This window comes from Arthrobacter sp. E1SS-5 (assembly GCF_057073715.1).
The window spans coordinates 1642054-1699724 of sequence record NZ_CP172703.1 but is presented as its reverse complement, the minus strand read 5'-3'; the positions used below and the strand labels follow the sequence as shown (position 1 = coordinate 1699724).

Genomic DNA, 57671 nt, shown 5'->3' with positions numbered 1-57671 from the left:
GCCGGGTGCGACCTGATCACCATCACCCAATACCTCCGCCCCAGTGAGCGGCACCTGCCCGTGGACCGCTGGGTCAAACCCCAGGAATTCGTCGACCTCCAGCACGAAGCCGAAGAGATCGGCTTCCTCGGCGTCATGTCCGGCCCCCTGGTCCGCTCCTCCTACCGCGCCGGCCGGCTCTGGGCCACCGCCATGCGCAAAAAAGGCCGCGACATCCCCGCCGAACTCGCCCACATCGCCGACGGCATCCAGGACTCCGGCACCACCCGCCAGGAAGCCGCCACCCTCCTGGCAGCCCACTCCTGACCTCCGATTCGTGAAGCGGCCAAGGGCCGGACGCCGGAAGTTTCCAGCGTCCGGCCCTTGCGGTTAAGTCACGTAGAATTGAGGCACTATGGCGAAATCCCCTGACTCCAGCAACTCCACCTCCGCGGGCTCAAGCGCGGTGAAGCGCAGCATGTTCTCGCGCAAGCCGAAGGAAGCAAAGGCCAAGAAGCCCAGCAGGCTCAAGCAGATCGGCGAGGTCTTCACCATGACGCGCCGCCACGACCCCATGGTTCCGTGGCTGATGCTCGCAGTCTTCCTGGGTGTTGTGGCCGTGAGCTTCCTGGTGGGCTTCTGGCTGGATAACTGGATCACCGGCCTGATCATCGGCATTCCGCTCGGCCTCCTGGCCGCCACTTTCATCCTGTCCCGCCGAGCCGAACGGGCCGCGTTCGCGCAGATCGAAAACCAGCCCGGTGCCTCCGGCGCTGCCCTGGGGACACTCCGGAGGGGCTGGATTACCGAGGAACAGCCGGTGGCTGTCAACCCGCGCACGCAGGATGCCGTATTCCGCGCCGTAGGACGTCCCGGCGTCGTCCTTGTCAGCGAAGGCCCCACCCACCGGGTGAAGCCGCTGCTCGATGCTGAGCGCAAGCGCCTGGCGCGCATCCTGCCCAACGTCCCCGTGCACACCATCCAGACGGGGCGCGGCGAGGGCCAGGTGCCGTTGAGCCAGGTGGCCAAGCAGATGGGCAAGATGAAGAACGAACTGACCAAACTGGAGGTCAGCACCGTCTCCAAGCGCATCGCGTCCATGGGCAACAGGCTTCCCATTCCCAAGGGCATCGATCCCTACAAGGCCCGTCCCAACCGCGGGCGCTAGCCAACAGGACGCCCCGGCACCGGCACAGCCGGCCGCCGGGGCGTTTTTCTTGCGCCCTGACCGTCCCGCGCATCCAGCTACGACAAAGGACTTGACCATGCCCCTCAGGACAACCGTGATCCGCGCCTTCCGCATTCTCGCAATTGCCGAAGCCTGCAGCTGGGCTGCACTCCTGGCTGGAATGTACTTCAAGTGGATTGCCGGCACCACGGAGGTTGGGGTGGAGATTGCCGGGCCTGTCCACGGTGCGCTGTTCATCGGCTACGGGGTTGCTGCGCTTACGCTGTGGCGCCTGCAGCGCTGGCCGTTCCTGGCGGCTGTACTGGCCGGCGCCTCCGCTGTCTTCCCGTTCGCCACCATCCTCTTTGAGCGCTGGGCCGGGCGGCGCGGCTACCTCACTGCTCCCCGGGCAGACCAGGCCGACGCTGGCCTCGAACCCAGCCGGGCGTAGCTGATCAGGACCCCTGGCTTGAAGTCAGTTGAGGCAGGTACTGCGCCGGTGAAGGGCACCCAGGGCCGGCGGCGGGTGGTGGCAGTCCTCTCCCTGCTCGGGGCAACGCTCTTTTGGGCCGGCAACTACGTAGTGGGCGCAGGCGCGGTCCAAAGCATCGACCCCCTGAGCCTGGTGTTCCTGCGGTGGGCCATCGCGCTGGTGCCGCTGCTGGTGATTGCCCAAGTGGTGGAGCGGCCGTCCTGGCGGTCCGTCCTGGCCGCCTGGCCCTGGTTGCTCGCGTTGAGCGTCTGCGGCCTGCTCGGCTACAACCTCCTCCTGTACTTCGCCCTTGAGCACACGGACGCGTTCAACGCATCGCTGATCAACGCGTTCAATCCTGCGCTGATCACACTGGCCGCCGCAGTCTTCCTGCGCGAGCGGCTCACACCGCTGGCGGTAGCAGGGGTCCTGATGGCCCTGGCCGGCGTCCTGACCGTCATCAGCGGAGGAAAAATTGGGCGCCTGGTGTCCACCGGTTTCGGCCCCGGTGAGGTGATCATGGTGGGCGCCATCGTGGTCTGGACGGCGTACACCATCATCGGCCGGTTGGCGCCGAAGATCCCGCCCATCACCGCAACGGCGGTCCAGGCAGCGGTGGTCGTGGCCATTCTGGGCCCGGTCCGCTTCGCCACGGGCGGCGTGGCGCTTCCCTCAACGGGCACCGTGCTTGCATCACTGCTGTTTATCGCCATCTTCCCGTCAGTGCTGTCCTACCTGCTGTGGAACCGCGCCCTGACGGTCCTGCCGGCGGCCGGCGCGGGCGTGTTCCTCAACCTCATCACCGTCTTCACCGCGATCCTGACCGTCCTTGCCGGACAGGTCCACACAGCCGCCCAACTGGTGGGCGGCGCGGTGGTCATTGCGGGTGTGGTGGTGACCAACGCTCCGGCCTTCCGGCGGCAGAAACGGACCACGGAACTGCCGGAGGTGTAGGCGGGACCGGCTAGCGCCGGATCAGGAGCGTGTTCATGGCTTTGTCGTGCAGGCCGCGCTGGTCCGGGTCGAAGATTACGGCAGGAATCACCAGGCACAGCAGCACCGACCTGACCAGCGCCGCGAGCGGGCCTGGGGTACCGCCGCCCGGTTTGATCACGGCAATGCCCATCACGCGGTGGCCGATGCTGTAACCGAGGGTTCCCACCAGCAGGATCTGTTCGATGGCGAAGACCGCCAGGGTGGCCCAGGAATCGCCACCAAAGGCGAAATTGCTGATGAGCAGCGCAATACCCCAGTCGATGCAGAGGGCCGCAATGCGCCGCCCTGCCCGGGCAATGGACCCGGGACCGGACTCCGGCAGGCCCAGGCGCTCCCCCGGATACTTCGAGATGCCGGAGGTGTCCGGTCCGCTGAGCCAGGAGCCAATGTCTTTGCGATCTACCACTGTCCAAGTTTACCGATCCAGGCAGGGGGGACGCGCCCACACTGTGGATGGGAGTCGACCACAGTGTGGACAGACGATAGCGTGGTCATAGCAGGCCTTTCTGTAACCTGCCCGAAACAATGCGGACACGGACGGGAAATGCCGTATCCATAGGCTGTTAGCAGTTTCAAGCAATCCCCGGCAGGTAGATGCAGCAGGGAAACCCCGCGTTGTCCCTGCTTTTGGATTGCGCTGGATCATATGGCTTGCATGCCAGATATTTACATATGCGTTAGGAGCATAGATGTTCAAGACTGCGGACGAAGTCCTTAAGTTCATCAAGGACGAAGATGTAAAGTTCGTCGATATCCGCTTCACCGATCTTCCGGGCGTCCAGCAGCACTTCAACGTCCCCGCCAAGAGCGTCGACGCGGACTTCTTCGTCAACGGCCAGCTCTTCGACGGTTCTTCCATCCGCGGCTTCCAGGGCATCGCCGAGTCTGACATGCAGCTGATCCCGGACGTCACCACCGCGTTCCTGGACACCTTCCGCATGGAGAAGACCCTCGCGCTGAACTTCTCGATCGTCAACCCCCGCACGGGCGACCCCTACCACCGCGACCCCCGCGGCGTGGCCGAAAAGGCTGAAGCCTACCTGGCCTCCACCGGCATCGCCGACACCGCGTTCTTCGCTCCCGAAGCCGAGTTCTTCGTGTTCGACAACGTGCAGTACCAGTCCTCCCCGCAGGGCAGCTTCTACAAGATCGACTCCGAGGAAGCCCACTGGAACACCGGCCGCGAGGAAGAGGGCGGCAACCTGGGCTACAAGACCCCCGTCAAGGGCGGTTACTTCCCGGTCTCCCCCACCGACAAGCAGGCTGACCTGCGCGACGCCATGTGTGTCGCCCTGGACGAAGCCGGCCTCGAGGTCGAGCGCAGCCACCACGAAGTTGGCTCCGCCGGCCAGGCCGAGATCAACTACAAGTTCACCACCCTGACCCACGCCGCCGATGACCTGCAGAAGTTCAAGTACGTCATCAAGAACACGGCTGACGCCTGGGGCAAGTCCGTCACTTTCATGCCCAAGCCGGTCTTCGGTGACAACGGCTCGGGCATGCACTGCCACCAGTCGCTGTGGAACGGTGGCGAGCCGCTGTTCTACGACGAGAAGGGCTACGCCGGCCTGTCCGACACCGCCCGCTGGTACATCGGCGGCCTGCTGAAGCACGCTTCCGCCGTCCTGGCCTTCACCAACCCGACCGTGAACTCCTACCGCCGCCTGGTCAAGGGCTTCGAGGCTCCGGTCAACATGGTCTACTCGCAGGGCAACCGTTCCGCCGGTATCCGTATCCCCATCACCGGTTCCAACCCGAAGGCCAAGCGCATCGAGTTCCGCGCGCCGGACCCCTCCTCCAACCCGTACCTGGCGTTCGCTGCCCAGCTGATGGCCGGCATTGACGGCATCCGCAACCGCATCGAGCCCCCGGCCCCGATCGACAAGGACCTCTACGAGCTGCCCGCCGAGGAAGCCAAGGACATCCCCAAGGCTCCGGGCACGCTTGAGGAAGCCCTGGAGGCACTGCGCGAGGACAACGAGTTCCTGCAGGCCGGCGGCGTCTTCACCCAGGACCTGATCGACACCTGGATCGAGTACAAGTACGAGAACGAGATCCGCCCGCTGTCCCTGCGCCCGAACCCCTACGAGTTCGAGCTCTACTACGGCGTCTAGCCTGCGGCCTGCCCGGCAGGACTGCTGAAACCGCGAAAGGCGGCCACCGGTACACCCGGTGGCCGCCTTTTGCTGTGTCCGGAGGCCTCGGGGCCGCGGACGGAGACCGTAAGGTGGGGGCCCGCCTCCAGACGTGCTGAGACCGGGAGCCGGACCCCCTGACGAATGCCCCCCGAGACGAAGACTGTCCAGCCTTCCCCCCAACAAGGTTGGAGAACACCGCCAATCCACATAATCGGGCAAACGCTTGCTAAGCGCAATGCCGGCGCGATGGGTTACGTCGGGAAGCGCGTTACGTATGTGGGGTTCCGGCGAAGCTGTGGAACATGGTCCGCTGCGGCCCCGCCGGCCCGCCCAGATACGGCCCCGCATCGACAAACCCCGCCCGGCGGTAAGCAGAGAGTCCCGCAGGGTTTTCGTCATTGACGGAGAGTACGACGCCGGTCTCGCGGCTTTGGTGCCGAACCGAGAGTTTGCGGGCCGCCTCCACCGCCGCGGCCGCTGCCAGGGTCCCCAGCCCTTTGCCCTGGTGCCGCCGATCGATGAGGAACCCGCGCAGCAGCCAGGCCGACCCGTCGTCGGGCCAGCCGGCAAGACCCGCTGCGCCTGCCTGCAGGGTCAACAGGCCGACCGCGGCACCCCCTGCCTCCACGACGTACGGGCGGCGCGATTCTTCGGCCAGTCCTGCCAGGGCCATCCGCAGCGGGTCGCCCACGAAGCGGTTCTGGCCGGGCAGCAGCGACATGCCCGCGATGGCACCGAACTGGATGGCGCAGGCATCGCTGTCCAGGTCCCGCAGCGGGATGAGCCATACCCAGTCAGTGCCCGTGTCAGAGACCACGTCAGTGCCCGTAGAAAACACGCTCGAAAACAGCGCGTGCCCGCCGGCTCACCCGCAGGTAGTCCTCTTCCAGGGCTGCAGCGTGCCCGGGCTCGTATCCGCACCAGCGCGCCACGGCCTCAAGGTCGCGGCGGGAGGAAGGGAGAAGATCGGAGGCCTTGCCGTTCCAGATGACGTTGGCGGACCGGATGCGGCTCGCAAGCCGCCAGGCCTCCGCCAGCAGCCCGGCATCGGCATCATCCAGCAGGCCGAGTTCCGCGGCGGCCGCAAGAGCCTCCAGCGTGGACGTGGTCCGGAGCTCCGGATGTTTCCCGGCATGCTGGAGCTGGAGCAGCTGGACCAGCCACTCAACGTCGCTGAGGCCGCCGCGTCCAAGTTTGAGGTGGCGTGCGGGGTCGGCTCCACGCGGCAGCCGCTCGGATTCCACCCGTGCCTTAATGCGCCTGATCTCGCGCACGTCCTGTTCCGGCACCGATTCCGGGTACCGGATGGGGTCGATGAGGGCGAGGAAGTCGGCGGCCAGGGTGTCGTCGCCTGCCATGGGCCGTGCCCGCAGCAGGGCCTGGGCTTCCCAAACGAGGGACCAGCGGCGGTAGTACTCGGCGAAGGAGTCCAGGGAGCGCACCATGGCGCCGTTCTTGCCCTCCGGCCGGAGGTCGGCGTCCATCTGGAGGACGCGTTCTGCCATGATGGCCGGCTTCAGCGGCTGGGTGAGCAGGCTGGACACCTTGGCCACGATGCGGGCGGCCTGTTCCTGGGCCTCGGCGTCGGAGAAGCCGGGAAGGGCGCGATGGACGTACATGACATCGGCGTCCGAGCCATAGCCGATCTCACGGCCGCCCTGGCGGCCCATGGCAACCACCAGGACCGTCGTCTTGAGCGGCCCGCCGGCGGAGACGATGCCTTCGGCCACGCGCAGGGCACCCAGGACGGCGGCCCGGTCCGTGTCCGCCAGGGCCCTGCCTACCTGGTCCTGGTACAGCAGGCCGGCGGAGTCCGCAATGGCGATGCGCAGGATTTCCCGCCGCCGGATCAGCCGGATGAGGCGCATGGCGCTTTCCGGGTCCGAGTGCCGGGACATCTTGGCGGTGATCTCCTGCCACTGCCCTTCGAAGCCCACCGGTACCAGGTCCTTGTCCTGTCCCAGCCATGCCACGGACTCCGGCGAGACTTCCAGGAGGTCTGCGATCAGCCGGGAGTTGGAGAGCATGTGGCACAGCCGCTCGGCGGCGGCATTGGAGTCGCGCAGCAGGCCCAGGTACCAGTGTGTGGTTCCCAGTGCCTCGCTGACGCGCCTGAAGGCAAGCAGCCCTGCATCGGGGTCCACGCCTTCGGCGAGCCAATCGAGCAGGATGGGCAGGAGCTGGCGCTGCAGGGCGGCGCGGCGGCTCACCCCGGCCGTCAGGGCCTCGATGTGGCGCATTGCTCCCTGCGGGTCGCGGTACCCGAGGGCGGCAAGCCGGCCCTGCGCCGCTTCGGGGGTGAGCCTGGCGTCCTCGCTGCTGAGCTTGGCCGCCGAATTCAGCAGGGGCCGGTAAAAGATGCGCTCGTGCAGTTCGCGGACGGAGCGCTTGGTGCGCTGCCAGGCGGAAAGCAATGAGTCCGGGGTGGGCCGTTCGTTGGAGAACGGCCCCAGCACGGCCTTGGCCAGGGAGCGCAGCGCCGGCTCAGCCACCGGCATGAGATGGGTGCGGCGCAGCTGGAACAGCTGGATCCGGTGTTCCAGCAGCCGCAGGTAGCGGTAGGCGTTGTCGAAGGCTGCGGCGTCGGAACGGCCGATGTAACCCCCGGCCGACAGTGCGGCGATCGCGGAGGTGGTGTCCCGTCGTCGTAATGACTCGTCTGCCTTGCCGTGCACCAGCTGGAGCAGCTGCACGGTGAATTCGACGTCGCGCAGTCCGCCGCGGCCCAGCTTGATCTGCCGCTGCTCCTCGGCGGCGGGGATGTGCTCGGTCACCCTGCGGCGCATGGCCTGGACGGATTCAACGAATCCCTCCCGCCCCGCGGAGTTCCAGATCAGCGGCGCTACGGCGTCCTCGTAGGCACGGCCCAGTGCAGCGTCGCCGGCGATGGCCCGGGCCTTGAGCAGTGCCTGGAATTCCCAGCTTTCCGCCCACCTGGCGTAGTACGTCTCGTGGGAAGCGAGGGTGCGGACCAGCGGCCCGGACTTGCCCTCGGGCCGCAGGTTGGCGTCCACCTCCCACAGGCCGGGTTCCCGGGCCACGGAAGAGATGGCGCGGGAGATGCCGCTGGCCAGTACCGTGCCGATGGTGTTGGCGTGGGCGTCCTCCAGGCTGCCCGGGTCCACCACGTAGATGACGTCGACGTCGGAAATGTAGTTCAGTTCCCGGGCTCCGCACTTGCCCATGCCGATCACTGCCAGGCCGACGTCGGCCACCTCGGCAGGGCTGTGCTGCTCCGCCGCTTCCGCGCGGGAAACTGCAAGGGCGGCCTCGATGGCGGCCGCGGCCAGGTCGGCGAGTTCCCCGCCCACGGCCGGCAGGAAGTCCAGCGGGTCCGCGGCGCACAGGTCCTTGACGGCGAGGTCCACCAGGCCGCGGCGGTAGGCGGTGCGCAGGGCGGCATAGGCGTCCACGCCAGTGGCGGCAGCAACGGGCCGGGCGGCACGGGGGTCCGCGCCGACGGACTGCAGGAGCGTGGCGCGCAGCCGGCCCGGGTCGGCGGGCAGGGGTTCGGGACTGGCCCGGACCCGGAAGGCTTCCAGGTGCTCAGGGTGCCGGATGAGGAACTCCCCCAGCGCCTCCGAGGCGCCGAGGACCCGGTACATCGGCTCGCTGGCCTCGGGCTCCGCGGCGGCCAGGTCGCGCAGCTGGGGATGCTTTTCGATCAACCGGACCAGGGACTGCAGCGCGGTGTCCGGGCTGGCCGCAAGCTGCAGCCCGGCAAAGAGCCTGTCTTGGTCCAGCCCCTCAAGTTCGCGCGCGGCAAGGAACCGCTCGCCCTTTTCCAGGTCGCTGAATCCGGCCGCGATGAGACGGCGCGCCAGGCTCACGCCGGGCACCTAGAGAATGCCGAGGTTGCGCTGCAGCTCGTAGGGCGTCACCTGCAGCCGGTAGTCCTGCCATTCGGCGCGCTTGTTGCGCAGGAAGTGCTCATAGACCTGTTCGCCCAGGATCTGCGGCATCAGCTCCGAGTCCTCCATGGAGCGGATGGCGTCGTGCAGGCTTGCCGGCAGCGGATCGTGGCCCATGGCTCGGCGTTCGGCCGAGCTCAGCGACCAGACGTCGTCCTCGGCGGCGGCCGGGAGGTCGTAGCCTTCCTCGATGCCCTTCAGACCCGCGCCGAGCAGGACGGCGTAGGCCAGGTACGGGTTGGCGGCTGAATCGATGCCGCGGTACTCGATCCGGGCGGACTGGCCCTTGCCAGGCTTGTACAGCGGCACACGGACCAGCGCGGAACGGTTGTTGTGGCCCCAGCTGAGGTAGCTGGGAGCCTCGCCGCCGCCCCACAGGCGCTTGTACGAGTTGACGAACTGGTTGGTGACTGCAGTGAACTCCGGGGCGTGCTTGAGGATGCCGGCGATGAACTGGCGGGCGGTCTTGGAGAGCTGGAACTCGGCTCCTGCCTCGAAGAACGCGTTGCTGTCACCCTCGAACAGGGAGAAGTGGGTGTGCATGCCGGAACCGGGGTGGTCGGTGAACGGCTTGGGCATGAACGTGGCGTAGGTGCCCTGCTGCAGGGCCACCTCCTTGATGACGGTCCGGAACGTCATGATGTTGTCCGCGGTCTGCAGCGCATCCGCGTACCGGAGGTCGATCTCGTTCTGTCCGGGGCCGGCCTCGTGGTGGCTGAACTCCACGGAGATGCCCACGGATTCCAGCATGGTCACGGCCGTGCGGCGGAAGTCCTGGGCCACCCCGCCCGGGACGTGGTCGAAGTACCCGCCTTCATCCACCGGTACCGGTGCGCCGTTGGGGCCGGGCTCATGCGACTTCAGCAGGTAGAACTCGATCTCCGGATGCGTGTAGCAGGTGAAGCCCATGTCCGCGGCCTTGGCCAGGGTGCGCTTCAGCACGTTGCGCGGGTCAGCCGCGGAGGGCTCGCCGTCCGGGGTGAGGATGTCGCAGAACATCCGCGACGTCTGTTCGGTTTCACCGCGCCACGGGAGGATCTGGAAGGTGGCCGGATCGGGCTGGGCCAGCATGTCCGATTCGAACACCCGGGCCAGGCCTTCAATGGAGGAGCCGTCGAAGCCCAGCCCTTCCTCGAACGCGCCCTCGACTTCCGCCGGGGCCAGGGCCACGGACTTCAGCGATCCCACGACGTCGGTGAACCACAGGCGTACGAAACGTACGTCGCGCTCTTCGATTGTGCGCAGGACAAACTCTTGCTGGCGGTCCATGATGGCCTCTTCTCCGGTCAACGTCCATGCTCCGGGCCCATGCAAGGGGAAAGCCGGCAGCAGTTCATCAACACTGTACTAATCATTCTGCGCCGATGCCGAAGCCTGCGCCGTGCGTAACACAGCATTAACCTCGCGGTTGCTTAATCCTGCCTCCGGGCCACCCCCGGGTCCCGTTCCCGGCACCACTGCTGCCCCCACGGCCCGCGCCATGACGCACATCACTGCCGCCGGGCGGACGGGCGCGGTAGCTAGGACAGCCGGTACCGCATTACGCTCATCCCATGGCCTCCAACAGCTCCGACTCCAGCGCGTCCGCAGAAGTACCCGCCCCCTACGGCAGTGGCCCCGGCGTCCCCGCCCCGGCCGAACTGAAGCCGGCGAAGGTCCGCCTCCATCACCTCCAGCAGGCCAAGCGGGACGGCACCAGGTTCGCCATGCTGACCGCGTACGAGCAGTACACGGCCGAGATTTTTGATTCCGCAGGCATCGAAGTGCTCCTGGTGGGAGATTCGGCCTCCAACAACGTTTACGGCAACGAAACCAGCCTCCCCGTCACCGTGGACGAACTCCTGCCCCTGTGCCGTGCCGTGGCACGCTCTGCAAGGCGCGCCCTGGTGGTGGCGGATCTGCCCTTCGGCAGCTACGAGGTCAGCGCCGAACAGGCCGTGGCAACCGGTGTGCGGTTCCTGAAGGAAGGCCTGGCGCACGCTGTCAAGATGGAGGGCGGGAAGTACTACGCACCAACGGTCCGGGCCATGGTGCAGGCGGGTATTCCCGTCATGGCCCACATCGGCTTCACGCCGCAGAGCGAGCACGCCCTGGGCGGTTACCGCGTGCAGGGCCGCGGCGACGACGCCCAGCGGCTGATCGACGATGCCCGCGCCCTCGCCGATGCAGGAGCATTCTGCGTGCTGATGGAAATGGTGCCCGCAGAGACGGCAGCGGCCGTGGACGCAGCTGTCAGTGTTCCCACCGTGGGGATCGGTGCGGGCAATGCAACTACCGGACAGGTTCTGGTGTGGCAGGACATGGCCGGACTGCGGGGCGGCCGGATGGCAAAGTTCGTGAAGCAGTACGCGGACCTGCGCAAGACACTGCTCGACGCCGCCACCGCCTATGGCGACGACGTCCGGTCAGGCCAGTTCCCCGGCCCGGAACATTCCTTCTAACTTTCAACTTCGCTCCGACGGCCCTGGAAGAGGCGACCTGCCGGCAACAGCGCCCGCACCTGGACGGCGTCTGGGCGGTGCTCCGGAAGCGGACGTCAAGGTGAGGCCGCCCGCGGCCGAGGCAGTCCGCGGAGGAGCGCCGTTCAGACGCCCCTCCCGCCCAACGCTTCAGTCGTCGTCGCCCTTTTCCCAGGCCTCGTTTCGCGCCTTCACCTTTTCCAGCGCGTGTTCGGCTTCTGCCCGGGTCTGGTACGGCCCAATGAGCTGGCTCCAGTCCGACAGCCGGTCCTCTTCCACCTCGTGGGTCTTGATGTTGAACCAGTACTCAGTCATCGTTGCTCCTCGTTCCGGCGACAGGGAAAGCGGGACGTGATCCACGTAACACAAACACTTACGCGTGCCTCCGCCGCTTGTCGGTTGTTAGGCCTTCTGCGGTGCCTTATATGATCAATCTATGCCTTCCCTTGCCTCGACTGCACCCATTGGCACCCTTACCCCGGGTACCCTGAGCCCGCAGCGTCCCGTACCGGCGTCCATCCCCCGTCCTGAGTACGTCGGCAAGCCGGCCCCGGCCAAGTTCACCGGCTCTGAGGTCAAGTCCGCCGAGACCATCGAAAAGATCCGGATCGCCGGGAAGATCGCAGCGCAGGCCATCGTGGAAGTGGGCAAGCACATCCAGCCCGGTGTCACCACGGATGAGCTGGACAAGGTGGGCCACGAATTCCTGCTGGACCACCACGCGTACCCGTCCACGCTCGGCTACCGCGGTTTCCCAAAGTCCCTGTGCTCCTCGCTGAACGAGGTCATCTGCCACGGCATTCCGGACAGCACGGTGGTCCAGGACGGCGACATCCTCAATATCGACATCACCGCGTTCATCAATGGCGTCCACGGCGACACCAACTACACCTTCCTGGTTGGCGATGTGGACGAGGAATCGCGGCTGCTGGTGGAACGAACCCAGGAGTCGCTGAACCGTGCCATCAAGGCGGTGGCGCCGGGGCGGGAAATCAACGTCATCGGCCGGACCATCCAGTCCTACGCCAAGCGCTTCGGCTACGGCGTGGTGCGCGACTTCACCGGCCACGGGGTTGGCGAGGCTTTCCACACCGGACTGATCATCCCGCACTATGACGCCGCCCCTGCATACAACACGGTGATCGAAACCGGCATGGTGTTCACCATCGAACCGATGCTCACCCTGGGCACTGTGGAGTGGGACATGTGGAGTGACGACTGGACCGTTGTCACCCGGGACCGCAAGCGCACCGCCCAGTTCGAGCACACCCTGCTGGTCACCGAGACCGGCGCCGAGATCCTCACCCTGCCGTAGCCTGTCCCATGCCCACCGGGCATGGCTGCCGGTGCAGACCGGACACCCGTTATGGGCCCATACCGGCCCCTTTTCCTGCCCGCCCCTGTCAAGAACGGAATCCCATTGGCCAAGAAGGACGAGAAGTCGCACAAGAACGCACCGCTGATCGGCATCGACATCGGTGGTACGGGCATCAAGGGCGGCATTGTCGACCTGAAGAAGGGCAAGCTCCTGGGCGAACGCTTCCGCGTGCCCACTCCCCAGCCTGCCACGCCGGAGGCCGTTGCCGAGGCCGTAGCCTTGGTGGTGGCCGAACTCTCGGCGCGCCCCGAGGCCCCGGAGGCCGGCTCCCCCGTTGGAGTGACCTTCCCCGGCATCATCCAGCACGGCGTGGTCCACTCCGCTGCCAACGTGGACAAGAGCTGGCTGGATACCGACATCGACGCCCTCCTCACCGCCCGGCTGGGCCGCCCGGTGGAGGTCATCAACGACGCCGACGCCGCCGGCCTGGCAGAGGCCCGCTACGGGGCCGGCGAAGGCGTCGCCGGCACTGTCCTGGTGATCACGCTGGGCACCGGCATCGGTTCAGCCTTCATCTTTGACGGAAAGCTGGTGCCCAACGCAGAGCTGGGTCACCTTGAAATTGACGGGCACGACGCCGAATCAAAGGCGTCCGCCGTCGCCCGCGAACGGGATGGGCTGTCCTGGGACGAGTACAGCGTGCTCCTGCAGCGCTACTTCTCGCATGTGGAGTTCCTGTTCTCACCGGAACTGTTCATCGTGGGTGGCGGCATCTCCAAGCGCGCCGACGAGTACCTGCCCAACCTCAAGCTCCGCACCCCGATTGTCCCGGCCGTCCTGCGGAACGAGGCAGGCATTGTGGGCGCCGCCCTGGAGATCGCGCTCCAGCACAAGCTGGCCAAGTAGGAGTGGTGCCGGTGGCGGCTGCGGCTTCCCCTCCGCTGCCGCCACCGGAGTTTTAGAGGGGGCTCTTCTCCGAGCTCTTTGCGGCACCGGCCGCGCCCTTGGCGCCTTCGCCGGCCTCCTGGCGGAGCAGTGCAATGGCAGTCTCGAAGTCCTCGAGGGAATCAAAGGCCTGGTACACGCTGGCAAAGCGGAGGTAGGCAACCTCATCGAGTTTCTGCAGCGGTCCAAGGATGACCAGGCCCACTTCATGGGCCTCGATTTCGGCAGCCCCGGACGCCCGGATCTGCTCTTCGACTTCCTGGGCGAGCATGGCGAGGTCGTCCTCGCTCACGGGGCGCCCCTGGCAGGCCTTTCGCACACCGTTGATCACTTTGCTGCGGCTGAACGGCTCACCGACGCCGGAGCGCTTGATCACGGACAAGCTGGTGGTTTCCACCGTGGTGAACCGGCGGCCGCATTCCGGGCACTGCCGGCGCCTGCGGATGGCCGAGCCGTCGTCCGTCATCCGGCTGTCCACCACGCGGGAATCAGGGTTGCGGCAGAACGGGCAGTACATGGCGTTCCCCCTTTTCGCTTGTGGTGTGCAACGTCGGTGAAGGCCATCAGCACCGCCGGGGGGCGATGCCGTGGCGTCTTTCAGTTTACGGGCAGATGTGGGGTAATAACAATCCTGTAATTACTACATGTAGTGGTGTCAGCCCAAGCCCGGGAAACGGGCGGTGACAGCATCACCGTGGGCGGGCAGGTCCTCGGCCCGGGACAGGCTGACGATGTGCCCGCTGACCTCGGCAAGGGCATCCCGGCTGTAGTTGATCACCTGGATGGCGCGCAGGAAAGTGGTGACGTTCAGCCCGGACGAGAAGGCTGCGGTACCGCTGGTGGGCAGGACGTGGTTGGAGCCCGCGCAGTAGTCGCCCAGGCTGACAGGGCTGTAATCGCCAACGAAAATGGCGCCGGCATTGCGGATGCGCGCGGCCACGGCGGCCGCGTCCCGGGTCATGATTTCCAGGTGTTCGGCGGCGTACGCGTCACAGGCTGCAATGCCCTGCTCCATGCCGTCCACCAGCACCACGCCGGACTGCGGGCCGGACAGTGCCTCCTGCACCCTGGCCGAGTGCTTGGTGGCGGCGGCCTGGAGCGCCAGTTCTGCCCGCACCGCAGTGGCCAGCTCCTCGGAATCGGTAATGAGGACCGATGCCGCCTTGGGATCGTGCTCGGCCTGGCTGAGGAGGTCCGCGGCCACCAGCGCCGGCTGGGCGGAGTCGTCGGCGAGGATGGCGATTTCAGTGGTTCCCGCCTCGGAATCGATGCCAACGACCCCCTTGACCAGGCGCTTTGCCGTTGCAACGAAGATGTTGCCGGGCCCGGTGACCACGTCCACGGGCTCCAGCGCCGGGCCTGCGTCCGTGGCTTCAACGCCGTAGGCAAAGGCGGCAATAGCCTGGGCCCCGCCGATGGCGTAGACCTCGGTGATGCCCAGCAGCGCCGCAGCGGCCAGGATGGTGGGGTGCGGCAGCCCGCCGAACTCCTTCTGCGGGGGCGAGGCCAGGGCAATGGATTCCACGCCTGCCGCCAGGGCGGGCACAACGTTCATGATCACTGACGACGGGTACACGGCAAGTCCGCCGGGAACGTACAGCCCCACCCGTGCCACGGGCACCCAGTTCTGACTCACCACTGCGCCGTCGCCCAGTTCGACGTCGACATTCCGCGGGCGCTGTCCGTCAGCGAATCTGCGTGCCCGGCTGATGGACTCCTCCAGGGCGGCGCGCACGGCCGGATCCAACTGGTCCAGCGCCTGGGCAAGTGCCTCTTTGGGAACCAGCGGGTGCTCCTGCGCCACGCCGTCAAACCTCTCGGCAAGCTCGGCCAGCGCCGCAAAGCCGCGCCGGCGGACGGCGGAGATGATCTCCAGGACCTTGTCCTCGGCGTCCGCCACGGTCTGGCCCTTGGCGCGGGGAACAGCGGCACGCAGGGCAGCGAGGGTCAGGTGGCGGCCCCGAAGGTCGATGGTTCGGAAGTCGACGGCGGCTGTCACGGGGGCGGGAAGGTCCGGGGAAGTGGTCACCCGTCTATTTTACGGGGCTGATGGTGCCGCCGGTTGCGGGGCCACCGGCGTGGGGCTTCCTGCCCGCCGTGCCCACCAGTTCCAGGACGAAGACCGACACGGCCGTGGCGGCAGGCCACAGCAGCAGCACCGGCCATGCCCGCAGCGAGAAGGTAATGCTCGCGTTGGCGGAGGCATCCACTGCCGGGCCCCACAGCCGGGCTGCCAGGATGCCAGTCCCCCACGCCACCAGGCTGCCGGCCGCTGCTCCCACCAGGCCGGCCAGCAGCGCCGCCTGGGGGTCAGGGCGTTTGCCGTCGGCCAGGAACACGGCCAGCAGGCAGCCGGCCAGCACCAGGATGCCGGCGAGCGTAAGGTCGCGCGGCAGCCAGACAAGGGGGGCGTTGCCGGAGGCCAAAGCGGGATCGCGCGTGATCAGGTTCAACCCGCCCGGCGCCAGGAGCCACCACAGGAAACCGGCCGGAATTCCCGCCGCTGCCGGGACCAGCAGCAGGGGCCATGGCAGCAGCCGCCTTGCGGGGCGGGCAAAGTTTGTCATGCAACACACCTTAACAAAGCTTCCTGGAACGCCATGCCGGGTGTTGACGGCGCCAGCGGTTTTCCCGCAGTGACCGCGGCCCAATACGCTTGGAGGAAGAGTTACGCCCCCTAGTACAGGAGTCCCGGTGACCGACACCAGCGAGCCGTTCGAGCAGACGTTCAGGGAGATGTTCCGCCGGCACGCTGCGGGCGTCGCCATCATCACCGTGAACTACCAGGACGAGCCCTACGGTTTCACCGCCACCTCCGTGGCGTCACTGTCGGCCAAGCCGCCGCGCTTCACCTTCAACATGGCGCGCAGTTCCAGGTCCTGGCCCGCGGTGGCCAACACCCAGTACCTGGGCGTGCACATGCTCGGGCTGGAGAACCAGGAGCTGGCAGCGCGCTTCGCCCGGCCCGGCAACCGGTTCGAGGGCAACCACTGGGAAGCCGGTCCGCACGGGGTGCCCATCCTCAAGGACGTCGCCGGGTGGCTGATCGGCGAGGTGCAGATGCGCCTTTCCTTTGAGAACAACGCAGTGGTGGTGGTCCAGGTGGTGGACGGCCAGGTTGGCGGCGAAGGGTCGCCCCTCCTGTACCACGGCGGCGCCTATGGGCAGCCGGTGCCGCTCGACTACGAAATCTAGCCCGGGTAAACCGGCCCGGACTAAAAGACGCGGACGACGGCGGGAGGTGCTTCCCGCCGTCGTCCGCGTCTTTGTCAGGCGCCTGGTCTGTCAGGCGTCCAGGCAGGCCGGGCCCAGCAGGACCTTCAGGTCGCCGAACAGCGACGGGCTGGGGTTGACCCGGAGGTGGACGGGAAGCCCCATGATTTCCGTGCGGGTGTCGCCCTGCAGGTGCAGCCTGACCTCCGAGTTGCCCCGGTGCGTGCGCAGCACATCGCCCAGTTCGGTGACCACGGCTTCGGTGGCCTTGTGGGTGGGCATGGTGATCACCAGGGGCCCGTGCAGCCCTTCGCTGAGGTCCGGGACGGACAGCTCCATGCAGTTCAAGGTGATGGCGCCGTCGTCGCGCTTTTGCAGGCGGCCCTTGACCACCACGATCAGGTCCTCGGCCAGCACGGAGGCGATGGGCCCGTAGACCTGGCCGAAGAACATGACCTCGATGGAACCGCCCAGGTCCTCCACCTCGGCCCGCGCGTAGGCGTTGCCGCTGGCTTTGGCGATGCGCCGGCTCAGTGAGGTGATCATGCCGGCGATGGTGATGATGGCGCCGTCCTGCGGCCCGTCCTCACCCAGGATGGTGGTGATGCTCATTTCGGCGTGCTGGCTGAGCAGCCCCTCAAGGCCCTGCAGCGGGTGGTCCGACACGTACAGGCCCAGCATGTCCCGCTCGAAGGAGAGCTTGTCCTTTTTCTCCCACTCGGGCAGGTCCGGGATTTCGATGCTCAGCGAGGCCTCCGATTCGGCCTCCTCGAAGCCGGCGAAGAGGTCGAACTGGCCAATGGCCTCGTTGCGCTTCAGGGTGATGACGGAGTCGATCGCTTCTTCATGGATCATCGCCAGGGCGCGGCGTTGGTGGCCCAGCGAGTCAAAGGCACCCGATTTGATGAGGGACTCGATGGTCCGTTTGTTGCAGACCACGGCCGGAACCTTCATCAGGTAGTCCTTGAAGGAGGTGAACGCGCCCTCGCTTTCCCGGGTGCTCACCATGGCTTCGACTGCGTTGACGCCCACGTTGCGGATGGCACCCATGCCAAAGCGGATGTCGTTGCCCACCGGGGTGAAGTTCAGGGCAGACTCGTTGACGTCCGGCGGAAGCACCGTGATGCCCATCCGCCGGCATTCGTTGAGGTAGATCGCCGACTTGTCCTTGTCGTCGCCCACCGAGGTCAGCAGGGCGGCCATGTATTCGGGCGCGTAGTGGGCCTTGAGGTAGGCGGTCCAGTACGAAATGACCCCGTAGGCGGCCGAGTGGGCCTTGTTGAAGGCGTAGTCGGAGAACGGCAGCAGGATGTCCCAGAGGGTCTTGACGGCTTCCATCGAATAGCCGTTGTCCTGCATGCCCTGGGAGAATCCGGCAAACTGCTTGTCCAGCTCGGACTTCTTCTTCTTGCCCATGGCACGGCGGAGGATATCTGCCTGGCCCAGCGAGTAGCCGGCCAGCTTCTGGGCCACGGCCATGACCTGCTCCTGGTACACGATCAGGCCGTAGGTGCCCCCGAGGATCTCCTTGAGCGGCTCCTCCAGCTCAGGGTGGATGGGGATGACTTCCTGGATGCCGTTCTTGCGCAGCGCATAGTCGGTGTGCGCGTTGGCGCCCATGGGGCCGGGCCGGTAGAGCGCCAGGACGGCGGAAATGTCTTCGAAGTTGTCAGGCTTCATGAGCTTGAGCAGCGACCTCATGGGGCCGCCGTCGAGCTGGAACACGCCCAGGGTGTCGCCGCGGGCCAGGAGCTCGTAGGACGGGGCGTCGTCCAGCTCAAGGTTTTCCAGGTCCAGGTCGATGCCGCGGTTCATCTTGATGTTCTCGAGCGCGTCGGAAATGATCGTCAGGTTCCGCAGGCCCAGGAAGTCCATCTTGATCAGGCCCAGGCCCTCGGACGTGGGGTAGTCGAACTGGGTGATTACCTGGCCGTCCTGGAAGCGGCGCATGATGGGGATGACGTCGATGATGGGGTCCGAGGACATGATGACGCCCGCGGCGTGCACACCCCACTGACGCTTCAGGCCTTCAATGCCCAACGCCGTCTCGAAGACTTTGGCAGCCTCGGGGTCGGTGGCAATCAGTTGCCGGAAGTCCCCCGCTTCGCTGTAGCGCTTGGATTCGGGGTTCTGGATGTCCGCCAGCGGAATGTCCTTGGCCATGACGGCCGGCGGCAGTGCCTTGGTGAGCTGCTCGCCCATGCTGAAGGGGTAGCCCAGCACGCGGGAGGAGTCCTTGAGGGCCTGTTTGGTCTTGATGGTGCCGTAGGTGACAATCATCGCCACGCGCTCATCACCGTATTTACGGGTGACGTAGTCGATGACCTCGGAACGGCGCCGGTCATCGAAGTCGACGTCGAAGTCGGGCATGGAGACGCGGTCCGGGTTCAGGAACCGTTCGAAGATCAGGCCGTGGCGCAGCGGGTCCAGGTCGGTGATGCGCATGGCGTACGCCACCATGGAACCTGCACCCGAGCCACGCCCGGGACCTACGCGGATGCCGTTGTTCTTGGCCCAGTTGATGAAGTCTGCAACCACCAGGAAGTAGCCCGGGAAGCCCATGGAGGTGATGACGCCGAGTTCGTAGTCCGCCTGCTTGCGGACCGCGTCCGGCACGCCACCGGGGTAGCGGTACTGCAGGCCCTTGTCCACTTCCTTGACCAGCCAGGAGGTTTCGTCCTCGCCGGGCGGGCAAGGGAACCGGGGCATAAAGTTGGCGTCGGTGTTGAAGGAGACTTCGCAGCGTTCGGCGATCAGGAGGGTGTTGTCGCACGCATCCGGGTGGTCTCGGAAGAGCTCGCGCATCTCCTGCGGGGACTTGAGGTAGTAGCCGCTGCCGGAGAACGCGAACCGCGAGCCGCCGTTGTCGTAGGTGGGTTCGAGCAGGGTGGAGCCGGACTGGATGGCCAGCAGGGCCTCGTGCGCCTTGGCGTCGTGCTCGTGGGTGTAGTGGAGGTCGTTCGTGGCCACCAGTGGCAGGTTCAGGTCCTTGGCCAGCCGCAGCAGGTCGCCGGTAACCCGCCGTTCAATGTCCAGCCCGTGGTCCATCAGCTCGCAGAAGTAGTTCTCCGCACCGAAGATGTCCCGGAACTCGGCCGCGGCTTCGAGTGCTTCGCGGTACTGGCCCAGCCGGAGCCGGGTCTGGACTTCGCCGGAGGGGCAGCCAGTGGTGGCAATGAGCCCCTCTGAGTAGGTGTTCAGCAGTTCCCGGTCCAGCCGCGGCCACTTACCGAAGACCGAGTCGAGGGAGGCGATGGATGAGGCGCGGAAGAGGTTCCGCATGCCCACATTGTTGTAGCTCAGGAGCGTCATGTGGGTGTAGGAGCCACCACCGGAAACGTCGTCCTTGCGCTGGGATTCATCGCCCCAGCGCACACGTTCCTTGTCCGTCCGGGCGGTCCCGGGAGTCACGTAGGCTTCGACGCCGATGATCGGCTTGATGCCCTTGGCCTTGGCCTTCTGCCAGAAGTCGAACGCTCCAAACAGGTAGCCGTGGTCGGTGGTGGCCAGCGCCGGCATGCCCAGCCGCTCGGTTTCATCGAACAGCTCCCCCAGGCGGGCAGCTCCATCCAGCATGGAATATTCGGTGTGGGTGTGCAGGTGGACAAACGAATCATTGCTGGAACTCACCGCACTATTCTAAGCGCTGCCCCCGTGCAGTCCGGCCAGGCAGTCCGTGTCAGGCCTGGCCGGATTGCAGCACTTCCAGGGCATAGGCAAGGTCCTGTGGATAGCCGCTGGTGACGGTGACGCGCTCCCCCGTCACCGGGTGGTCAAACGAGAGTTCACGGGCGTGCAGCCACTGCCGCGTGAGCCCCAGGTTGGCGGCCAGGCGGGGATCAGCACCATACGTCAGGTCGCCGGCGCAGGGGTGCCGGAGCGCAGAAAAGTGGACGCGGATCTGGTGTGTCCGCCCGGTTTCGAGGTGGACCTCCACCAGGCTCGCCTTGCCGAATGCCTCCAGGACCTCGTAATGGGTCACCGAGGGCCGGCCGTCCTCGATGACGGCGAAGCGCCAGTCGTGTCCGGGGTGGCGGCCGATGGGGGCGTCGATGGTACCGGTGAGGGGGTCCGGCAGGCCCTGCACCACCGCGTGGTACACCTTGTCCACGGTACGTTCCTTGAACGCCCGCTTGAGGGCTGTGTAGGCCCGCTCTGACTTGGCCACCACCATCACGCCCGAGGTCCCGACGTCGAGCCGGTGGACGATGCCGGCCCGCTCCGGGGCGCCGGAGGTGGAGATCCGGTAGCCGGCAGCGGCGAGCCCGCCCACCACGGTGGGTCCCACCCAGCCCGGCGAGGGATGGGCTGCCACGCCGACGGGCTTGTCAACGACGACGAAATCGTCATCATCGAGCAGGATGTTCAGGCCTTCCACAGCTTCCTCCACGACTTCCAGCGGGTCCCGGCGTTCCGGGACGGTGACGTCCAGGACCGCCCCGGCCACGAGTTTCGCCGACTTTGGCAACGCCTTGCCTTTGTTCAGCACATGGCCTTCCGCCAACAGGGATGCCGCAACGGAACGGGACACGCCCAGGATGCCGGCCAGGCCGGCGTCGGCCCGAGTGCCGCCAAACTCTTCGGCGACGACGATGCGCTCACTCATGGCCGGGCTTGTCCTTATGTCCGCTCCCCAGCCGCGTCCCATCGAGGGCGATTCCCCGCAGGGTCAGGATGCAGATGATGGCGACGGCGGACACCACGGCGGAATCGGCGATGTTGAAGATGGCGAAGTTGGGGAGCTGGATGAAGTCCACCACGTGCCCCATGCCAAAGGACGGCTCCCGGAAAAGCCGGTCCGTGAGGTTGCCCAAAGCGCCGCCAAGCAGCAGGCCCAAGGCCAGCGACCACCAGGCCGAGCCCAGCCTCCGGACCTGGAACAGGATGGCGATGGCAACACCCGCCATGATGATGGAAAACACCCAGGTGACGTTCTCGCCAATGGAAAACGCCGCACCTGAATTGCGGATGAAATACCAGTGGAGCAGGGGTGGCAACACGGGGATCCGCTCACCCTCCACCATGGAGGAGGTCACCCAGAGTTTCGTCAGCTGGTCCAGGACGTAGGCGAAAACCGCGAAGCCGGCAAACAGGGACAGCAGGACTGCCCGGCGGGGGCGGTGCGGGGGAGGGACAGGGCGTGCCGCGTCGGCGGCAATTTCGTCAGTCATGGTGCTTTCAATTCGGGGAACTGGGCGTCAATGCCAAAAGCCGGCGGCCGAGGAATCCCCAGCCACCGGCTTTCAGAATACGTGCTGCCAGGCTTAGTTCGCTTCGCTGACTTCCGGCGTCGCAACGGAGCCACGGGCATCCAGGTCGCGGAGCTGGCCCTCGATGTAGGCCTTCAGGCGTGAACGGTAATCGCGTTCGAAGCCGCGGAGCTGCTCCACCTTGCGCTCCAGTACCGAGCGCTGCTGCTCGAGTGCGCCGAGGATCTTGCGGGACTTTTCCTGGGCGTCGTTGACGAGGCTGCTGGCTTCGATCTGCGCCTCGGCAATGATCTTGTCCTTCTGCGCCTGGCCATCGGCGACGTGGCGGTCGTGCATCTGCTGTGCCATCGCAAGCAGGCCAGCGGCCGATTCGGCGGAGGGAGTGGCAACAGCCGCGGGCGCGGCCGGTGCGGCAGCAGCCGGAGCAGCGGGCTCGACGTCCTTCTTCTTGGCTTCGGCGGCCTTGGCTTCCGCTTCCGCCTTCTCGCGGGCCTCATCCTTGTCGGCCTTGACCGGCGCGGGGACCTTTTCCACCACAGGTGCGGCAGCGGAGCTTGCCGGCACGCTGGAACCGGCCTCGGCGAGCTTCTTGCGGAGCTCGTCGTTTTCCTGGTTCAGGCGGCGGAGTTCAACGACGATTTCGTCCAGGAAGTCGTCAACTTCGTCCTGGTCATAGCCCTCACGGAACTTGGTGGGCTGAAAGCGCTTGTTGACAACGTCTTCTGGCGTCAAAGCCATCTGGTCACCTCACTGGTCTGGTTAGTCAGTAGGCCTTCCGGCCGTCAAAACTAAGGTACCTAAATTTGGTCTGCTTACTCTAATTCAACACTGCAGTGTCAAACCGGAGGTTTCTTCGCTTTACAGTAGCCGCTCGCAAGCGGAACAACCTGCATTGCCGGTCTAAGTGCTGCCTCAGGCCAGGCTCCTGGTGACGCTCATCGCAATGCTGACTCCGATGAACAGGATCAGGAAGCCCAGGTCCAGGGAAATACCGCCGAGCCGGAGCGGCGGTATGAGCCGCCGGAGTCCCTTGAGCGGAGGATCCGTGATGGAGTACACGGCATGGGCCACCACCAGGGCCGCGCCCCGCGGACGCCATTCCCTGGCGAACATCTGCACCCAGTCGAACACCAGGCGGATTATGAGGGCGACAAAGAACAGCAGCAGGGCGAGATAGAGAAGTCCGAAAACAATTCCCATGACTTATTTCATATCTCCATATTCGTGCGGCGCGTCCATGATGGATGCCGCTGTTGTGCTGCCGGTGTCTTGTCTATTTCAGCACAGATGCCAGACAGGTGTCCCTGCCTGGCATCTGACGAGCCCTGATGTTCAGCTTTGGTTGAAGAAGCTGGCCTGCGTATCACTGGCCTTCTTGTCGTCACCGATCACTTCGACATATGACGGTGAGAGCAGGAACACCTTGTTGGTCACCCGCTCGATGCTGCCGCGGAGGCCAAAGACGAGGCCGGCGGAGAAGTCCACCAGGCGCTTTGCGTCGGCCTCACCCATGTCCGTGACATTCATGATTACCGGAATCCCGTCCCGGAAGCTCTCACCGATGAGCTTGGCATCGTTGTAGGAGCGCGGGTGGATGGTAGTGATCTGGCGCAGACCGGTGTTCTCTTCGCGGCTCGAGGCCGCACGCTTAATGGGGGTCACAGGGGCGCGGTATTCCTCTTCAGGGGCGTAGGACGCCTCGCGGCTGACTTCGCGGACCGGTGCCGGGGCACGGCGTTCCTCGCGGTCAACTTCCATCGGTTCGTCCTCATCCTTACGTGTGGTCTGTTGCTCGGGCTCGTAATGCTCGTCGCCGTCGGCGAGCCCAAGATAGATCATTGTCTTGCGCAGAGCGCCGGCCATGGTCGACTCCTAATCGTGTCCCGTAAGCGGGCCGCCCAATGATTTGACAGCACTGGAGTCCCCCGCCCATCACTTCCAATAGGTCCGACGCTACCCCACGGCGGGACGGGAACCGAGAATATCGGAACCGATTCGCAGGTGTGTCGCCCCGAACTTGATGGCCGCCTCCAGGTCCTGGCTCATGCCTGCGGAAATGGCCGTCGCAGCGGGGTAATCCCCCACCAGCCGGGCGGAAATCCCGGCAAGCTTTTCGAACGCCGGCTCCGGCGGCGCTCCCAGCGGGGCAACCGCCATGACTCCGGCAAGGTTAAGGCCTTCGGCGGCGGCGATCCGCTCTGCCAGGACCGGCACATCGGCGGGGGCTGCCCCGCCGCGTTGCGTGCCGGCGTCGTCCGTTTGATCTTCCAGGTTGACCTGGATAAAGCAGTCCAGCGGAGCGCGGCCGCTGGAATCCATCTCGTTCCGAACTGCCTTTGCCAGCGCATCCACGAGCTGCGTCCGGTCCACCGAGTGGACCGCGGAGGCATAGCGTGCCACGGATTTGGCCTTCTTGGTCTGCAGTTGGCCCACGAAATGCCAGGTGAGGGCAAGGTCAGCCAGTTCCAGGGCTTTGGCGGCTGCTTCCTGGTCGCGGTTCTCACCGACGTCCCTGATCCCCAAGGCTGCAAGCCGCCGGATGTCCTCTGCCGGGTGGAACTTGGTGACCACGATCAGGGCGGGCAGCCGGTCGCTGCGGCCCGCGCTGTCAGCCGCCTTCGCGATCCGGGACCGTACCGCGGCAAGCCGCTGGGCAAGTTCTGCGGTGCGGGTGTCTTCACCCTGGCCCTGCCCCGGCGCCGACAGCTCAGTCATGGCACCAGACCAGCCCGGCGAAACGGCCTGTATGGCGGTCCCGGCGGTATGAATAGAGGGTTTCCGTCTCAAGCGTGCAGGCGCCTGTGTATTCCACGTCCACCCCAACGGCTTCCAGCTGGCTCCGCGCCCCGGCTGGAAGGTCAAGGGCAGGCGTGTCCCAGGACGTGGTGCTCCGGGTTGCGGGAACCAGGGCGGCCACGTCATCGCGCAGCGCAGCGGGAACTTCGTAGCAGGACCCGCAGATCGACGGCCCCAGCCAGGCGCGGATCCGGGCAGCGCCAAGGGACTCCATGCGCTCCACCGCGGCCGGCAGGATGCCGTTTGCGACACCGGGGCGGCCGGCATGGACGGCCGCAAGGACCGGGCCGTTGCCGGACTCCCCCGCCAGCAGCACCGGAATGCAGTCCGCCACCATGACCGCCAGGGGCAGGCCGAGGGACACCATGGCGTCGGCTTCAGGGGCCGGCGACTCCGCGTCCATCAGCGCCACCGTGGTGCCGTGGACTTGGTTCATGAAACGCAGAGACTGCGGTGCCACGCCGATGGACTGCTCCAGGCGCGCGCGGCGGCCCTGGACCGCAGCGGGATCATCCCCCACGTGCAGTGCCAGGTTCCCGGCATCCACATTGGTGAATGCGGCCGACACCCCGGGCAGGATGTCGGCGCGCCAATGGAACAAGCCGCCGCCTACTTCAGGAAGTCGGGGACATCCAGGTCATCCGGGTGGTTGCCGGTCAGGTCCGGCTCCACCACGGAAGGCAGGTCGACGTCGAAGCCCGAGTCCGCGGGGACGGCCGAGGGACGCTGCTGGCCCCAGTTGCTGAGTCCCGCGGCGCCGATGCCGGCGTGGAGCGGCTGGACGTTCTGCTGGTGGTTTCCGTTGTTCTGGTGGTTTCCGTTTTGCGGCGCCGAGGCCGGAGCGGCCGCAGGGGCAGCGGGCCGCTGCGGGGCGGCCTGCGGCTGGGACTGGTCCATGGAGGGCGAGGTGGCCTTGACGTCGTCGAACCCGGCCGCGATCACGGTCACGCGTGCTTCATCGCCAAGGGCGTCATCGATAACGGCACCGAAGATGATGTTGGCTTCGGGGTGGGCCACTTCCTGGACCAGCCGTGCGGCCTCGTTGATTTCGAACAGGCCGAGATCAGAGCCGCCCTGGATGGACAGCAGCACGCCGTGCGCGCCGTCGATGGATGCTTCCAGCAGCGGCGAGGCGATGGCCAGTTCGGCTGCCTTGACGGCGCGGTCCTCGCCGCGGGCGGAGCCGATGCCCATAAGGGCTGAGCCGGCGCCCTGCATGACGGACTTAACGTCCGCGAAGTCGAGGTTGATCAGGCCCGGCGTGGTGATGAGGTCCGTGATGCCCTGGACGCCCGAGAGCAGGACCTGGTCAGCGGAGCGGAACGCGTCAAGGACGGACACGTTGCGGTCGCTGATGGACAGCAGGCGGTCGTTGGGGATCACGATCAGCGTGTCCACCTCGTCGCGCAGGGCATCGATGCCTGCCTCGGCCGACCCGGCACGGCGGCGGCCCTCGAAGGTGAAGGGGCGGGTGACCACACCGATGGTCAGGGCTCCAAGCGAGCGGGCGATGCGGGCAACGACCGGCGCGCCGCCGGTGCCCGTGCCGCCGCCCTCGCCGGCGGTGACGAAGACCATGTCGGCGCCGCGGAGGACTTCCTCGATTTCGTCCGCGTGGTCCTCGGCGGCCTGCTTGCCCACCTCGGGGTTGGCGCCTGCACCCAGGCCGCGGGTCAGCTCGCGTCCGACGTCGAGCTTCACGTCCGCGTCGCTCATCAGCAAGGCCTGGGCGTCGGTGTTGATGGCGATGAACTCAACACCCCTGAGGCCGACCTCGATCATGCGGTTGACTGCGTTCACGCCACCGCCGCCGATGCCGACGACTTTGATGACGGCCAAGTAATTCTGCGGAGCTGCCACGTTACGTGTCCCTTGTTCGTGTCTTATTGCGAAAACTGATGGTGAGCTTGAAACCCTCAACCCTAACCCTCCACTTGAAGGTTAGAGTTATGTCAAGTAACTCTTGTCTGTGACGGTATTTCCTCTGGAACACACATTCAATAACCGGGTCCGCGTGTCGGATTAATACCGGGAAAGAAAGCGCTCAGCGCGTCACGGGGTGCCGGGGCACACTGACATCGTAGACCTTGACCGGGTTCTTGGGATCTGCCGGAGCCTTGAGGAGCGCAGCCAGGACCTTGGCTTTGAGTTCCTTCTCCGAGGCGTTGCCCCACACGATGGTCTGGCCGTCCACCAGCTTGAGTTCCACCGCGTCCACGGACTGCGCTGAGGCATTGGACAGCTTGGCCAGCACGTCGGCGGGCAGTGCACCCAGGACCGCCGCGGTGGCGCGGAACAGGTCCTGGCCGATCGCCCCGGCGCCGCCGTCGATCACGGGCAGGGAGGCCGCCGCGGGATCATCAGTGGTGCCTAACTGCACACCATCGACGTCCACCAACTGGTACTGCTCCCCCTGCTTGACCAGGGCCACGGGTACCCGCTCGTGCACGGCGACGGCAAGGGTGGATGGCGGGCGCGCCTCAACGGAAACAGATTTCACCTGGATCAGGGATCCCAACAGGCCGCGCACATCGTCGTCGCTGATCTGCGGCAGCGGCTTGCCGCGTAGGGGTTCCAGGGCGGCCTGCACCTGCTCGGGGGTGAGCAGCCGGGTGCCGGAGACTGAGACTGTCTTGAGGGCAAGGACAGGTGAGTAGACTGCCGCGGCCAGCAGGGCGGCCACCAGCGCAACCACGGTTCCGACGGCGAGCAGGACTTTCTTCCGGCGTCGCCGGCCTTTCGGTTCGGGGAACGCCAGGACCGTTGCCCCGGCGGGTTTCTGCTCCTTCGCGGGCTTCCGGGCCGGTTTCTGCCCCGCCTGGTCCGGGATGCTGCGCGACGCGGTGATGATGTCCCCTCCTGTCGCCTGGTCCGGCGCGCTGGTACCCTCGCCGGAATCCGGGCGGGTGTTCCGTCTGGGCGGTGCGTAGGTGGGACGGCGGGAGCTAGGCACGCAGCGCCTCCACAATCCGGGGCCCGTAGGCCGTGACGTCGCCCGCGCCAACGGTGAGGACAACGTCCCCCTCCCCTGCCACTCCGGCGAGCGTCTCCACCGCGTCCTCGGCACTGACCAACCGGCCGCCCTCCGTGAGGTGGTCGGCAATGAGCTGGCTGGTGACTCCGGGAATGGGGTCTTCCCTGGCGGGGTAGATGTCCAGGACCAGGGCGGTGTCGGCCAGGTTAAGGGCGTCGGCGAACTCTGCGGCGAACTCGCGGGTACGGGAGAACAGGTGCGGCTGGAACAGGACATGCACCTTGTTGCCCCCTGCCACCGAACGGGCTGCGGTCAGGGCCGCACGGACTTCAGTGGGATGGTGGGCATAGTCGTCAAACACCCGTACCCCCCGCTCCTCGCCCTTGAGCTCGAACCGGCGGGAGGCGCCGGAGAAGCTGGCCAGGCCCTCGGCCGCTGCTGCCGGGTCCACGCCCAGTTCAAGGGCAACGGCGAAGGCTGCGGCGGCGTTCAGGGCGTTGTGCCTGCCGGGAACCTGCAGCGACAGGCTGTACCGGGCACCGCCTGTTGCCACCGCAACCTGGCCGGGGCCGGCGTCGTCCAGCCTGATGTCCGATGCCTCGCCGGTACCGTACAGGACCACCCGCGTGTTGCCCCGCGCCTTGGTCCGCTCAGCGAGGGCCTGGGCGCCGGGATCGTCCGCGCAGGCCACCAGCAGGCCGTCCGCGGGCAGCAGCCCCGTGAAGCGGTCAAAGGACTGGTACACGGCTTCAGCGGTGCCGTAGTAGTCCAGGTGGTCAGGCTCCACGTTGGTGACGACTGCGATGCGGGGCCGGTAGTTCAGGAAGGAGCCGTCGGACTCGTCTGCCTCGGCAACGAAGATTCCTGAGGCCCCGTGGGCAGCGTTGACGCCAAGCGCGGGAATGTTGGCTCCCACGGCGAAGCTGGGATCCAGGCCCGCTGCCCGCAGCAGGACGGTGATCATCGACGTCGTGGTGGACTTGCCATGCGTTCCGGCCACGGTCACCACAACGTCGTCGCCCATGGTGGCCGCCAGCGCCTGCGAACGGTGCAGCACCGGCAGCCCCGCCAGCCCCGCTGCCGCCAGTTCAGGATTGTCTTCGCGGATTGCGGATCCGGCAACGACGGTCTGCGCGTCGCCCAGGTTGCCGGGTGCGTAGCCCACCGCTATGCGCGCCCCGGCAGCGGCGAGGTCTGCCATGACCGGCAGGTCCTTGGCATCGGAGCCGCTGACGGGGACGCCGCGTGCCACCATGATGCGGGCCACGGCGGACATGCCTACTCCCCCGATGCCAATGAAGTGCACCTTTCCAAGGGAGTCCAGGCCGGGCGTGTTGTGGGGGCTCATGCTGATACCGCTTCCAGGACAAGACCAGCCATGCGCTGGTCGGCGTTTCGGATGCCGAGCCGGTAGGACTTGGCTTCCATGGCGGCGAGCCGTGCTTTATCGGTGATCAACGGAATCAGCTCGCGCTCAACCCATCCGGCCGTGAAGTCGCGGTCAGCCACCAGCAGTGCGCCGCCCGCCGCTACCAGGCCCTTTGCGTTCAGCGCCTGTTCCCCGTTACCGATGGGCAGGGGCACCAGGACGGCCGGGACGCCCACCGCGGCAACCTCGGACACCGTGGCTGCCCCGGACCTTGCCAGCAGCAGGTCCGCGGCGGCATAGGCCAGTTCCATTCCGTCGATGTACTCCACCTGCCGGTACCCGTTGGCGGTGAGGGGTTGCCCGGCCTGGTCAAGGACCGTTTTGCCGCGGCCGGTGATGTGCAGGGTCTGGACGCCGGCCCCGGCAAGCAGGTCCACGGCGGCGGCGACGGTCCGGTTGATGCTCTGCGCGCCGGATGATCCACCGGTGACGATCAGGGTTGGCTGCTGGGGATCAAGGCCCAGCGCCTCCCGCGCGGCAGTACGGGCGGCCTTCCGGTCAAGACCGGAGATCTCCTTGCGCATGGGCATCCCCACGTGTGCGGCGTTGCGGAGCGGTGTGCCGTCGAACGCCACAGCCACCCGTCCGCCCAGGAAGGCTCCCACCCGGTTGGCCAGCCCGGGGCGGGCATTCGCCTCATGGATCACGATCGGTGTGCCACGCTTCCTCGCCGCCAGGTACATCGGGGTGCAGACGTATCCGCCCACGCCCACCAGCACGTCAGCCTCCGCCCGGTCAAGGATGGCTCCGGCTTGGCGGACCGCGCCGGCCAGCCTTCCGGGCAGCCGGAGCAGGTCCGCGGACGGCTTCCGCGGAAAAGGCACGCGGTCGATCGTGGCAAGCTCCACGCCGGCAGCGGGAACCAGGCGGGTTTCCATTCCGGCCGGCGTTCCGACGGCAAGGACGGCGGCATCGGGGGCGTCGCTGCGAATGGCGGCGGCAATTGCGAGCAGGGGGCTGATATGGCCGGCGGTTCCGCCGCCCGCAAGGACGATGGAGGGTTTTGTCGAAGTCATCTGGGGTTAGGCACGCTTTCTGGAATTCTTTGGTTGGCTCTTGTCCCGCCCCGGCCGGATCCTGAACTTGAGGATCCGCTTGGGGCGCATGGCCGGGGCCATCTGTTCCCGGGCCAGCGAGAGGACCACCCCCACGGCACACAGCGACATCAGCAGGGCCGAGCCGCCATAGGAAATAAACGGCAGCGGCACGCCGATCACGGGCATGAGGCCGGTGACCACGGACATGTTCACCGTGGCCTGGCCCAGCAGCCACACCATGATGGTGCCCGCAAGGACCCTATGGAACATATCCTCCTGTGCCACCACAACGCGGTAGATCGCAGCGCCGAGGATCGCGAAAAGAACCAGGACGACGACGGTCCCCACCAGGCCAAGCTCCTCGCCGATGATGGCGAAGATGAAGTCGTTGTGGGCTTCGGGAATCCAGCTGTACTTCTGCCGGCTCTGCCCCAGGCCCACGCCCAGCCAGCCCCCTGAGGCAAGGCCATACATGCCGTTGGTGGCCTGGTAGTTGGCGTCAATGCCGTCGGCGCAGGACTGACCGGTCCACCATGAGGTGATGCGGCACATGCGGTTTGAACTGGTGACCGCCATGACCGCCGTGCCGGCAGCGGCGATAAGGCCCGCGATGCCAAAGAGGTAGAGGGGAACGCCTGCGAAGAACAGCGCCGCCGCCATGATCATCATGATGATCATGGCGGTGCCCAGGTCGTTCCCCACCAGGATCAGCACGACGATGATGGCCGCCATGGGGACGGCGGGGACCAGCACGTGCTGCCACCGGTTAAGCAGCCTGCCCTTCCTGGCCAGCACCGTGGCCAGCCACAGCGCCAGGGCGAGTTTTGCCGCCTCGGAAGGCTGGAACGTGATGCCGCCCAGGTCAACCCAGTTCCGGTTGCCGTTGATCTCCGTGCCAACCACCTGCACCACGGCAAGGAGCACCACGGCGAACCCGACAGCGGGCCAGGCGAGCCGCTTCAGCCAGGCGACATTGATGCGCGACAACACGAACATGGTGAAAATGCCGATGGCCGCAAAGACACCCTGCTTTAGCGCGTCCCCGTAGGGCGACTTTCCGGCGGCAATCGATTCAACGCTGGAGGCGGAGAGGACCATCATGATCCCGATGGCCGTCAACGCAAGGGTGGCGCCAAGGATTAGGTAGTACGTGGAGCCGTTCCGGGACGTGCCCGTTCCCTCCAGGGCGGCCCAGAAGCGCCGGTACAGGGTGCGCAGTTTCCGGCCTGCAGAAGCGGGCTGCCGGGAGGCGGCAGCCGTGGAGCCAAGGCGGGGCCTGCCGGCCTGGGGCCGGGTGGGCGTACTGGCCATCGTTACTCCTCGCCGGTGTGGGCCTGCCCTTCCACCAGCTCGCGGACAGCGTCGATGAAAGTACCACCACGGTGAGCGTAGGAAGAGAACTGATCCATGGAAGCAGCTGCCGGGGCCATCAGCACGGTGTCGCCTGATTCGGCGATCCGTGCTGCTGACGCAACGGCCCGGGACATCACCCGTTCTCCCTTTCCGGGGGAACCGCCGGAGGTGCCACCGGACGCGGAAGCAGTCTGCACCCCTTCAGTCTCACCTGCCTCCGGTTCGATCACCGGGACATCGGGCGCGTGTCGCTGGAGGGCTTCCCGGAGGTGGGCGGTGTCCGTCCCGATCAGTACCACGGCCTTGAGGCGCGCGGCGTGGTCCCTTACGAGCTCGTCGTAGCTCACGCCCTTGGACAGGCCACCGGCGATCCAGACTACGTTGCTGAAGGCCGACAGGGATGCTGAGGCTGCGTGCGGATTGGTGGCCTTGGAGTCGTTGACCCAGAGGACGCCATTCATGCGGGCGACCGGCTGGATGCGGTGGTCGCCCGGGACATAGTCGAGGATGCCCTGGCGGACTGCCTTGGCGTCCACGCCATAGGCGCGCACCAGGCCGGCTGCGGCAAGGGCATTGGCAACCATGTGGCGTGGGGCCAGCGGTCCCAGGTCCGCCATGGAGGCCAGTTCAGCCGCGCTGTTCCGGCGCTCCTCGATGAAGGCGCGGTCCACCAGCAGCCCTTCCACCACTCCAAGCATGCTGATTGCCGGTGTGACTGTGGTGAAGCCCACCGCACGGCAGCCTTCCACGACGTCGGCGTTTTCCACCATGCGCTCGGTTTCAATCTGCTCGGCGTTGTAGATGCACGCCTTCTGGGTTCGCTCGTACACCTTCGCTTTGTCTGCGAGGTAGGAATCATAGGAGCCGTGCCAGTCAACATGGTCTTCGGCAACGTTCAGGCAGACGCTGGCCACCGGCGAAACGGATTCCGCCCAGTGCAGCTGGAAGCTGGAGAGTTCGACGGCGAAGACGTCGTATTCCACGGGGTCGCGGAGGGCATCCAGGATGGGGGTGCCCACGTTGCCGACGGCGATGGCCTTGAGGCCGGCGGCCCGCAGCATCGATTCGGTGAGCCCCACCGTGGTGGTCTTGCCGTTGGTGCCGGTGATTGCCAGCCAGTCAGCCGTCTTGCGGCCTTCCCTGGTCCGCACCCGCCACGCGAGTTCGACGTCGCCCCATACCGCGATGTGTGCCCGTGCCGCTGCGGCGAGCAGCGCCTGGTCCGGACGCCATCCCGGCGAGGTCACGATCAGTTCCGGAAGTTCGCCGTCGATGCGCGGGATGTGCGTCACGGCATCGGGGCCGAGCAGCACGTCGGCGGCACCCACGATCTTCAGGGTGTCCGCGTGGGCGCGGGCTGTGTCACTGGTGGCGGCGTCGACCACCACGACGCGTGCACCAAGTTCGATCAGGGTGTCCGCAGCGGCGAAACCGGATACCCCGATGCCGGTGACGACGACGCGCAGGCCGGCCCAGTCGGAGTCCCAGGAGACGAGGTTTGCCAGGCGTGGGGAAACGGTCACAGCAGTACAACCCATTCAGCGTAGAAGATGCCCAACCCGACCGCGACGAAGAGTCCGCCCAGGATCCAGAACCGGACCACGACGGTCACTTCGGCCCACCCCTTTAGCTCAAAGTGGTGCTGCAACGGTGCCATCTTGAACACGCGCTTCCCGCCGGTGGCCTTAAAGTAGCCCACCTGGATGATGACCGACAGGGTGATCAGCACGAAGAGGCCGCCCACGATGCCCAGCAGGAGTTCGGTCCGGGAGAGGATGGCGAACCCAGCCACGGCGCCGCCGATGGCCAGCGAACCGGTGTCGCCCATGAAGATCTTTGCCGGCGATGTGTTCCACCAGAGGAACCCCACCAGCGCGGCGCTGAGGATGGCGGCCAGGAGCGCAAGGTCCAGGGGGTCCCTGACCAGGTAGCAGCCGCTGCCGGCCTCCCGGGGGGAACCGCAGGCCTGGTTGCTCTGCCATATGCCCATCAGGGTATAAGCGCCGAAAACCATGATGGATGCACCGGCCGCCAGGCCGTCCAGGCCGTCGGTAAGGTTCACGCCGTTAGTGGCCGCGGTGACGATCAGGTTCGACCAGATGACGAAGAGGATGGCGCCGAGGACCGTGCCGCCGAAGGCAAGGTCGAGCCAGGGCAGGTCGCGGACCAGGGAGATCTTTGTTGACGCGGGCGTCAGGCCGGCGCCGTTGGGGAAGTTCAGCGCCAGGATGGCAAAGATGATGCCTACGGCGGCCTGGAGGATGAGCTTTGCCTTGGCGTTAAGGCCAAGGCTGCGCTGCCGGGAGATCTTGATGAAATCGTCCAGGAAGCCCACCAGGCCCATGCCCACCATAAGGAACAGCAGGATCAGGGCTGAGGCGGATGGTCCCGGCGAGTCAGGGTTCATCATCAGCATGATGAGATGCGTGAGTCCGTAACTAAGCAGCACGGAGGCCACCACCACGGTTCCGCCCATGGTGGGGGTGCCGCGCTTGGTGTGGTGCGATGTGGGGCCGTCGTCACGGATGAACTGGCCGTAGCCGCGGTGCACCAGGAGGCGGATGAAAAGCGGGGTGCCCACCAGGGAGCACAGCAGGGCCAGTCCTGCGCCGATCAATAGAGCAATCACAGCAGAGTGCTCCTTTCGTCGGCAGGGGTGGAGGTTGGGGGTAATGCTATCCGATCGCCCAAATGGCGAAGTCCCACGCTGTTGGAGGACTTGAACAACACCAGGTCGCCGGACTGGAGTTCGGCGTCCAGGACTTCGTAGGCCTCATCCACGGTCTCGGCGAAAAGGCACTCGTCCCCCCAGGAGCCTTCCTGCACGGCCGAAACGTAGAGGGCCCTGGCTTCACGGCCCACCACCAGCAGCCTGGAGATGTTGAGGCGCACTACCTGGGTGCCGACGGCTGTGTGCTCCCGGATGGAGTCTTCGCCCAGCTCCAGCATGGCCCCCAGGACCGCCCAGGTGCGGCGGCCGCGGCCAAGGTCGGCAAGGGTTCGAAGCGCGGCCCGCATGGACTCCGGGTTGGCGTTGTATGCATCGTTGATGATGGTGACGCCGTCCGCCCGCTCGGTGCGTTCCATGCGCCAGCGGCTGGCGGCCGCCTGGTTGCTCAGCGAATCCGCGATGTGGTCACCGGGCACTCCGGCAGCCCATGCGGCTGCAGCGGCTGCGAGCAGGTTTCCCATGTGGTGCGCACCGATGAGGCGGCTGCTGACATGCCGGGGAGCGGCACCGTCCGGAAGCTGGAGGTCGAATTCGGGGCTGCCCCCAGCGTTGGTGTCTGCATTGAGCGCCTGGACCTGCGCTTCTGCGCGTCCTTCTGCGGAAAAGCCAAGGACGGCAGCGGTGGTACGGCTGCGCATTGCGGCCACACGCTCGTCGTCAAGGTTGATGATTGCGGTCCCGCCGGCGGTCAGGCCTTCGACCATTTCACCCTTGGCAAGCGCAATGTTCTCCACTCCCCCGAACTCGCCGGCGTGCGCAGTGCCCACTGCCAGGACCACGCCGATGTCCGGCTTGACCATCTCTGCGAGGTAGCGGATGTGGCCGATCCCGGTGGCCCCCATCTCAATGACCAGGTAGCGGGTATCGGTGCCGGCCCGGAAGACCGTGAGCGGGACGCCCACCTCACCGTTGTAGGAGCCCTGGGGCGCCACCGTATTGCCTTGAGTGGCCAGGATTCCGGCCAGGAGATCCTTGGTGGTGGTCTTGCCGGCGGAACCGGTGATGCCCACCACCGTCAGCTGGTCTCCTGCTGCCGCACGTGCGGCCCGGATGCGGCGGACGGCTTCGGCGGCAAGGGCGCCCATGGCCAGGACAGCGTCGGTCACCACGATCGACGGGTACGCGTCACCGTTCGGTGCCGCTACCGGGTGCTCGACGAGTGCCAGCACGGCACCCGCGGCGAAGGCGGCGTCGATGAAGTCGTGGCCGTCGGCGTGTTCGCCCGGCTTCGCGACGTAGAGCGAACCCGGTGTGGCTTCGCGTGAATCCGTCACCACCGAGAGGGGCGTGAGTCCGGGATCGGCGTCCAGGCGCCCGCTGGTGATTTCGGCGATTTCCGCCGCAGTAAATGCAATCATCTCGGTCTAGGACTCTATCCGGTCGTCATGGAGAACGTTGAATCCCCTGGCTGTCAAGGCGTTGCGCAGCTCCACCCTGTCGTCCAGGGCGAGGTTGACGCCCTTCACCTCCTGCCAGACCTCGTGCCCCCGGCCCGCCACCAGGATGGTGTCCTGTGGGCGCGCCAGGGACACTGCGTGGCGGATGGCTTCGTCGCGGGGGAAGACCTCCAGCAGCTCGGCCGTCGATGACCCGCTGTCCAGGGCTTCACGAGCCCCCGCCAACACATCGGAGCGGATCGCTGCCGCGTCCTCGTCGTGGGGGTCGTCGTCGGTGATGATTACGGTGTCGGCAAGCCGTGCCGCGATGGCGCCCATTGCGGGTCGTTTGCCCTGGTCCCGCTGTCCGGTGGCGCCGAACACCACGATCAGACGGGAGTCCGGTTGGGCCGGCCGCACTGCTTCCAGGGCCCGGGCCAGGGCGTCCGTGTTGTGGGCGAAGTCCACCACGGCGGCGGGCTCCTCGGCGATCAGCTGCATTCGTCCGGGCACGGCCACCGTGAAGGGGTCGGTATTGTCCAGGGCGGCTTGCAGGTCGGCCGGGTCCACGCCGGAAGCGAGGACCATCAGTGCAGCCAAGGCCGCGTTGGCAACGTTGAAGCTGCCGGGCAATCCGGTGTGGATCTTCAGGGTGGCGCCTCCGGGACCCGCAAGGGTGAAGTCGGTCCCGAGTCCCCGCGGCGCCGTTGCTGCGACGGTCCAGTCCGCTGGGTTGCTGCCTGACGTGCTGAGTGTGGTGACCGGCACCTGGGTGCGGCCGGCCAACTGGCGTCCCCACTCGTCGTCGACCGTTACCACCGCCCGGCGGGTGCGGCCGGGCGTGAAGAGTTCGGCCTTGGTGGCGAAGTACTCCTCCATGGTGTTGTGCAGGTCAAGGTGGTCCTGGGTGAGGTTGGTGAAACCCGCGACGTCGAAGAGCAGGCCGTCCACGCGCTGGTAGGAGATGGCGTGGGAGGAAACTTCCATGGCGGCGGCGTCGAGCCCCCGTTCGCGCATGAGCGCCACGAGCCCGTGGACCTCGGTTGATTCGGGCGTGGTCAGGAGGCTGGGGATCGGTTTCCCGCCGGCCAGGATCTCGATGGTTCCGATCAGGCCGGTTTTCTGCCCGAGGGCACGCAGCAGGGAGGTGATGAAGTAGGTGGTGGTGGTCTTTCCGTTGGTTCCGGTAACACCGAACAGCCGCAGTGGCCGCCCGTCATCGGGCTGGCTGCGGTAAATCATGGCGGAGAGCGGTCCCACCTCGTTGCGGGGATTCCCGACGACGAGCACCGGGACCGGCGTGTCCGCGGACAGGGCGAGCAGCCGTGCCCCGGCGTCGTCGGTGAGGACGGCCACTGCCCCTGCACTGATGGCGTCGGAGGCGAAGTCGGCGCCGTGCCTGCTGGCTCCGGGGAGCGCCACGTACAGGTCGCCGGGCTCCACAGCGCGCGAGTTGAGCGATATGCCGGTGATCTCCGCGTCGGCGGCGGGTTCGGGCACAGCTACGCGAAGGGCCTGCCCGACGGCGGCCAGCGGGACGGCAGCCACGGCTGCGGGCCGGAAGCGGCCTGGACTTTCGTCCCGGGGAGCGTCGCTGCCGGGCGTGGTGAACTCTGACAAGGGGATCTCCGATGGTGCTAGTGCGTGCCCGGCATGGTTCGCCCCGGGCACTGTGATGCGCTGGATGCTGCTGGTACTTCCGGCCCCGCGCGGCGGCTATTTGGCGTACTGGGGCATCCTGGCCGGCGTACCGGTTGAAGGCTGGACGTTGTAGGTCCGCAGCGCCTGGCTCATGACGGACCGGAACACCGGCCCGTTGGTGATGCCGTAGATGCTGCCCTTCGGCCGCTGGAGCACCACCTCCACAATAAACCGCGGATCATCCATCGGCGCCATTCCCACAATCGAGGCCGTGTAGCCGCAGTAGCCCGACTTGCCGTCGTCGCATGGTGACTCGGACGTGCCGGTCTTGGCTCCCACCCGGTAGCCGTCGATCCCGGCGTCCTTGATTTCGCCCTCGGTGACGGCGCTTTCCAGGATGTCCTTGACCTGTTGGGCCGTATTGCCGGAGACGACCTGCCGCGACGGCTGGGCGGGCACCTTCTCCTCGGTGCCGTCAGGAGAAATGTAGGAATCGATGAGCCGTGGCTGCAGCATGACGCCGTTGTTGGCGATGCTTTGGTAGGCACGGACGGTCTGCAGCGTGGACTGGGAAACGCCCTGCCCGAACAGCACGGTGTACTGCTGGCGTCCATCCCACTGATCCGGCGGTGTGAGGATGCCCGAGGCGGTCGCCGGCAGGCCGATGTCCGGTGCCTCGCCGATGCCGAACTTCTTCAGCCAGTCATACCGCTGTTCCTTGCTGAGCCGCTGGCCGGCCATGACAGTTCCGGTGTTCATGGAGTACCCGATGATGCCCGCCAGTGTCCGTTCCTCGGTTCCGTGGGTGAACGCATCGCTGAACGTCTGGCCATCAACCGTGTAGGTGGGCGGGATAGTGAAGGTGTCCAGCGGTTTCGCAAGTCCCTCATCGATCACAGCTGCCGCCGTCATCATCTTCTCCACGGAACCGGGCTCATAGGCTGCGGTCACGGATCGGACGCCGCGGTCCTTGGCCGCCACGAGACCGGGGTTGTTCGGATCCGGTGAGTTCGTGTCGGCCAAGGCAAGGAGGTTCCCGGTCTTGGCGTCCATGACGATGATGACGCCCCATTCGGCGCTGAGCTTGTCCGCCTGGCTCTGGATGGCCTGCTGGGCAAAGTATTGGAGATCGGAGTTGAGCGTGAGCTTGACGTCCTTGCCGTTCTGCGGCGGGGTCAGCTCATCAAGGCCCACCGGGATGCGCAATCCATCGGCGCCGATCTCAAACAGGCGCTTGCCGTCCTTGCCCTTGAGCTGGTCGTCCTGGGTCTGCTCGATGCCGGCCAAGCCGGTGGTGCCGTCCTGGAGGAAGCCCACCACTCCCCCGGCCACGGCGCCATTCGGGTAGACGCGCTTGCTCACGCCCTCGGCAACGATGCCGGGCACCTGGAGTTTGGAGATGCGGTCCTCGACGTCGGGCTTCACGTCCTTGGCCACGATGTAGTACGGCTGCTGGCCGGTGACGGCATCCCGGACAGCGTTCGCGTCCATGCCCAGGGCGGCTGCAAGCTCGGAAATTGCCTGGTCGCGGCTGACGTCCACCAGTTTTTCGTGGCCGTCCGTCTGGTCCAGCCGCTTGTAGGACTCCGTCTTGGTGTTGACCCGCTGGTCCACCACGATGTTGTAGCGGATCACGCTGTTGGCCAGGACGGTGCCGCGGGAGTCCAGGATGCTTCCACGCTCTGCAGGCAGGATGGCGGAGGTCATCCTGCTGTTCAGCGCCGCTTCAGCCATGCCCCCGACGTCGAGCCCCTGGACCAGGAAGAGCTTCCCGCCCACCACCAGCAGGAGCGTGAGCATGACGCCCAGTCCCAGTCGCAAGCGTTTCGTGGCGTTGGGTGCCTTGCCTTGTGCTGCCTTGCCGGTCTTCTCCGCCACCGTGATATTCCTTGCTGCTCGACGCTGCTGCCTGTCCTGCCCCTTGGTCTAGTGTCCGGGGACCTTCTGCTGGGGCGCCGGGACGGAGCCACCGTGAAGCGCGGGTGCCGGAGCCGCCGCAGCGGCCTGGGCAGCGGGGGCTCCACCGGCCTGTGCCGGGTTGGCTGCCGGGGCCGGGCCGGCCGAGGGAGCGGCGGCCGCCTTGCCCGCGTCCGGTGTCGTGGCCTTGTCCGCCGTTGCACCCTTGGGAGCCGGCGGCACAATGAGCTGCCCGGCCACGGCCGGCGCCGGGATCACCGCTCCCCCTGCTGCACCCTTGACTGCGGGGGTGGCCTTTCCGGTGACTGAAAGGGTGGACAGGTCGATCTGGCCTTTCACCGTGGATGCCACCATGCCAAGCTCGGTGGCTTTGGCCGCCAGGTTCTGCGGGGCCTCGAAGTTCTGCACCTGCTGGGTGAGGTCCTGGTTGGCCTTGGTCAGTGAGCTCTGCTTCGCGCGCAGCTCCACCAGCTGGTACTGGGCAGTGGACACCGAGATGTTCAGGACCAGTACGGCCACCAAGGCGACGGCGAGCATGGCAAAGCAGAGCACGACGAAGGGGGCGCGGCGCTTCCGGGGCGCCGTGCGGACTACGGAAAGCGGTGTACGCCCCTTCCGGGCCCCGCCCGGTTCGCCTGCAGGCCTCGCATCGGCCGCCGAACTGCCGGAAACGATGGGAAAGTTCTTGACGGCGGCGGTGCTCATGCAGCTCTCCTGGCTCTGATTCGTTCTGCCGCACGGAGCCTGGCGGAGGCAGCGCGCGGATTTTCAGCAATTTCGACGGCGGTTGGCACCTCAGTGCCTTTGGTCAGGGTCTTGAGTTCAGGCTTGTGTTCTTCCAGCTCGACGGGGAAGCCGAGGGGAGCGGAAGACTTCGAACGGGCCTGGAGCACACCCTTGACGATCTTGTCCTCCAGGGAGTGGTAGGACATGATCACGATGCGCCCGCCCAGGGCCAGGGAGTCGACGGCGGCGGGGACGGCGCGTTCCAGGACATCGAGTTCTTCGTTGACCTCGATCCGCAGGGCCTGGAAAGTCCGTTTGGCAGGGTGTCCGCCGGACTTCGCGGCGGAGGCCGGCACCACGGACCGGATCTGCTCCACGAGTTCGCCGGTGGTGGTGAATTCCTTTACCGCACGTGCTTCAACGATCCTGTTGGCGATCCGTCCGGCGAACTTCTCCTCGCCCCACTTGCGGATGATCCGGACCAGGTCCGCTTCGCTGTAGGTATTGACCACATCCGCTGCCGTTTGGCCGCGGCTGGTATCCATCCGCATGTCCAGCGGGGCATCGAACGAGTAGGCGAAGCCGCGCTCCCGTTCATCCAGCTGCAGGGAAGAGACACCCAGGTCCATCAGGATGCCGTGCACTTCGGCCACGCCGAGGTCTGCCAGTACATCCGGGATTTCGTCGTAGACCGCGTGGACCAGGTCTGTCCGGGCGGAAAAAGGAGCCAGCCGCTCCCCCGCGAGGGCCAGCGCTTCCTCGTCACGGTCAATGCCGATGAGGTGGAGGTCGGGGAACCTTTGGAGCATAGCCTCCGAGTGGCCGCCCATCCCCAGGGTTGCGTCTACGGCGATGGGGGTTTCACCGCGGAGCCTCGCCGCTTCGAACCCCGGTGCCAACAAATTGATGCACCGGTCGCGGAGGACCGGCACATGGCGTTCGGACGTGGGCTTGGGTTGATCGGTCATGCCTGGTCCTTTCCCGCCGTCGTTGTCACCTGCTGCTTCTGGGACCAGATCCCCATCCGCACCTACCGTTCCGCCCGCCTGGCTCCGGGGAAGGTGAGCCAGGTTGGCAGCCGGTGGGCCGGCTGGAGATCTCATCCAAGAAGCCACCTGCTGCCCCGCTCCGGGATTCAGAGAATGCCCGGAATGGGATCGTCAGTTTCGGAAAAGGCCGTCTCCTTCTCCGCGAGGTACTCATTCCATGCCTGGGCGTCCCAGATCTCGGCGCGGGTACCGGCGCCGATGACGGCAAGTTCCCTTCCGAGTCCTGCGTACTCCCGGAGCGCCGGTGGAATGGTCACGCGCCCCTGCTTGTCAGGTACCTCGTCAGAGGCTCCAGAGAGAAATACACGGATGTAGTCACGTGCCTGCTTGGAGGAAATTGGCGCCTCCCGCATTTGCTCGTGAACCCGTGCAAATTCCTTCTCACTGAAGACGTAGATGCAACGTTCCTGGCCCCTTGTGAGCACCAGGCCGCTGGCAAGTTCCTCGCGGAACTTGGCGGGGAGAATGATCCGTCCCTTTTCATCCAGACGCGGCGAGTGAGTGCCCAGAAACACTGGCCCACCGCCTGTCCGCTGTCAGGAACTGCACATCCCCTATGTTGCAACCACCCTCTTATGTCCTCCACATTACTCCACTTTCCACCACAGTCAACGCAAAACGGCCCCCGTGGCACCGCAATTGTGGGATTAAGTGCCTGAAATCGCGCGGAATTCGGACGGTGGTGGAAAGTGGAGGACTTTTTAGCCCTGCAGGGCCCCGGCGAGACTCCTCAAGGGCCGGGAACGCCGGAATGCCGTCGGCAGTGTTCCTTTAAACGCGAAAAGACCCGCCGTAGCGGGTCTTCACGGGCGATCCCCTGTGCCAGGGGAGCGGAATGGAGGGACCTGGGAGCAGGAGCCCAAGGCGCCTAGGGCTCCCCCCTGCGGCGCTCGTCCCAGCGCTCTTCCAGGCTGCTCATGAATGAACTCCGTTGCTTGCCTGGTTTTATTCCCCCGCCCTTGGCGGCGGAACTCCCACGGGAACTTCGCATGGTGGCGAAGTACACTCCGCCGCCCATGACCACGAAGCCCAGGACCCCGACGAAGATGTTTTGGAGGGTGACACCGACCAGTAACAGGAAGACACCTGCCAGCGCGCACAGGACCCCAATAACAACATGCCTCGTGGACCATGAACGCCCGGGGTCCGAACCCATTGAGTTCGCGAACTTCGGGTCGTCCTCGTGAAGCTGCTTCTCAAGCTGCTCAAGCAGCTTCTGTTCGTGCTCCGACAGCGGCATCACGACCTCCTTTTGTAGGCCAACGTCCGGGCTGATCCCAGCCACTACTTCTACTCCGTAGAACGCCTGCCGTTGCTGGTAAGTTCCCCGTTTCACCGGCCGCGGCAAAACGGGAATCCAGCATGCGGTCCCGGGAGCGGGAGCATGTCCAAGAGGATCCGGCAGTAAGTCCATTCACTCGAAAACTATGTATCTCTAAGGATAGATTGTTGAGGGCTGATCTGAAAGACGGCAATGACTTCGGCGAACCCCTCAAGCAGGCCGCTGAGTGCCGTCTCCAGGCCGGTTTTCCGGCTCCATCAAACGTGCGGGCAGGACAGACTTGCTGCCGAACCTGCGGGTCACCTCGTCAAGGGCCTGTTCGGCCGCCCTCCAGTTCTCGTCACGGCGGTCGATGCTTAGCTGGAGGGACGTGCGCGCCGCCTCCTCGAGCTGCTCCGCCCGGATACCCACGAGCCTCACGGCCATGGCCCTGGTTCCGAGCGACTCCAGGAGCTGCAGCGCCACTGCGTAGATCAGCTGAGCACTATCCACCGGCGTCTGCACCGTCCTGCTGCGGGTTACCGTGGAAAAATCGGCGAAACGCAGCTTCAGCGCCACCGTCCTGGCCACCATTCCGGAGCTCCGCAACCGGGCCGCCGTGCGGTGCGAGAGCCGCAGGAGTTCACGGCGAAGGAGTGCCTCGTCGTCGGTATCCGTGGCAAAGGTCTCTTCGGCCCCGATGCTCTTTTCCAGCCGCACGGGGGTAACCGGCCGGGGATCGATGCCCCAGGCAAGCTGGTGCACATGCTCTCCCGTGGCTCCCAGGACCTTCTTGAGCGAGGACACCGGTGTTGCGGCAACGTCCGCCACCGTCCTGATTCCCATCTTCGCCAGGACCTCCCCGGTCTTGGCACCCACACCCCACAGTGCACCCACGGGGAGGCTGTGCAGATACGGCACGGTTTCATCCGGCCCGATGAGCAGCAGCCCGTCGGGCTTGCACCGGGTGGAGGCAATCTTCGCCACGAACTTGGTCTCCGCGATTCCCACGGAGGCGGTGATGCCCAGCTCCGCCGCGACCCGACGGCGGATCAGCTCGCCGATTCCCCTGGGCGGCCCCAGCCGGCGGAGTGCACCGGTGACGTCCAGGAACGCCTCATCCACGCTAAGCGGCTCCACCAGACCGGTGATGGATTCGAAGATGGCCATCAGCTGCCCCGACACCTCGTAGTAAAGCTTGTGCCGGGGTTCAATGACCACCGCCTGCGGACACATGCGCATGGCCACGGCCATGGGCATTGCGGATTTGACTCCGAAGGCGCGGGCCTCGTAGGAGCCGGACAGGACAACCGAGCGCTCTCCGGGGAAGCCGACGATCACGGGCTTGCCGCGAAGTTCGGGGCGCGTCCTGAGCTCCACTGAAACAAAGAAGGCATCCATGTCCACGTGCATGATGCATGTGCGCCGGCGCCCCTGGGGGCGCGCGGCTGATGGCTGATTCGTACCTGCGGGCCCCACGGCTGCAATCCTATCGGCTTGTGATGGCTCTGCTGTTTGTCAGGGGCGCAGCGGAGGCTGGCTAAACTGGAGGCTGGTTTTGCCAACAACACTAGGAGGAAAGTCTCTGTGACGGCTATTGGAATCCCTAAGCCAGCAGGCTTGGCCGCGCTTGCCGCTGCTGCGGTGCTGGGCCTGGCCGCCTGCAGCCAGACCCCATCCGGACAGGCAGAGCCATCCCCGTCCGTTGCCGCCACCCAGACCGCCCTCACGGCCTCCCCCAGCCCGTCGGCGTCGCCCAATACCTCCGCAACGGTCGGCGCAGTGGTGGCGGGCTTTCCGCAGCAACTCCTCCCCCTGATGACCGGGGCAACAGTGGTGTCCAGCAGCTTCGACAAGGCCTCCGCCCCCGCCACCGCCGCCCTTGTCGGGACGGTGACAGCCCCCACCGCCTCCGTCCTTGACTTCTATACAAAGGCCTTGGAAGGCCAGGGCTTCAAGGCCGTTCCCGGGGACAAGGTGGGCGGGGTGGCTTCCAAGGATTTCGTCCGCGGTGACAACGAGACCGTGAACCTCTCAGTGGTCGAAGCCGCCGGCGTTTCCACGTTCACCATTGGCGCCAACGTGGCAGCTGAGTCAGCCAAGTGACGGCGGCAGAGCAGCTACGGAATGAACAAGCCGACTTCGTGGCAGGCGTGGCAGGCGAGCTGACCGGCTTCCTGACCGCACGGCAGTCAGTGATGTCCGGCATCTCCCCGGATATCGAACCAATCATGGGTTCCATCTCGAACCTGGTCACCGGCGGCAAGCGCCTCCGTGCCCTGATGTGCTACTGGGGCTGGCGTGGCGCAGGGGGCGAGGCCGGAGCCAGCCAGGTGGTCACGGCCGGTGCTGCGCTTGAGCTGTTCCAGGCCGCCGCGTTGATCCATGACGACATCATTGACCGCTCCGACACCCGCCGCGGTGGTCCCAGCGTGCACCGGCGCTTCAGCCAGCTGCATACCTCCCAGGGCTGGGCCCTGGACAGCGAACGGTTTGGCCAGGCGGCAGCCATACTTGCGGGCGACCTATGCCTGTCCTTCAGCGAGGAGGCGTTTACCGATATCGGCGAACGCGCCGCGTCGGGAAGCAGGGCGCGGCTGATTTTCAACCTGATGCGCGCAGAGGTCATGGCCGGCCAGTACCTGGACATCCTGGAAGAAGTGGCGGGACCTGTCCGCGACCGGGCGGGAGCAGTCGGAAGGGCGCAGTCCATCATCCGGTTCAAGAGCGCCAAATACTCCACCGAGCATCCCCTGGCCCTGGGCGGAGCCCTGGCTGGAGCATCGAATGAATTGCTCCGCGGCTATTCCGCCTTCGCCCTTCCGCTGGGCGAAGCCTTCCAGCTCCGTGATGACGTGCTTGGCGTGTTTGGCGATCCGGTCACCACCGGCAAACCGGCTGGCGACGATTTGCGCGAAGGAAAGCGCACTGTCCTGGTGGCCCTCGCCCTGGACCAAGCTTCCCCTGAGGAGTCCGCATTCATTGATGCGAGCCTGGGCAGCCCTGAATTGTCGGACGCTGACATCGTGGAAATACGGCGCATCATCGAAGATTCCGGAGCGTTGCAGGCCACCGAAGTCCTTATTAGTGAATTCGGCTCTGCGGCATTTGAGGCACTTGACGGGCTCCCCTTGGACGAGTTGCCCAAAACCGCGCTGCGGAAGCTGGCTGAAGCGGCCGTCAGCCGAGCCTCCTGAAGCGGCGTTTTACCAGGCCAGGGTCTGGGCCCTGCGCCTGATTTCGGTCTTGCGGCCTTCCCGGAGGGCATCAATGGGGCGGCCGCGCAGTGACTCGTCGGCAGTAAACAGCCAGACAATAAGGTCCTCATCCGAGTAACCGGCATCGGCCAGCACCACAATGGTGCCCTTAAGGCTGTCCACTACCTGGCCGTCCTGGATGAATTCGGCGGGAACCGACCGGATTTTCCGTTCGCCTATCCGCAGTGCCGCCAGCGCACGTTCATCAATAAGGCTGTGCACCTTGGTGATGGAAACATCCAATAAACGGGCGACGTCGGGCAGTGGCAACCACTCACCCACCAGGTTTTCTACATTACTCACGGATCAAGGTTGCCATGCGGCCCGCCCCGGCGCCTAGTCGAAGCAATTCATTCCGCCCCTGGCCTGCGGACACTCCCAAAAAGAAGGCATTACACGGCATCGGGAATTTCTTGTGCTAATCGCAAATTCATGAGAGATTCACATGCATCACAGTTGTAACAGTAATAACTTAAGTCACAGTAGTATCAAGATTGACAGCGGCATCCCCGTCCGCGTCCGCACCCGCAGTTGAGAAGAGGATTCTTTCCGATGACGATGTCCCGCTCGCCCAAGCAGCCCCCCAAACCGAGTCTGCCGATGATTGCCGCCACCACCGCGGCACTGCCAGCGGTCGTCCTGTCATCCCTGGCCCTCGCCCAGCCCGCTGCAGCGCAGCAGCCCGCCCGGAGCATCCCCAGCAGCCTGGCAGCAGCAATGAAGGCCCAGGCCGAGGCGCAGGCAGCCGGCGCCGTGATCCCCGCTTCTGTTGTCTCCACCACCATTCCGGCAGCATTCCAGCCGGCCCAGCCGGCGGCCCCCGCCGAGTACACGATTGTCCGCGGCGATACGGTCAGCGCCATCGCGGGCCGGTTCGGCCTGGACACCGGTGAGATCCTCAAGCTGAACAACCTGCAGGCCAACACCATCATTTACCCGGGCCAGAAACTCAAGCTGTCCGGTTCTCCCACATCCGCAGCACCCGCGCCTGCACCCGCCGCTGCCCCTGCAGCCCCGGCGCCGGGCGCCGGGGCAACCTATACGGTGAAGTCCGGCGACACCCTGGGCGCCATCGCGGCCAGGCACAACGTGGCGCTGTCGGATGTCTTCACCTGGAACAACCTCTCCATGCGTTCCATCATCTATCCGGGACAGAAGATCAAGGTTGGCGGCGGCTCCGCGCCTGCTCCGGCCGCACCCGCGCCGGCGGCTCCAGCACCTGCACCCGCCGCCCTGGCCAGCACCTCGGCGCCGGCAACAGGGTCCTACACGATCAAAGCCGGCGACACGCTCTCAGCCATCGCATCCCGCAACGGGGTAAAGCTGTCGGACCTGCTGTCTGCCAACAAGCTGAGCATGAGCACCATCATTTATCCAGGCAGCAAACTGGTCATCCCCGGTGGTTCCGGCCAGCCGGCAGCGCAGCCCGCGGCACCCCAGCCGGCTTCCGCCCCCCTGGTGCCCAGCTCGTTCCTCGGATTCAGCTACCCGGCCGCGGTTGTCAGCTCGGCCAATGAAAACAAGGCCCTGCTGAACGCTTCACCCGTTCCCTCACGGGACGAGATGAAGAACATCGTTGCCGACACGGCGCGCCGCATGGGTGTGGACACCTCCCTGGCCCTTGCCTTTGCCTTCCAGGAGTCCGGCTTCAACCAGCGCGCCGTATCGCCGGCGAACGCAATCGGCACCATGCAGGTCATTCCCAGCTCCGGACAGTGGGCGTCGGATCTGGTGGGACGGAAGCTGAACCTGCTGGACCCGTACGACAACGCCGCAGCCGGCGTGGCCATCATCCGGCAGCTGCTGGCCACCAGCAAGGACCAGGACACGGCGATCGCCGGTTACTACCAGGGCCAGTACTCGGTGAGCAAGTACGGCATGTACGACGACACCAAGGCGTACCTTGCAGCGATCAAGGCCCACCAGAAGAATTTCAGGTGAGCTCCTGACACTGACCAGTGCAGTAGTGCGGGTCCGAACCGTTACCGGTTCGGACCCGCTTTCGTTTCGGGCGCGTTTTGCTGCGGGATTAGGATCATAAGGTGCAGGAACACGTGTCGGACCCCGTTGCAGGGACGCTGGTGGACAACCGCTACGCAGTCATCTCCAGGCTTGCCCGCGGCGGCATGTCAACTGTCTATCTCGCCGTGGACCAGCGGCTGGACCGCGAAGTGGCGCTCAAGGTGCTGCATCCGCACCTTGCTGCTGACGAGAACTTCCTTGGCAGGCTGGGCCGGGAAGCAAAGGCCGCTGCCCGGCTGTCGCACCCCCACGTGGTGGGCGTCCTGGACCAAGGCAATGACGGCACCACGGCCTACCTTGTCATGGAGTACATCAAGGGCCACACGCTCCGGGATGTCATCCGGGACAGGGGCGCCCTGCCGCCCAGGTTGGCACTGGCACTGATTGATCCCGTGGTGGAGGGTCTGGGCGCGGCGCACACAGCCGGTTTCATTCATCGTGATGTGAAGCCCGAAAATGTCCTGATCGCCGACGACGGCAGGATCAAGATCGGTGACTTTGGCCTGGCCCGTGCCGTCACCAGTTCAACCAGCACCGGAGCGTTGATCGGGACGGTGGCCTACATCTCACCGGAACTGGTCTTGGGCAAGCCCGCAGACGAGCGCAGCGATGTCTACTCGGTGGGGATCATGCTGTATGAAATGCTGACCGGCCGCCAGCCTTTCGAGGGCGAGGTTCCCATCCAGGTGGCCTACCAGCACGTCAATGGGACGGTAGGGCCGCCGTCGGACCAGGTGCCGGGACTGGCAGGAGAGGTGGACGAACTGGTGCAATGGTGCACCGCCAACGATCCCGAGAACCGGCCGGTGGACGGCAACGCGCTGCTTCAGGAACTGCGGCATATCCGGACCCACCTCACGGACGCCGAACTCGACCTGCTGCCGCCGGCAGCAGTTGGTCCCGCGTCCCAGCACCACACCGAGGTCCTGGCCCACGCCAGCAACCCGACAACGTTCCTGCCGCCTTCGCGGCCTGCTGCGCCGCCTTACCCGCCCGGGCACTTAGCGCCCGGACAGCACACGGCGGATGAAGGTCAGGCTCACACCGCACCCGTGGCCTACCACCAGCGTCCCGGGCTGGCATTGCCTGACGACGACGATTCAGACGGCGGATGGTCTCCCCCGCCGCCCAGGCTGGGCAAACGGGCCCAGCGCCGTGCCGACAAGGAAGACGAAAAGCTCCGGGCCGTGGCCGCTGCCACTCCGGTGCGTACGCTCCGGCAGGGAAACCCGCGGCGGCGCGGCGTCATGTGGGTCCTGGTCCTGATCCTCGCCGCCCTGCTGGCCACCGGCGCCGGATGGTTTTTCGGCATGGGACCCGGCGCGGCCGCCGCCGTACCCGCCGTAGCCAACAAGACAGTGGCCCAGGCCCAGCAGGTCCTGAGCGGGGTGGGTTTCCGTTCCACGACGAGCGATGTGTTCGACGACGAGGTGCCCTCCGGACTGGTGGTGGGCAGTGAGCCGGCCGCGGGGACCCAGATCCGGAAGTTCCAGCCCGTCTCCCTGCTGGTGTCGAAGGGTCCACAGCTGTTTCCGTTGCCGAACCTCACCGGTGGCACGCTGGACCAGGCCAAGAGCTCCCTGAACGCGGCGCAGATGGCGCTGGGGACCGTGGCCGAAAAGTTCGATGAGGATGCGGCGGCGGGCATCGTCCTGTCGCAGGACCCGGCAGCCGGCACCCCCGCGCGCCACGGCACCCCCGTGGCGATTGCGGTTTCCAAGGGTCCGCAGCCGATTGCAGTTCCCTCCGTCATCGGTAAGTCCGAGGATGATGCCGTCGCAGCCCTCGAGGCAGCGGGCCTTACTGCCCGTGTGGCCCCGGATGAGGTGTTCGACCGGAACGTCCCGGAGGGAGACGTGGCCAGCCAATCCCCGGCCAACGGGACACTCACCAGAGGCGGGACGGTGACCTTGACCATCTCCAAGGGCCCCAAAATGGTGAACGTCCCCAGCTACATTGGCAAGCAGGCCTCCGAGGCGCGGAAGGCGCTGGAGGCACTGGGCTTCCAGGTCCGGGTAAACAACATCCTCGGCGGTTTCTTCGGCACCGTGCGGGACCAGTCGCCGGTGGACCGGGAGGTTCCTGAGGGCTCGGTGGTCACCATCACCGTGGTATAGCAAAGGTGGGCCGGCAGCGCCGGCCCACCTTGAGCGGTGGTGTCCCTAGTGCTTGGCGAGGGCGCCGGCCACCAGGAAGGCCATCTCGAGGGACTGCATGTGGTTCAGCCGCGGATCGCAGACGGACTCGTAACGGTCCAGGAACGCATCCTGGTCGATCGGGTCTGCGCCGCCCAGGCACTCGGCCACGTCGTCGCCGGTCATCTCCACATGGAGGCCACCAGGCACCGTGCCCAAGCCGTGGTGCACCTCGAAGAACCCGCGCACTTCGTCGATGACGTCGTCGAAATTGCGCGTCTTGTAGCCGTTGGGCGAGGTGACCGTGTTGCCGTGCATGGGGTCGGTGACCCACAGGACCTGCGCGCCGGAAGCGGTGACCTTTTCGACGACGGCCGGCAGCTTTTCGCGGATGTTGCCGGCGCCCATGCGGGTGATGAACGTCAGGCGGCCGGGCTCGCGGTCCGGGTCCAGCTTGTCGATCAGGCGCAGGGCGTCATCGCCGGTGGTGGACGGGCCGAGCTTGACGCCGATGGGGTTGCGCACGCGTGACAGGAAGTCGACGTGGGCGTGGTCCAGTTCGCGGGTGCGCTCCCCGATCCACAGGAAGTGCGCGGAGGTGTCGTAGGGGAAGCCGGTGCGGGAGTCGATGCGGGTCAGTGCCCGCTCGTAGTCCAGCAGCAGCGCCTCGTGGCTTGCGAAGAACTCGACCCGCTTGAGGGCCTCGAAGTCGGCCCCGCAGGAGTCCATGAACTTGATGGCACGGTCGATGTCTCTGGCCAGCGACTCGTAGCGGGCGTGCGCGGGGTTCTCGGTGAAGCCCTTGTTCCACTGGTGCACGGAGCGAAGGTCCGCGAAGCCACCCTGTGTAAAGGCCCGGATGAGGTTCAGCGTGGATGCGGAGGTGTGGTATGCGCGCAGCATCCGGGAGGCGTCGTGCCCGCGGGATTCCGGGGTGAACTCGTAACCATTGACGATGTCGCCGCGGTAGGCCGGCAGGGTCACGCCGTCGCGGGTTTCGTCGTTGGAGGAACGGGGCTTGGCGAACTGGCCTGCCATCCGGCCCATCTTGATGACGGGCATGGCCGCGCCGTAGGTGAGGACCACGGCCATCTGGAGGATGGTCTTGACGCGGGCGCTGATCTTGTCCGCGGTAGCGGCCTCGAAGGTTTCGGCGCAGTCCCCGCCCTGCAGCAGGAACGCCTTGCCCTGGGCCGCAGCGGCCAGCCGCTCACGAAGCACGTCCACTTCGCCTGCGAATACCAGCGGCGGAAGGACGGACAGCTCCTTCACGGAGGCATCAAAAACTTCCCGGTCCTGCCAGCTGGGCTGCTGGGAGATGGGAAGGTCCCGCCAGTGGTCCAGTCCTGGATAGTTGGCCGCTCCGCTCTGGGCGGTGCTGGACAGTGAAAAGGCGGGTTTTGCAGATAGCTCAGTCACCCTCTAAGACTAGCGGCAGGGCGGCGCCGGAGGGCACCGGGGCGTCACGCTGCCGGCTGTGCCCGTCACAACTTGGCTGTGTCCCCTGTGAAGGTTCCCTTATCCCGCCGCTGTTGTGCCGGCGTCGTCCTCTACGCCCTCAGGCCCGGCGGCGGGACTGCCGGCCCCGGCGTCCTGCACGAACTCTCCCCCGGCTGCCACCGGGGCGGCCAGGGGCTCGGCTGCCGCCTTCGCTTCCCCGGGCTTGCCGGCCAGCCGAAGCTTCACCACGGCCGCGTACTCGTCCACGTATTCCTGCCCTGAGAGCCGCAGCAGGGTGGACATGATCTGGTCCGTGACCGAGCGCTGGACCGTCCTGTCCTCGGCCTGCTCACGGTACTGGCTAAAGTCCAGGGGTTCACCGAAGATCATGCCAATCCGCCGAATGTTGGGCAGCCGCTTGCCAATGGGCTGGACCTTGTCGGTGCCGATCATGGCAACAGGGATAACGGGGACGCCCGCCTGCAGTGCAAGCCGGGCCACGCCCACCTTGCCGCGGTACAGCCGCCCATCGGGGCTCCGCGTGCCCTCGGGGTAGATGCCCAGCAGGCCGCCTGCGTTGAGCACTTCCATTCCCGCGTTCAGGGACGCGGCTGATGCCGCGCCGCCGGACCTGTCCATGGGCAGCTGGTTGGTGAGGCGGAAGAACGCGGCTGTCAGCCTGCCCTTAATGCCCGTCCCGGTGAAGTATTCCGACTTTGCCAGGAAGACCACAGGCCGGCGCACCATGAGCGGCATGAAAATCGAATCGGAAAACGACAGGTGGTTGGAAGCTATGATGGCCGCCCCCTGCGCCGGGATGTTGTCCAGGCCTTTGACCCAAGGCCGAAAAAGCAGCTTGATCACCGGACCGAGGAAGATCCTTTTCATGACCCAATAGAACACGTGGTGAACCTCTCCGGAAGGCAGCTTCCAGTCCCCGCATCGGGCCTGGCCAGCGATTCAATGCAACCCTACTCTAGTGAGATTTGGGTGGAACAGTGACACGATGGAGTCATGACTGAAAGCAGCATTCCGCCCCGTCCGGCCGCTTTCAGCTATCCAGGCCACGGTGTTAATGCCCGCATCGGGGTGGCCCTGTGCCATGGATTTACGGGCAGCCCGCTGAGCATCATGCCGTGGGCGCAGCACCTTGCGGACTTGGGGTACGCCGTCACCGTCCCCCTTCTCCCGGGGCACGGTACGGACTGGCGCCAGCTCGCCTCGACTGGCTGGAAGGACTGGTACCGCAGCTACGAAAAGGCCTTCCTCGACCTCGCCGGCCGGACGGACGCCTGCTTCACCGCCGGCCTGTCGATGGGCGGGGCCATCGCACTGCTTGCCGCTGCCCGCCATCCAGTGGCCGGGGTCAGCGTGGTGAACCCGGGCTTGAGCTTCTACGACTGGCGGGTGCGGATCATCGGCCTCCTCAAGTATGTCCAGCGCACCACCGTCCCCCTCCAGGAGGACCGGACCGGTGCCCCCGCAACCGACGACGGCGACTACGCACTGACTCCCCTGTCTGCGGTGCACGAGCTGAAGAAACTGTTCCGTGCCGCCGTGCGCGGCCTGCCCAGCGTGGACGCCCCTGTCCAGGTTTTCAAGTCGCGCACGGATGCCGTGGTGCCGCCCACCTCCCTGGCGCTGCTGCGGAAAGGGTTGGGCGCGAACCTCGTGGAGGTGGAGGAGCTTGCCAGCAGCGGACATGTGGCTACTCTGGACGTTGACGCGCCCGCCATCTTTGCCGGCTCGGGCGAATTCTTCGCCGGCCATGCCCGCCGCACCACTACCTTGGAGACGCCATGACGTCCGGTCCGGACCACAGCCCGTTCAGCAGCGTCTTCAACGGCGAGGGGCCCCGCACGGGAGTGGTACTCTCCCACGGCTTCACGGGGAGTCCGCATGGCCTTCGCGCCTGGGCCCAGGCATTCGCCGCTGCCGGTTTCGCTGTCCGGATGCCTTTGCTGCCCGGGCATGGAACCACCTGGCAGGACCTGGCCCGCACCCGCTGGCAGCAATGGCACGGCGCCCTGGACGATGCCTTCCTGGAACTGGACGCCGAATGCGACCAGGTTTTCGCGGCCGGCCTGAGCATGGGCGGGGCCCTCGCGCTGCGCGTTGCCGCCACCCGGCCCGTGGCTGGTGTGCTGCTGGTGAACCCCGGCCTGGTGATTGACGATCCGAGGGCGCCGCTGGCCGGACTCCTCAAGCTGGTTTTGAAGAGCACCCCATCCATTGGCAACGACATCCTTAAGGCGGGGGTGGATGAGGGCGCCTATGCACGCACCCCCGTGGCCGCGGCCCATGAACTGAATAAGATGTTCAAGGACACCGTCCGGCTCCTCCCCCGGGTCACGGCGCCCGTCCAGGTTTACCGCTCCACCGTGGACCACGTGGTGTCCGAGTCCAGCATGGACGTCCTGAGACGCGGGCTGGTGCATGCTCCCCTTGAAGTGGTCCGGCTCGAGAACAGTTACCACGTAGCCACCCTGGACAACGACGCCGACCGCATCTTCGAGGGTTCGGTGGACTTTATCCGGCGCGTGCTGCAGGAAACGCCGGCCAGCCCTGCAGGATCAGGACAGGAGGTGCGCGGTGAACAGGCCTGATTCGGAACAGCCCGACCAAGGGGCCAACCAGGACGACGCCGTCTGGCTGGACTTGGTGGCACGGCTTGAGTCGGACACGGTGGCAATACGTCCCGATTCCCCCGGTGCCGGGGAACAGCAGGCCACCGGGACGGAAGCCACCCCGGAAACACCGGAGGCGCCCTCCTTCCGCGACTTCGATCCGCTGGGCCTGGCAGGGACTGCCCCTGCCGAACTGTCCGCGGCCGAACGCCAGGCGGAGGCCGAAGGGCAGGACGCAAGCGGGGCCCCGGAGGGTCCCAGGGACTATGAGGTGGACGACGGCGACGAAGAGTTCGTGCCCGAGGAACCGCCCAGCCTGGCCGGCACCGAGCCGCTGACCGTGTTGGCCTGGCTCGGTGCCGTGGGTGGCCCCGTGGCACTGCTGTTGTCGGCGATGTTCTGGCGCTCGGCGCCCCTGCTGGCGATTGTCGGCATCGTTGGCGCGTTCGTCCTTGGGACGGTGTACCTGATCATGAAGCTGCCGCAGGATAAGAACGGGGACGACGACGGCGCCAGGGTGTAGCGCGCCCCGGCCCGCCGTCGTCGTCAGCTAAGTCGTCGTCAACAAGCCGCGGTCAGCTGCGGACGCGGCTGCTGACGCGCGACAGGTCGGCCGCACCGATGAGCCCCGCGTTGGGACCCAGGGCCGCAAGCTCGATGCCCGCGGCCGGGCGGAAGCCCCGGCCCGTCAGGTTACGGGCGAAGGCTTTGCGGGCGGGCTCCACCAGCAGGTCGCCGGCCGAGCAGAGGCCGCCGCCGATCACGAAGAGGCCCGGGTCCAGGGCTGCCGCCAGGTTGGCCAGACCAAGTCCAAGCCATTCCCCGACTTCCTCGATCAGCTCGCGGGAAGCGCGGTCGCCGGCCAATGCCAATTCGGTCACGATGGCGCCGGTAATGGCTTCGGGATGTCCGTGCACGGCCGCCAGCAGGTCTTGCGCCACCGGTGAGTTGGACCGGGCCAGCAGCCTTGCTTCCCGCCCCAGGGCATTGCCGGACGCATACTGTTCCCAGCAACCGCGGTTGCCGCATTCGCACCGGTGCCCGCCCGGCATGATGATCTGGTGGCCGAACTCCCCTGCCACGCCGAACCGGCCGCGCTCCACCCGGCCGTCCATCACCATGGCACCGCCAATACCGGTGCCCAGCGTGATGCAGACCAGCCGGTCCTCCCCCTGGCCGGCACCGAAGCGCCACTCGGCCCATGCCGCCGCATCGGCGTCGTTGGTCAGGAGTACCGGCCGTCGGAGCAGCCGCTGGAGGTTCTCACGCAACGGCTCGTTGCGCCAGGCCAGGTGTGGGCTGAAGAGGACGGTTCCGCCAGCCAGGTCCATCCACCCGGCAGCGCCGATGCCCACAGACCAGATTCGGTGCCCCTGGCTGAGCTCCTCCACCAGTTCCACGATGACCTGCTCCACCGCGCGCGGATCCGTTCCGGGGGTGGAGCGGCGGGCCTCGCTGAGGATGCGCCCTTCTGCGTCCACCACACCGGCGGCTACCTTGGTTCCGCCGATATCAATACCGATGGCCAGTCCCTTGCGGCCCAGGCGGAGGTGTCCACCGGATCCGCCGTGGAGCTGTCCGGCGCGGTAGGTGGCGGGACGGCGGCGCCAGGGAGACGGTCTTTTCGGGGGGCCGGCCTGATCGCCGGGCAACGGTCCGTACATAGTCCACCATTCTAGGCGGGCGGCAGGATTGTCTTGACATATGGGGCCGCACGCCGCATCCATTGACGGCTAAGTTACTCGCCAGTAGGTTTATGTACTGCACTGTTCCGCCCGGGGTACTAGTCTTTAGGCAACCCCCTGCGCGGGACTTCGGATATCAAAGGAGCTATAGTGCGCGAATTCAGTGTTCCGCCCCTGGTTGTTGTCCCGCCGGAAACCAACATCACCGACCTGGTGCTGCGGCAGGCGGCGAAGCCCAGCAATCCGGCACTGTTTTCCCGCCTGGACGCGGAGGGCTCCTGGCGCGACGTCCCAGCCTCCGAGTTCCTCGCTGACGTCCGGGCGCTGGCCAAAGGCCTGATCGCCATCGGAGTGGGCGCCGGGGACCGTGTGGGCATCATGTCCCGCACCCGCTACGAGTGGTCACTGGTGGACTTCTCCATTTGGTTCGCCGGCGCGGTTTCCGTTCCAATCTACGAGACCTCCTCCCCCTCCCAGGTCGCCTGGAACCTCGGGGACTCCGGTGCCGTTGCCGCTTTCGGCGAGTCCGCCCACCACGAGAACGTCATCCGCCAGGCCGTCACCGCCGAAGGGCTCACGGCGGTCCAGCACGTGTGGCAGCTCGAGGGCAACGGCCTGGACAGCCTCCGCGAGGCGGGCCGGGACGTCAGTGATGACCAGCTGGAATCCCGCCGCAGCGCAGCCGGGCTCCACGACGTGGCCACCATCATCTACACCTCCGGAACCACCGGACGGCCCAAAGGCTGCGAGCTCACGCACGGCAACTTCGTGGAACTCTCGGATAACGCCCTGGCCATCATCGGCGAGATCGTCCATGAGAAGGCCAAGACCATCATGTTCCTGCCGCTGGCCCACGTGTTCGCCCGCTACATCTCGGTCCTGGCCATGGCCGCCGGAACCACAGTGGCCCATACCCCCGATATCAAGAACCTGTTGGCCGACCTGCAGAGCTACGAACCAACCTTCATCCTTGCCGTGCCCAGGGTCTTCGAGAAGGTCTACAACTCCGCGTTGACCAAGGCAGAGGACGGCGGCAAGGGCGCCATCTTCCACCGCGCCGCAGAAACCGCCATCGCCTTCTCGAAGGCCCGCCAGGACGGACGGGTGGGACTGGGCCTGAAGCTGCGGCACGCTTTGTTCGACAAGCTGGTCTACGGCAAGCTCCGGGCAGCCATGGGCGGACACGTGGCACACGCGGTGTCCGGTGGCGGCCCCCTGGGCGAGCGGCTGGGGCACTTCTTCCAGGGCATCGGCCTGCAGGTGCTGGAGGGCTACGGCCTCACCGAGACCACAGCCCCCATCACCGTTAATACGCCGTCGCGGATCAAGATCGGCTCGGTGGGCAAGCCGCTGCCGGGCAACGCGGTGAAGATCGCCGACGACGGCGAGATCCTGGCCAAGGGTGTATGCGTCATGCGGGGCTACTACCAGCGGGATGACCTCACCGCAGAAGCCTTCACTGACGGCTGGTTCCACACAGGGGACATCGGCCGGCTGGATGACGAGGGCTTCGTCTGGATTACCGGCCGCAAGAAGGAAATCATTGTCACCGCCGGCGGCAAGAACGTCATCCCCGCCCTGCTCGAAGACCAGATCCGGGCCGACGCACTGGTGTCACAGGTACTGGTGGTGGGCGACAACAGGCCGTTCATCGGGGCGCTGGTAACGCTGGACCAGGAAGCCCTGCCGGGCTGGCTCCAGCGGCACAACCTCCCCGCTGACACCACCCTGGAACAGGCAACCCAAAACCCCGTGGTGAAAGCTGCGGTCCAGGACCTGATCACGGCAGCCAACACGTCCGTGTCCCAGGCCGAGGCCATCAAGTCCTTCCGCATCGTCGCGGCCGACTTCACCGAAGCCTCCGGCCACCTCACCCCCTCAATGAAGGTGAAAAGGGCGCAGGTCATGAAGGACTTCGAAACTGTCATCGAAGAGATGTACTCAGCCCCGCGCCCTTGACGCGCACAACAACGAAAGGGTCCTCCCGCCATGGGAGGACCCTTTCGTTGCGTCTGGAACTTCCTACTGCTCGATGACCAGGATCAGGTCTCCACCCTGGACCTGCTCGACGGCGGAAATGGCGAGGCGGGAAACCTTGCCGGCTACCGGCGTCGTGATGGATGCTTCCATCTTCATTGCCTCGATGGTTGCCACGGTGTCTCCTGCCTTGACCGTATCGCCGGGCTTGACCGTGACGGTGACGGCGCCGGCGAACGGTGCAGCCACCTGGCCCGGCTGGGCGGGATCGGCCTTTTCGGCGGCCTTGACGTTGCTCACCACGGAACGGTCGCGCACCACCACGGGGCGGGACTGGCCGTTGAGGGTGCACATGACGGTGCGCATACCCTTTTCGTCCGGCTCCGAGACCGCTTCCAGGGAGGCGATGAGGCGGACACCGCGTTCCAG

53 protein-coding genes (2 of these 53 only partly in view) are annotated in these 57671 nt (G+C 66.2%); 17 read left to right on the top strand and 36 right to left on the bottom strand.

Annotated elements, in window-relative coordinates:
* The 4 genes from lipA to ACIGJD_RS07845 form a co-directional block, all read left to right on the top strand.
* Window positions 1-306: the 3' end of a lipoyl synthase gene (gene lipA / locus ACIGJD_RS07860; protein ID WP_483689026.1), read on the top strand. Its footprint begins 714 nt before the window's first position; only the last 306 of its 1020 coding nucleotides appear in the window; its start codon lies off the left edge, out of view; it ends in the stop codon at window positions 304-306.
* A gap of 88 nt (window positions 307-394) precedes the next feature.
* Entirely contained in the window at window positions 395-1147 is a 753-nt protein-coding gene (locus ACIGJD_RS07855; RefSeq protein ID WP_483689025.1) for a DUF4191 domain-containing protein, read from the top strand.
* Between the two features lie 97 nt (window positions 1148-1244).
* Complete coding sequence (locus ACIGJD_RS07850; RefSeq protein WP_483689024.1) at window positions 1245-1598, top strand: DUF3817 domain-containing protein; 354 nt, start codon at window positions 1245-1247, stop codon at window positions 1596-1598.
* Window positions 1599-1616: 18 nt separating this feature from the next.
* Window positions 1617-2573, top strand: coding sequence for a DMT family transporter (locus tag ACIGJD_RS07845; protein ID WP_483689023.1), 957 nt, complete (start codon window positions 1617-1619; stop codon window positions 2571-2573).
* A gap of 10 nt (window positions 2574-2583) precedes the next feature.
* On the opposite strand, the gene ACIGJD_RS07840 is transcribed toward ACIGJD_RS07845, so the two are convergent.
* Window positions 2584-3021, bottom strand: coding sequence for an RDD family protein (locus ACIGJD_RS07840; protein WP_142134299.1), 438 nt, complete (start codon window positions 3019-3021; stop codon window positions 2584-2586).
* A 283-nt stretch (window positions 3022-3304) separates the two neighbouring features.
* On the opposite strand from ACIGJD_RS07840, the gene glnA (ACIGJD_RS07835) reads away from it, so the two are divergent.
* Window positions 3305-4729, top strand: a complete 1425-nt coding sequence (glnA, locus tag ACIGJD_RS07835; protein WP_018763577.1) for a type I glutamate--ammonia ligase — start codon at window positions 3305-3307, stop codon at window positions 4727-4729.
* Between the two features lie 292 nt (window positions 4730-5021).
* On the opposite strand, the gene ACIGJD_RS07830 is transcribed toward glnA (ACIGJD_RS07835), so the two are convergent.
* The 3 genes from ACIGJD_RS07830 to glnA (ACIGJD_RS07820) are packed head-to-tail and all read right to left on the bottom strand — an operon-like array spanning window position 5022 to window position 9933.
* Complete coding sequence (locus tag ACIGJD_RS07830; protein ID WP_483689022.1) at window positions 5022-5570, bottom strand: GNAT family N-acetyltransferase; 549 nt, start codon at window positions 5568-5570, stop codon at window positions 5022-5024.
* Window position 5571: 1 nt separating this feature from the next.
* Window positions 5572-8583: a bifunctional [glutamine synthetase] adenylyltransferase/[glutamine synthetase]-adenylyl-L-tyrosine phosphorylase gene (locus tag ACIGJD_RS07825; protein ID WP_483689021.1), complete on the bottom strand. Its 3012-nt coding sequence runs from the start codon at window positions 8581-8583 to the stop codon at window positions 5572-5574.
* A 9-nt stretch (window positions 8584-8592) separates the two neighbouring features.
* Entirely contained in the window at window positions 8593-9933 is a 1341-nt protein-coding gene (gene glnA / locus ACIGJD_RS07820) for a type I glutamate--ammonia ligase (protein ID WP_141160830.1), read from the bottom strand.
* 284 nt (window positions 9934-10217) lie between these two features.
* Between glnA (ACIGJD_RS07820) and panB the strand changes: the two genes are divergently transcribed.
* Window positions 10218-11105 (top strand): 3-methyl-2-oxobutanoate hydroxymethyltransferase, encoded by an 888-nt coding sequence (panB, locus tag ACIGJD_RS07815; RefSeq protein WP_483689020.1) that lies wholly within the window; start codon window positions 10218-10220, stop codon window positions 11103-11105.
* Window positions 11106-11273: 168 nt separating this feature from the next.
* On the opposite strand, the gene ACIGJD_RS07810 is transcribed toward panB, so the two are convergent.
* Window positions 11274-11438, bottom strand: a complete 165-nt coding sequence (locus tag ACIGJD_RS07810; RefSeq protein WP_483689019.1) for an SPOR domain-containing protein — start codon at window positions 11436-11438, stop codon at window positions 11274-11276.
* A 121-nt stretch (window positions 11439-11559) separates the two neighbouring features.
* Here ACIGJD_RS07810 and map point away from each other — a divergent pair, with 121 nt between their 5' ends.
* Both map and ppgK read left to right on the top strand, forming a co-directional pair.
* Window positions 11560-12438: a type I methionyl aminopeptidase gene (map, locus tag ACIGJD_RS07805; protein WP_483689018.1), complete on the top strand. Its 879-nt coding sequence runs from the start codon at window positions 11560-11562 to the stop codon at window positions 12436-12438.
* A gap of 105 nt (window positions 12439-12543) precedes the next feature.
* Window positions 12544-13347 (top strand): polyphosphate--glucose phosphotransferase, encoded by an 804-nt coding sequence (ppgK, locus tag ACIGJD_RS07800; protein ID WP_483689017.1) that lies wholly within the window; start codon window positions 12544-12546, stop codon window positions 13345-13347.
* 52 nt (window positions 13348-13399) lie between these two features.
* On the opposite strand, the gene nrdR is transcribed toward ppgK, so the two are convergent.
* The 3 genes from nrdR to ACIGJD_RS07785 form a co-directional block, all read right to left on the bottom strand.
* Window positions 13400-13903 (bottom strand): transcriptional regulator NrdR, encoded by a 504-nt coding sequence (nrdR, locus tag ACIGJD_RS07795; RefSeq protein WP_387566298.1) that lies wholly within the window; start codon window positions 13901-13903, stop codon window positions 13400-13402.
* A 138-nt stretch (window positions 13904-14041) separates the two neighbouring features.
* Window positions 14042-15415, bottom strand: coding sequence for a histidinol dehydrogenase (gene hisD / locus ACIGJD_RS07790; protein WP_483689016.1), 1374 nt, complete (start codon window positions 15413-15415; stop codon window positions 14042-14044).
* 4 nt (window positions 15416-15419) lie between these two features.
* A complete protein-coding gene (locus ACIGJD_RS07785) occupies window positions 15420-15953 on the bottom strand; it encodes a hypothetical protein (RefSeq protein WP_483689015.1) in 534 nt (177 codons plus the stop codon).
* 127 nt (window positions 15954-16080) lie between these two features.
* Here ACIGJD_RS07785 and ACIGJD_RS07780 point away from each other — a divergent pair, with 127 nt between their 5' ends.
* Window positions 16081-16581 (top strand): flavin reductase family protein, encoded by a 501-nt coding sequence (locus ACIGJD_RS07780; protein ID WP_483689014.1) that lies wholly within the window; start codon window positions 16081-16083, stop codon window positions 16579-16581.
* A 90-nt stretch (window positions 16582-16671) separates the two neighbouring features.
* Here ACIGJD_RS07780 and dnaE read toward each other — a convergent pair whose 3' ends face one another.
* From dnaE to dinB, 23 genes are all read right to left on the bottom strand, one after another.
* Window positions 16672-20229: a DNA polymerase III subunit alpha gene (gene dnaE, locus ACIGJD_RS07775; RefSeq protein ID WP_483689013.1), complete on the bottom strand. Its 3558-nt coding sequence runs from the start codon at window positions 20227-20229 to the stop codon at window positions 16672-16674.
* Between the two features lie 49 nt (window positions 20230-20278).
* Window positions 20279-21205, bottom strand: a complete 927-nt coding sequence (locus ACIGJD_RS07770) for an RluA family pseudouridine synthase (RefSeq protein WP_483689012.1) — start codon at window positions 21203-21205, stop codon at window positions 20279-20281.
* Window positions 21198-21770 carry a signal peptidase II gene (gene lspA / locus ACIGJD_RS07765; RefSeq protein WP_483689011.1) on the bottom strand — a complete coding sequence of 191 codons (573 nt, stop codon included), beginning with the start codon at window positions 21768-21770 and terminating at the stop codon, window positions 21198-21200. Before lspA ends, ACIGJD_RS07770 begins: the two co-directional genes overlap by 8 nt.
* A gap of 93 nt (window positions 21771-21863) precedes the next feature.
* Window positions 21864-22547: a DivIVA domain-containing protein gene (locus ACIGJD_RS07760; protein ID WP_142134321.1), complete on the bottom strand. Its 684-nt coding sequence runs from the start codon at window positions 22545-22547 to the stop codon at window positions 21864-21866.
* 174 nt (window positions 22548-22721) lie between these two features.
* Entirely contained in the window at window positions 22722-23009 is a 288-nt protein-coding gene (locus ACIGJD_RS07755) for a YggT family protein (RefSeq protein WP_142134322.1), read from the bottom strand.
* Window positions 23010-23141: 132 nt separating this feature from the next.
* Window positions 23142-23672, bottom strand: a complete 531-nt coding sequence (locus ACIGJD_RS07750; RefSeq protein ID WP_141160844.1) for a cell division protein SepF — start codon at window positions 23670-23672, stop codon at window positions 23142-23144.
* A gap of 90 nt (window positions 23673-23762) precedes the next feature.
* Window positions 23763-24524, bottom strand: coding sequence for a YggS family pyridoxal phosphate-dependent enzyme (locus tag ACIGJD_RS07745; RefSeq protein ID WP_483689010.1), 762 nt, complete (start codon window positions 24522-24524; stop codon window positions 23763-23765).
* Entirely contained in the window at window positions 24517-25206 is a 690-nt protein-coding gene (gene pgeF, locus ACIGJD_RS07740; RefSeq protein ID WP_483689009.1) for a peptidoglycan editing factor PgeF, read from the bottom strand. Before pgeF ends, ACIGJD_RS07745 begins: the two co-directional genes overlap by 8 nt.
* A gap of 8 nt (window positions 25207-25214) precedes the next feature.
* The gene (gene ftsZ, locus ACIGJD_RS07735) at window positions 25215-26465 is read right to left on the bottom strand and encodes a cell division protein FtsZ (protein WP_483689008.1); all 1251 of its coding nucleotides are present in this window, start codon (window positions 26463-26465) and stop codon (window positions 25215-25217) included.
* 184 nt (window positions 26466-26649) lie between these two features.
* Window positions 26650-27558, bottom strand: coding sequence for a cell division protein FtsQ/DivIB (locus ACIGJD_RS07730; RefSeq protein WP_483689007.1), 909 nt, complete (start codon window positions 27556-27558; stop codon window positions 26650-26652).
* Window positions 27551-28927 carry a UDP-N-acetylmuramate--L-alanine ligase gene (gene murC / locus ACIGJD_RS07725; RefSeq protein WP_483689006.1) on the bottom strand — a complete coding sequence of 459 codons (1377 nt, stop codon included), beginning with the start codon at window positions 28925-28927 and terminating at the stop codon, window positions 27551-27553. The genes ACIGJD_RS07730 and murC overlap by 8 nt, the downstream gene beginning before the upstream one ends.
* Entirely contained in the window at window positions 28924-30024 is a 1101-nt protein-coding gene (gene murG / locus ACIGJD_RS07720; protein ID WP_483689005.1) for an undecaprenyldiphospho-muramoylpentapeptide beta-N-acetylglucosaminyltransferase, read from the bottom strand. Before murG ends, murC begins: the two co-directional genes overlap by 4 nt.
* Window positions 30025-30030: 6 nt before the next feature.
* Entirely contained in the window at window positions 30031-31356 is a 1326-nt protein-coding gene (gene ftsW, locus ACIGJD_RS07715) for a putative lipid II flippase FtsW (protein WP_483689004.1), read from the bottom strand.
* A gap of 2 nt (window positions 31357-31358) precedes the next feature.
* Window positions 31359-32936, bottom strand: a complete 1578-nt coding sequence (gene murD / locus ACIGJD_RS07710; RefSeq protein WP_483689003.1) for a UDP-N-acetylmuramoyl-L-alanine--D-glutamate ligase — start codon at window positions 32934-32936, stop codon at window positions 31359-31361.
* Entirely contained in the window at window positions 32918-34027 is a 1110-nt protein-coding gene (gene mraY, locus ACIGJD_RS07705) for a phospho-N-acetylmuramoyl-pentapeptide-transferase (RefSeq protein WP_483689002.1), read from the bottom strand. Before mraY ends, murD begins: the two co-directional genes overlap by 19 nt.
* Window positions 34024-35487 carry a UDP-N-acetylmuramoyl-tripeptide--D-alanyl-D-alanine ligase gene (locus ACIGJD_RS07700; protein ID WP_483689001.1) on the bottom strand — a complete coding sequence of 488 codons (1464 nt, stop codon included), beginning with the start codon at window positions 35485-35487 and terminating at the stop codon, window positions 34024-34026. Before ACIGJD_RS07700 ends, mraY begins: the two co-directional genes overlap by 4 nt.
* A 6-nt stretch (window positions 35488-35493) precedes the next feature.
* Window positions 35494-37125 (bottom strand): UDP-N-acetylmuramoyl-L-alanyl-D-glutamate--2,6-diaminopimelate ligase, encoded by a 1632-nt coding sequence (locus ACIGJD_RS07695; protein ID WP_483689000.1) that lies wholly within the window; start codon window positions 37123-37125, stop codon window positions 35494-35496.
* Window positions 37126-37221: 96 nt separating this feature from the next.
* The gene (locus ACIGJD_RS07690) at window positions 37222-39024 is read right to left on the bottom strand and encodes a peptidoglycan D,D-transpeptidase FtsI family protein (protein WP_483688999.1); all 1803 of its coding nucleotides are present in this window, start codon (window positions 39022-39024) and stop codon (window positions 37222-37224) included.
* A gap of 48 nt (window positions 39025-39072) precedes the next feature.
* Complete coding sequence (gene ftsL, locus ACIGJD_RS07685; protein WP_483688998.1) at window positions 39073-39768, bottom strand: cell division protein FtsL; 696 nt, start codon at window positions 39766-39768, stop codon at window positions 39073-39075.
* Complete coding sequence (gene rsmH, locus ACIGJD_RS07680; protein WP_483688997.1) at window positions 39765-40757, bottom strand: 16S rRNA (cytosine(1402)-N(4))-methyltransferase RsmH; 993 nt, start codon at window positions 40755-40757, stop codon at window positions 39765-39767. The genes ftsL and rsmH overlap by 4 nt, the downstream gene beginning before the upstream one ends.
* Before the next feature lie 167 nt (window positions 40758-40924).
* The gene (gene mraZ, locus ACIGJD_RS07675) at window positions 40925-41353 is read right to left on the bottom strand and encodes a division/cell wall cluster transcriptional repressor MraZ (protein ID WP_018763545.1); all 429 of its coding nucleotides are present in this window, start codon (window positions 41351-41353) and stop codon (window positions 40925-40927) included.
* Window positions 41354-41706: 353 nt separating this feature from the next.
* Entirely contained in the window at window positions 41707-42078 is a 372-nt protein-coding gene (locus tag ACIGJD_RS07670) for a DUF3040 domain-containing protein (protein WP_483688996.1), read from the bottom strand.
* Between the two features lie 252 nt (window positions 42079-42330).
* Window positions 42331-43512 (bottom strand): DNA polymerase IV, encoded by a 1182-nt coding sequence (gene dinB, locus ACIGJD_RS07665; protein WP_483688995.1) that lies wholly within the window; start codon window positions 43510-43512, stop codon window positions 42331-42333.
* 174 nt (window positions 43513-43686) lie between these two features.
* Between dinB and ACIGJD_RS07660 the strand changes: the two genes are divergently transcribed.
* Together ACIGJD_RS07660 and ACIGJD_RS07655 are read left to right on the top strand one after the other, a co-directional pair.
* Window positions 43687-44205 (top strand): hypothetical protein, encoded by a 519-nt coding sequence (locus ACIGJD_RS07660; RefSeq protein ID WP_483688994.1) that lies wholly within the window; start codon window positions 43687-43689, stop codon window positions 44203-44205.
* Complete coding sequence (locus tag ACIGJD_RS07655; RefSeq protein WP_483688993.1) at window positions 44202-45296, top strand: polyprenyl synthetase family protein; 1095 nt, start codon at window positions 44202-44204, stop codon at window positions 45294-45296. The genes ACIGJD_RS07660 and ACIGJD_RS07655 overlap by 4 nt, the downstream gene beginning before the upstream one ends.
* 9 nt (window positions 45297-45305) lie before the next feature.
* On the opposite strand, the gene ACIGJD_RS07650 is transcribed toward ACIGJD_RS07655, so the two are convergent.
* Window positions 45306-45659 carry an Rv2175c family DNA-binding protein gene (locus ACIGJD_RS07650; protein WP_483688992.1) on the bottom strand — a complete coding sequence of 118 codons (354 nt, stop codon included), beginning with the start codon at window positions 45657-45659 and terminating at the stop codon, window positions 45306-45308.
* Window positions 45660-45908: 249 nt separating this feature from the next.
* Here ACIGJD_RS07650 and ACIGJD_RS07645 point away from each other — a divergent pair, with 249 nt between their 5' ends.
* Together ACIGJD_RS07645 and pknB are read left to right on the top strand one after the other, a co-directional pair.
* Entirely contained in the window at window positions 45909-47297 is a 1389-nt protein-coding gene (locus ACIGJD_RS07645; RefSeq protein ID WP_483688991.1) for a lytic transglycosylase, read from the top strand.
* A gap of 101 nt (window positions 47298-47398) precedes the next feature.
* Window positions 47399-49495 carry a Stk1 family PASTA domain-containing Ser/Thr kinase gene (gene pknB, locus ACIGJD_RS07640; RefSeq protein ID WP_483688990.1) on the top strand — a complete coding sequence of 699 codons (2097 nt, stop codon included), beginning with the start codon at window positions 47399-47401 and terminating at the stop codon, window positions 49493-49495.
* Window positions 49496-49540: 45 nt separating this feature from the next.
* Here the strand turns inward: pknB and ACIGJD_RS07635 are convergent, their stop codons facing one another.
* Window positions 49541-50932 carry a class II 3-deoxy-7-phosphoheptulonate synthase gene (locus ACIGJD_RS07635; protein ID WP_286403324.1) on the bottom strand — a complete coding sequence of 464 codons (1392 nt, stop codon included), beginning with the start codon at window positions 50930-50932 and terminating at the stop codon, window positions 49541-49543.
* Between the two features lie 99 nt (window positions 50933-51031).
* Window positions 51032-51856, bottom strand: coding sequence for a lysophospholipid acyltransferase family protein (locus ACIGJD_RS07630; protein WP_483688989.1), 825 nt, complete (start codon window positions 51854-51856; stop codon window positions 51032-51034).
* Between the two features lie 111 nt (window positions 51857-51967).
* Between ACIGJD_RS07630 and ACIGJD_RS07625 the strand changes: the two genes are divergently transcribed.
* From ACIGJD_RS07625 to ACIGJD_RS07615, 3 genes are read left to right on the top strand one after another with little or no spacing between them, the layout of a single operon-like run.
* Complete coding sequence (locus tag ACIGJD_RS07625) at window positions 51968-52756, top strand: alpha/beta hydrolase (protein ID WP_483688988.1); 789 nt, start codon at window positions 51968-51970, stop codon at window positions 52754-52756.
* Window positions 52753-53559: an alpha/beta hydrolase gene (locus ACIGJD_RS07620; RefSeq protein ID WP_483688987.1), complete on the top strand. Its 807-nt coding sequence runs from the start codon at window positions 52753-52755 to the stop codon at window positions 53557-53559. The genes ACIGJD_RS07625 and ACIGJD_RS07620 overlap by 4 nt, the downstream gene beginning before the upstream one ends.
* Entirely contained in the window at window positions 53546-54103 is a 558-nt protein-coding gene (locus ACIGJD_RS07615) for a hypothetical protein (RefSeq protein WP_483688986.1), read from the top strand. Before ACIGJD_RS07620 ends, ACIGJD_RS07615 begins: the two co-directional genes overlap by 14 nt.
* 52 nt (window positions 54104-54155) lie before the next feature.
* On the opposite strand, the gene ACIGJD_RS07610 is transcribed toward ACIGJD_RS07615, so the two are convergent.
* On the bottom strand, window positions 54156-55244 hold the full coding sequence (locus tag ACIGJD_RS07610; protein WP_483688985.1) for an ROK family glucokinase: 1089 nt from the start codon (window positions 55242-55244) through the stop codon (window positions 54156-54158).
* 171 nt (window positions 55245-55415) lie between these two features.
* Here ACIGJD_RS07610 and ACIGJD_RS07605 point away from each other — a divergent pair, with 171 nt between their 5' ends.
* Window positions 55416-57224, top strand: coding sequence for an AMP-dependent synthetase/ligase (locus tag ACIGJD_RS07605; protein WP_483688984.1), 1809 nt, complete (start codon window positions 55416-55418; stop codon window positions 57222-57224).
* Window positions 57225-57287: 63 nt separating this feature from the next.
* Here the strand turns inward: ACIGJD_RS07605 and ACIGJD_RS07600 are convergent, their stop codons facing one another.
* On the bottom strand, window positions 57288-57671 hold the end of the coding sequence (locus tag ACIGJD_RS07600) for a pyruvate carboxylase (RefSeq protein ID WP_483688983.1). The gene runs 3015 nt beyond the window's last position; 384 of the gene's 3399 nt are visible here — the last part of the coding sequence; the start codon falls outside the window, past its right edge; it ends in the stop codon at window positions 57288-57290.

Excerpts from the sequence above, each read along its gene's own strand:
- ACIGJD_RS07855 (WP_483689025.1), top strand. The coding sequence starts at position 395 with ATGGCGAAATCCCCTGACTCCAGCAACTCCACCTCCGCGGGCTCAAGC.
- ACIGJD_RS07850 (WP_483689024.1), top strand. The coding sequence starts at position 1,245 with ATGCCCCTCAGGACAACCGTGATCCGCGCCTTCCGCATTCTCGCAATT.
- glnA (WP_018763577.1), top strand. The coding sequence starts at position 3,305 with ATGTTCAAGACTGCGGACGAAGTCCTTAAGTTCATCAAGGACGAAGAT.
- glnA (WP_141160830.1), bottom strand. The coding sequence starts at position 9,933 with ATGGACCGCCAGCAAGAGTTTGTCCTGCGCACAATCGAAGAGCGCGAC.
- panB (WP_483689020.1), top strand. The coding sequence starts at position 10,218 with ATGGCCTCCAACAGCTCCGACTCCAGCGCGTCCGCAGAAGTACCCGCC.
- ACIGJD_RS07810 (WP_483689019.1), bottom strand. The coding sequence starts at position 11,438 with ATGACTGAGTACTGGTTCAACATCAAGACCCACGAGGTGGAAGAGGAC.
- map (WP_483689018.1), top strand. The coding sequence starts at position 11,560 with ATGCCTTCCCTTGCCTCGACTGCACCCATTGGCACCCTTACCCCGGGT.
- nrdR (WP_387566298.1), bottom strand. The coding sequence starts at position 13,903 with ATGTACTGCCCGTTCTGCCGCAACCCTGATTCCCGCGTGGTGGACAGC.
- ACIGJD_RS07785 (WP_483689015.1), bottom strand. The coding sequence starts at position 15,953 with ATGACAAACTTTGCCCGCCCCGCAAGGCGGCTGCTGCCATGGCCCCTG.
- ACIGJD_RS07770 (WP_483689012.1), bottom strand. The coding sequence starts at position 21,205 with ATGAGTGAGCGCATCGTCGTCGCCGAAGAGTTTGGCGGCACTCGGGCC.
- lspA (WP_483689011.1), bottom strand. The coding sequence starts at position 21,770 with ATGACTGACGAAATTGCCGCCGACGCGGCACGCCCTGTCCCTCCCCCG.
- ACIGJD_RS07760 (WP_142134321.1), bottom strand. The coding sequence starts at position 22,547 with ATGGCTTTGACGCCAGAAGACGTTGTCAACAAGCGCTTTCAGCCCACC.
- ACIGJD_RS07755 (WP_142134322.1), bottom strand. The coding sequence starts at position 23,009 with ATGGGAATTGTTTTCGGACTTCTCTATCTCGCCCTGCTGCTGTTCTTT.
- ACIGJD_RS07750 (WP_141160844.1), bottom strand. The coding sequence starts at position 23,672 with ATGGCCGGCGCTCTGCGCAAGACAATGATCTATCTTGGGCTCGCCGAC.
- ACIGJD_RS07745 (WP_483689010.1), bottom strand. The coding sequence starts at position 24,524 with ATGACTGAGCTGTCGGCGCCGGGGCAGGGCCAGGGTGAAGACACCCGC.
- murC (WP_483689006.1), bottom strand. The coding sequence starts at position 28,927 with ATGAGCCCCCACAACACGCCCGGCCTGGACTCCCTTGGAAAGGTGCAC.
- murG (WP_483689005.1), bottom strand. The coding sequence starts at position 30,024 with ATGACTTCGACAAAACCCTCCATCGTCCTTGCGGGCGGCGGAACCGCC.
- ftsW (WP_483689004.1), bottom strand. The coding sequence starts at position 31,356 with ATGGCCAGTACGCCCACCCGGCCCCAGGCCGGCAGGCCCCGCCTTGGC.
- murD (WP_483689003.1), bottom strand. The coding sequence starts at position 32,936 with ATGGGTTGTACTGCTGTGACCGTTTCCCCACGCCTGGCAAACCTCGTC.
- ACIGJD_RS07700 (WP_483689001.1), bottom strand. The coding sequence starts at position 35,487 with ATGATTGCATTTACTGCGGCGGAAATCGCCGAAATCACCAGCGGGCGC.
- ftsL (WP_483688998.1), bottom strand. The coding sequence starts at position 39,768 with ATGAGCACCGCCGCCGTCAAGAACTTTCCCATCGTTTCCGGCAGTTCG.
- rsmH (WP_483688997.1), bottom strand. The coding sequence starts at position 40,757 with ATGACCGATCAACCCAAGCCCACGTCCGAACGCCATGTGCCGGTCCTC.
- ACIGJD_RS07670 (WP_483688996.1), bottom strand. The coding sequence starts at position 42,078 with ATGCCGCTGTCGGAGCACGAACAGAAGCTGCTTGAGCAGCTTGAGAAG.
- dinB (WP_483688995.1), bottom strand. The coding sequence starts at position 43,512 with ATGCACGTGGACATGGATGCCTTCTTTGTTTCAGTGGAGCTCAGGACG.
- ACIGJD_RS07645 (WP_483688991.1), top strand. The coding sequence starts at position 45,909 with ATGACGATGTCCCGCTCGCCCAAGCAGCCCCCCAAACCGAGTCTGCCG.
- ACIGJD_RS07625 (WP_483688988.1), top strand. The coding sequence starts at position 51,968 with ATGACTGAAAGCAGCATTCCGCCCCGTCCGGCCGCTTTCAGCTATCCA.
- ACIGJD_RS07620 (WP_483688987.1), top strand. The coding sequence starts at position 52,753 with ATGACGTCCGGTCCGGACCACAGCCCGTTCAGCAGCGTCTTCAACGGC.
- ACIGJD_RS07610 (WP_483688985.1), bottom strand. The coding sequence starts at position 55,244 with ATGTACGGACCGTTGCCCGGCGATCAGGCCGGCCCCCCGAAAAGACCG.